Source organism: Mesorhizobium sp. WSM3860, from assembly GCF_002294995.1.
Taxonomy (GTDB): domain Bacteria; phylum Pseudomonadota; class Alphaproteobacteria; order Rhizobiales; family Rhizobiaceae; genus Mesorhizobium.
The window spans coordinates 669,217-723,712 of record NZ_NSGF01000001.1 but is presented as its reverse complement, the minus strand read 5'-3'; the positions used below and the strand labels follow the sequence as shown (position 1 = coordinate 723,712).

Annotated in this window: 59 protein-coding genes and 1 tRNA gene (2 of these 60 running past the window's edge); 29 read left to right on the top strand and 31 right to left on the bottom strand. The window is 64.3% G+C overall.

From position 1 onward, the window contains the following. Positions 1 to 255, top strand: partial view of a TMEM175 family protein gene (locus CK220_RS03775; protein ID WP_095810203.1) — the 3' end only. The gene continues 378 nt to the left of window position 1, outside the view; only the last 255 of its 633 coding nucleotides appear in the window; the start codon falls outside the window, past its left edge; its stop codon occupies positions 253 to 255. On the opposite strand, the gene CK220_RS03770 is transcribed toward CK220_RS03775, so the two are convergent. The 10 genes from CK220_RS03770 to CK220_RS03725 form a co-directional block, all read right to left on the bottom strand. After that, positions 229 to 1,743: a L,D-transpeptidase family protein gene (locus CK220_RS03770; RefSeq protein WP_095810202.1), complete on the bottom strand. Its 1,515-nt coding sequence runs from the start codon at positions 1,741 to 1,743 to the stop codon at positions 229 to 231. The genes CK220_RS03775 and CK220_RS03770 overlap by 27 nt on opposite strands. Before the next feature lie 141 nt (positions 1,744 to 1,884). After that, complete coding sequence (locus tag CK220_RS03765; RefSeq protein WP_095810201.1) at positions 1,885 to 2,244, bottom strand: MmcQ/YjbR family DNA-binding protein; 360 nt, start codon at positions 2,242 to 2,244, stop codon at positions 1,885 to 1,887. 130 nt (positions 2,245 to 2,374) lie between these two features. Continuing rightward, a complete protein-coding gene (gene clpB / locus CK220_RS03760) occupies positions 2,375 to 4,981 on the bottom strand; it encodes an ATP-dependent chaperone ClpB (protein ID WP_095810200.1) in 2,607 nt (868 codons plus the stop codon). A gap of 268 nt (positions 4,982 to 5,249) precedes the next feature. After that, a complete protein-coding gene (locus tag CK220_RS03755; RefSeq protein ID WP_210201409.1) occupies positions 5,250 to 5,771 on the bottom strand; it encodes an SRPBCC family protein in 522 nt (173 codons plus the stop codon). Continuing rightward, the gene (locus CK220_RS03750) at positions 5,749 to 6,114 is read right to left on the bottom strand and encodes a metalloregulator ArsR/SmtB family transcription factor (protein WP_095810198.1); all 366 of its coding nucleotides are present in this window, start codon (positions 6,112 to 6,114) and stop codon (positions 5,749 to 5,751) included. The genes CK220_RS03755 and CK220_RS03750 overlap by 23 nt, the downstream gene beginning before the upstream one ends. Positions 6,115 to 6,271: 157 nt before the next feature. Beyond that, entirely contained in the window at positions 6,272 to 7,327 is a 1,056-nt protein-coding gene (locus tag CK220_RS03745; RefSeq protein ID WP_095810197.1) for a DUF4167 domain-containing protein, read from the bottom strand. 311 nt (positions 7,328 to 7,638) lie between these two features. Further along, a complete protein-coding gene (gene prmC, locus CK220_RS03740) occupies positions 7,639 to 8,508 on the bottom strand; it encodes a peptide chain release factor N(5)-glutamine methyltransferase (protein WP_095810196.1) in 870 nt (289 codons plus the stop codon). Further along, the gene (prfA, locus tag CK220_RS03735; RefSeq protein WP_095810195.1) at positions 8,501 to 9,580 is read right to left on the bottom strand and encodes a peptide chain release factor 1; all 1,080 of its coding nucleotides are present in this window, start codon (positions 9,578 to 9,580) and stop codon (positions 8,501 to 8,503) included. Before prfA ends, prmC begins: the two co-directional genes overlap by 8 nt. A gap of 140 nt (positions 9,581 to 9,720) precedes the next feature. Next, entirely contained in the window at positions 9,721 to 11,991 is a 2,271-nt protein-coding gene (gene ptsP / locus CK220_RS03730; protein ID WP_095810194.1) for a phosphoenolpyruvate--protein phosphotransferase, read from the bottom strand. An 83-nt stretch (positions 11,992 to 12,074) separates the two neighbouring features. Next, a complete protein-coding gene (locus CK220_RS03725; protein WP_095810193.1) occupies positions 12,075 to 13,328 on the bottom strand; it encodes an aspartate kinase in 1,254 nt (417 codons plus the stop codon). 217 nt (positions 13,329 to 13,545) lie between these two features. On the opposite strand from CK220_RS03725, the gene CK220_RS03720 reads away from it, so the two are divergent. Next, positions 13,546 to 13,845: an antibiotic biosynthesis monooxygenase gene (locus CK220_RS03720; protein ID WP_176478974.1), complete on the top strand. Its 300-nt coding sequence runs from the start codon at positions 13,546 to 13,548 to the stop codon at positions 13,843 to 13,845. Between the two features lie 32 nt (positions 13,846 to 13,877). On the opposite strand, the gene CK220_RS03715 is transcribed toward CK220_RS03720, so the two are convergent. Beyond that, positions 13,878 to 14,111 carry a hypothetical protein gene (locus CK220_RS03715; RefSeq protein ID WP_245428948.1) on the bottom strand — a complete coding sequence of 78 codons (234 nt, stop codon included), beginning with the start codon at positions 14,109 to 14,111 and terminating at the stop codon, positions 13,878 to 13,880. Between the two features lie 231 nt (positions 14,112 to 14,342). Here CK220_RS03715 and ubiG point away from each other — a divergent pair, with 231 nt between their 5' ends. Next, the gene (gene ubiG, locus CK220_RS03710) at positions 14,343 to 15,092 is read left to right on the top strand and encodes a bifunctional 2-polyprenyl-6-hydroxyphenol methylase/3-demethylubiquinol 3-O-methyltransferase UbiG (RefSeq protein WP_095810300.1); all 750 of its coding nucleotides are present in this window, start codon (positions 14,343 to 14,345) and stop codon (positions 15,090 to 15,092) included. A gap of 16 nt (positions 15,093 to 15,108) precedes the next feature. On the opposite strand, the gene CK220_RS03705 is transcribed toward ubiG, so the two are convergent. Beyond that, positions 15,109 to 16,023 carry a DMT family transporter gene (locus tag CK220_RS03705; protein WP_095810191.1) on the bottom strand — a complete coding sequence of 305 codons (915 nt, stop codon included), beginning with the start codon at positions 16,021 to 16,023 and terminating at the stop codon, positions 15,109 to 15,111. A 100-nt stretch (positions 16,024 to 16,123) separates the two neighbouring features. Here CK220_RS03705 and CK220_RS03700 point away from each other — a divergent pair, with 100 nt between their 5' ends. Next, a complete protein-coding gene (locus tag CK220_RS03700) occupies positions 16,124 to 16,639 on the top strand; it encodes a MarR family transcriptional regulator (protein WP_095810190.1) in 516 nt (171 codons plus the stop codon). Here the strand turns inward: CK220_RS03700 and CK220_RS03695 are convergent. The 4 genes from CK220_RS03695 to CK220_RS03680 form a co-directional block, all read right to left on the bottom strand. Further along, positions 16,602 to 17,027, bottom strand: coding sequence for a DUF1178 family protein (locus CK220_RS03695; RefSeq protein ID WP_095810189.1), 426 nt, complete (start codon positions 17,025 to 17,027; stop codon positions 16,602 to 16,604). The genes CK220_RS03700 and CK220_RS03695 overlap by 38 nt on opposite strands. After that, positions 17,024 to 17,884, bottom strand: coding sequence for a carbon-nitrogen hydrolase family protein (locus CK220_RS03690; protein ID WP_095810188.1), 861 nt, complete (start codon positions 17,882 to 17,884; stop codon positions 17,024 to 17,026). Before CK220_RS03690 ends, CK220_RS03695 begins: the two co-directional genes overlap by 4 nt. 2 nt (positions 17,885 to 17,886) lie before the next feature. Continuing rightward, positions 17,887 to 18,156, bottom strand: coding sequence for a glutaredoxin 3 (gene grxC, locus CK220_RS03685; protein ID WP_095810187.1), 270 nt, complete (start codon positions 18,154 to 18,156; stop codon positions 17,887 to 17,889). 76 nt (positions 18,157 to 18,232) lie between these two features. After that, on the bottom strand, positions 18,233 to 19,033 hold the full coding sequence (locus CK220_RS03680; RefSeq protein WP_095810186.1) for a ComF family protein: 801 nt from the start codon (positions 19,031 to 19,033) through the stop codon (positions 18,233 to 18,235). 64 nt (positions 19,034 to 19,097) lie between these two features. Between CK220_RS03680 and CK220_RS03675 the strand changes: the two genes are divergently transcribed. Further along, positions 19,098 to 19,970: a methyltransferase domain-containing protein gene (locus tag CK220_RS03675; RefSeq protein ID WP_095810185.1), complete on the top strand. Its 873-nt coding sequence runs from the start codon at positions 19,098 to 19,100 to the stop codon at positions 19,968 to 19,970. Positions 19,971 to 20,000: 30 nt separating this feature from the next. On the opposite strand, the gene CK220_RS03670 is transcribed toward CK220_RS03675, so the two are convergent. The 5 genes from CK220_RS03670 to argJ form a co-directional block, all read right to left on the bottom strand. Beyond that, positions 20,001 to 20,183 carry a Flp family type IVb pilin gene (locus CK220_RS03670; RefSeq protein WP_095810299.1) on the bottom strand — a complete coding sequence of 61 codons (183 nt, stop codon included), beginning with the start codon at positions 20,181 to 20,183 and terminating at the stop codon, positions 20,001 to 20,003. Positions 20,184 to 20,294: 111 nt separating this feature from the next. Then, a complete protein-coding gene (locus CK220_RS03665) occupies positions 20,295 to 20,612 on the bottom strand; it encodes a hypothetical protein (RefSeq protein WP_095810184.1) in 318 nt (105 codons plus the stop codon). 173 nt (positions 20,613 to 20,785) lie between these two features. Further along, the gene (locus CK220_RS03660) at positions 20,786 to 21,208 is read right to left on the bottom strand and encodes a (deoxy)nucleoside triphosphate pyrophosphohydrolase (protein WP_095810183.1); all 423 of its coding nucleotides are present in this window, start codon (positions 21,206 to 21,208) and stop codon (positions 20,786 to 20,788) included. Continuing rightward, a complete protein-coding gene (locus CK220_RS03655; protein WP_176478973.1) occupies positions 21,205 to 21,984 on the bottom strand; it encodes a GNAT family N-acetyltransferase in 780 nt (259 codons plus the stop codon). The genes CK220_RS03660 and CK220_RS03655 overlap by 4 nt, the downstream gene beginning before the upstream one ends. Next, positions 21,984 to 23,225 carry a bifunctional glutamate N-acetyltransferase/amino-acid acetyltransferase ArgJ gene (gene argJ, locus CK220_RS03650; protein WP_095810182.1) on the bottom strand — a complete coding sequence of 414 codons (1,242 nt, stop codon included), beginning with the start codon at positions 23,223 to 23,225 and terminating at the stop codon, positions 21,984 to 21,986. Before argJ ends, CK220_RS03655 begins: the two co-directional genes overlap by 1 nt. Positions 23,226 to 23,408: 183 nt before the next feature. Here argJ and CK220_RS03645 point away from each other — a divergent pair, with 183 nt between their 5' ends. Beyond that, on the top strand, positions 23,409 to 24,002 hold the full coding sequence (locus CK220_RS03645) for a TetR/AcrR family transcriptional regulator (RefSeq protein ID WP_095810181.1): 594 nt from the start codon (positions 23,409 to 23,411) through the stop codon (positions 24,000 to 24,002). 54 nt (positions 24,003 to 24,056) lie between these two features. Here the strand turns inward: CK220_RS03645 and CK220_RS03640 are convergent, their stop codons facing one another. Then, positions 24,057 to 24,974, bottom strand: a complete 918-nt coding sequence (locus tag CK220_RS03640; protein WP_095810180.1) for a peptidylprolyl isomerase — start codon at positions 24,972 to 24,974, stop codon at positions 24,057 to 24,059. A 263-nt stretch (positions 24,975 to 25,237) separates the two neighbouring features. On the opposite strand from CK220_RS03640, the gene secA reads away from it, so the two are divergent. The 4 genes from secA (at position 25,238) to CK220_RS03620 (ending at position 32,008) form a co-directional block, all read left to right on the top strand. Continuing rightward, the gene (secA, locus tag CK220_RS03635) at positions 25,238 to 27,970 is read left to right on the top strand and encodes a preprotein translocase subunit SecA (RefSeq protein ID WP_095810179.1); all 2,733 of its coding nucleotides are present in this window, start codon (positions 25,238 to 25,240) and stop codon (positions 27,968 to 27,970) included. Between the two features lie 123 nt (positions 27,971 to 28,093). Next, entirely contained in the window at positions 28,094 to 29,497 is a 1,404-nt protein-coding gene (locus tag CK220_RS03630) for a lipopolysaccharide biosynthesis protein (RefSeq protein WP_095810178.1), read from the top strand. After that, complete coding sequence (locus CK220_RS03625) at positions 29,497 to 30,777, top strand: GNAT family N-acetyltransferase (protein WP_095810177.1); 1,281 nt, start codon at positions 29,497 to 29,499, stop codon at positions 30,775 to 30,777. Before CK220_RS03630 ends, CK220_RS03625 begins: the two co-directional genes overlap by 1 nt. Before the next feature lie 70 nt (positions 30,778 to 30,847). Further along, positions 30,848 to 32,008, top strand: coding sequence for a YncE family protein (locus tag CK220_RS03620; RefSeq protein WP_095810176.1), 1,161 nt, complete (start codon positions 30,848 to 30,850; stop codon positions 32,006 to 32,008). A gap of 190 nt (positions 32,009 to 32,198) precedes the next feature. Here the strand turns inward: CK220_RS03620 and CK220_RS03615 are convergent, their stop codons facing one another. Further along, the gene (locus tag CK220_RS03615; RefSeq protein ID WP_095810297.1) at positions 32,199 to 32,387 is read right to left on the bottom strand and encodes a DUF1059 domain-containing protein; all 189 of its coding nucleotides are present in this window, start codon (positions 32,385 to 32,387) and stop codon (positions 32,199 to 32,201) included. Between the two features lie 276 nt (positions 32,388 to 32,663). Between CK220_RS03615 and CK220_RS03610 the strand changes: the two genes are divergently transcribed. The 6 genes from CK220_RS03610 to CK220_RS03585 all read left to right on the top strand — a co-directional run bounded on the left by CK220_RS03610 (position 32,664) and on the right by CK220_RS03585 (position 37,178). Then, positions 32,664 to 32,996, top strand: a complete 333-nt coding sequence (locus CK220_RS03610) for a helix-turn-helix transcriptional regulator (RefSeq protein WP_095810175.1) — start codon at positions 32,664 to 32,666, stop codon at positions 32,994 to 32,996. 30 nt (positions 32,997 to 33,026) lie between these two features. After that, a complete protein-coding gene (locus CK220_RS03605; RefSeq protein ID WP_095810174.1) occupies positions 33,027 to 33,716 on the top strand; it encodes an MIP/aquaporin family protein in 690 nt (229 codons plus the stop codon). Beyond that, a complete protein-coding gene (gene arsC / locus CK220_RS03600) occupies positions 33,713 to 34,135 on the top strand; it encodes an arsenate reductase (glutaredoxin) (protein WP_095810173.1) in 423 nt (140 codons plus the stop codon). The genes CK220_RS03605 and arsC overlap by 4 nt, the downstream gene beginning before the upstream one ends. Positions 34,136 to 34,200: 65 nt before the next feature. Continuing rightward, entirely contained in the window at positions 34,201 to 34,521 is a 321-nt protein-coding gene (locus tag CK220_RS03595; protein ID WP_095810172.1) for a metalloregulator ArsR/SmtB family transcription factor, read from the top strand. A 53-nt stretch (positions 34,522 to 34,574) separates the two neighbouring features. Further along, entirely contained in the window at positions 34,575 to 35,963 is a 1,389-nt protein-coding gene (locus CK220_RS03590; protein ID WP_095810296.1) for an NAD(P)-binding domain-containing protein, read from the top strand. A gap of 15 nt (positions 35,964 to 35,978) precedes the next feature. After that, positions 35,979 to 37,178 carry an MFS transporter gene (locus CK220_RS03585; protein ID WP_095810171.1) on the top strand — a complete coding sequence of 400 codons (1,200 nt, stop codon included), beginning with the start codon at positions 35,979 to 35,981 and terminating at the stop codon, positions 37,176 to 37,178. A gap of 97 nt (positions 37,179 to 37,275) precedes the next feature. Here CK220_RS03585 and CK220_RS03580 read toward each other — a convergent pair. Continuing rightward, a tRNA-Leu gene (locus CK220_RS03580) sits at positions 37,276 to 37,360 on the bottom strand. A gap of 265 nt (positions 37,361 to 37,625) precedes the next feature. On the opposite strand from CK220_RS03580, the gene CK220_RS03575 reads away from it, so the two are divergent. Together CK220_RS03575 and CK220_RS03570 are read left to right on the top strand one after the other, a co-directional pair. Then, a complete protein-coding gene (locus CK220_RS03575; protein ID WP_095810170.1) occupies positions 37,626 to 38,216 on the top strand; it encodes a YqaA family protein in 591 nt (196 codons plus the stop codon). 24 nt (positions 38,217 to 38,240) lie between these two features. Further along, positions 38,241 to 38,759 (top strand): disulfide bond formation protein B, encoded by a 519-nt coding sequence (locus CK220_RS03570; protein ID WP_095810169.1) that lies wholly within the window; start codon positions 38,241 to 38,243, stop codon positions 38,757 to 38,759. Between the two features lie 161 nt (positions 38,760 to 38,920). Here the strand turns inward: CK220_RS03570 and CK220_RS03565 are convergent, their stop codons facing one another. Next, positions 38,921 to 39,478, bottom strand: a complete 558-nt coding sequence (locus CK220_RS03565; protein ID WP_040970486.1) for an HNH endonuclease — start codon at positions 39,476 to 39,478, stop codon at positions 38,921 to 38,923. 111 nt (positions 39,479 to 39,589) lie between these two features. After that, positions 39,590 to 40,249 (bottom strand): DNA-3-methyladenine glycosylase, encoded by a 660-nt coding sequence (locus CK220_RS03560; RefSeq protein WP_095810168.1) that lies wholly within the window; start codon positions 40,247 to 40,249, stop codon positions 39,590 to 39,592. A 92-nt stretch (positions 40,250 to 40,341) separates the two neighbouring features. On the opposite strand from CK220_RS03560, the gene gluQRS reads away from it, so the two are divergent. Beyond that, entirely contained in the window at positions 40,342 to 41,217 is an 876-nt protein-coding gene (gluQRS, locus tag CK220_RS03555) for a tRNA glutamyl-Q(34) synthetase GluQRS (RefSeq protein WP_095810295.1), read from the top strand. On the opposite strand, the gene CK220_RS03550 is transcribed toward gluQRS, so the two are convergent. Beyond that, positions 41,218 to 41,505, bottom strand: a complete 288-nt coding sequence (locus tag CK220_RS03550; RefSeq protein ID WP_066990158.1) for a hypothetical protein — start codon at positions 41,503 to 41,505, stop codon at positions 41,218 to 41,220. Positions 41,506 to 41,665: 160 nt separating this feature from the next. On the opposite strand from CK220_RS03550, the gene CK220_RS03545 reads away from it, so the two are divergent. Next, positions 41,666 to 42,568, top strand: a complete 903-nt coding sequence (locus CK220_RS03545; RefSeq protein ID WP_095810167.1) for a DMT family transporter — start codon at positions 41,666 to 41,668, stop codon at positions 42,566 to 42,568. Here CK220_RS03545 and CK220_RS03540 read toward each other — a convergent pair. Continuing rightward, positions 42,538 to 43,389, bottom strand: coding sequence for a YihY/virulence factor BrkB family protein (locus CK220_RS03540; RefSeq protein WP_095810166.1), 852 nt, complete (start codon positions 43,387 to 43,389; stop codon positions 42,538 to 42,540). The two genes, CK220_RS03545 and CK220_RS03540, sit on opposite strands and share 31 nt — an antisense overlap. A gap of 58 nt (positions 43,390 to 43,447) precedes the next feature. Between CK220_RS03540 and CK220_RS03535 the strand changes: the two genes are divergently transcribed. The 7 genes from CK220_RS03535 (at position 43,448) to CK220_RS03505 (ending at position 49,070) form a co-directional block, all read left to right on the top strand. Next, positions 43,448 to 44,314 (top strand): SDR family oxidoreductase, encoded by an 867-nt coding sequence (locus CK220_RS03535; RefSeq protein ID WP_095810165.1) that lies wholly within the window; start codon positions 43,448 to 43,450, stop codon positions 44,312 to 44,314. Between the two features lie 25 nt (positions 44,315 to 44,339). Continuing rightward, complete coding sequence (locus CK220_RS03530) at positions 44,340 to 44,531, top strand: twin transmembrane helix small protein (RefSeq protein ID WP_095810164.1); 192 nt, start codon at positions 44,340 to 44,342, stop codon at positions 44,529 to 44,531. Positions 44,532 to 44,549: 18 nt separating this feature from the next. Continuing rightward, positions 44,550 to 45,131 carry a cob(I)yrinic acid a,c-diamide adenosyltransferase gene (locus CK220_RS03525; RefSeq protein ID WP_095810163.1) on the top strand — a complete coding sequence of 194 codons (582 nt, stop codon included), beginning with the start codon at positions 44,550 to 44,552 and terminating at the stop codon, positions 45,129 to 45,131. A gap of 25 nt (positions 45,132 to 45,156) precedes the next feature. Beyond that, positions 45,157 to 45,966 carry a rhomboid family intramembrane serine protease gene (locus CK220_RS03520; RefSeq protein ID WP_095810162.1) on the top strand — a complete coding sequence of 270 codons (810 nt, stop codon included), beginning with the start codon at positions 45,157 to 45,159 and terminating at the stop codon, positions 45,964 to 45,966. Between the two features lie 248 nt (positions 45,967 to 46,214). Beyond that, on the top strand, positions 46,215 to 46,964 hold the full coding sequence (locus CK220_RS03515) for an electron transfer flavoprotein subunit beta/FixA family protein (RefSeq protein WP_066990176.1): 750 nt from the start codon (positions 46,215 to 46,217) through the stop codon (positions 46,962 to 46,964). Between the two features lie 24 nt (positions 46,965 to 46,988). Beyond that, entirely contained in the window at positions 46,989 to 47,918 is a 930-nt protein-coding gene (locus tag CK220_RS03510; RefSeq protein WP_095810161.1) for an electron transfer flavoprotein subunit alpha/FixB family protein, read from the top strand. Positions 47,919 to 48,191: 273 nt separating this feature from the next. Further along, positions 48,192 to 49,070 carry a 3-hydroxybutyryl-CoA dehydrogenase gene (locus CK220_RS03505; RefSeq protein ID WP_095810160.1) on the top strand — a complete coding sequence of 293 codons (879 nt, stop codon included), beginning with the start codon at positions 48,192 to 48,194 and terminating at the stop codon, positions 49,068 to 49,070. Between the two features lie 31 nt (positions 49,071 to 49,101). Here CK220_RS03505 and CK220_RS03500 read toward each other — a convergent pair whose 3' ends face one another. The 3 genes from CK220_RS03500 to CK220_RS03490 form a co-directional block, all read right to left on the bottom strand. Further along, entirely contained in the window at positions 49,102 to 51,063 is a 1,962-nt protein-coding gene (locus tag CK220_RS03500) for a PAS domain S-box protein (RefSeq protein WP_245428945.1), read from the bottom strand. Between the two features lie 140 nt (positions 51,064 to 51,203). Then, positions 51,204 to 51,842 carry an NrsF family protein gene (locus CK220_RS03495; RefSeq protein ID WP_095810158.1) on the bottom strand — a complete coding sequence of 213 codons (639 nt, stop codon included), beginning with the start codon at positions 51,840 to 51,842 and terminating at the stop codon, positions 51,204 to 51,206. 1 nt (position 51,843) lies between these two features. Next, positions 51,844 to 52,380, bottom strand: a complete 537-nt coding sequence (locus tag CK220_RS03490; RefSeq protein ID WP_095810157.1) for a sigma-70 family RNA polymerase sigma factor — start codon at positions 52,378 to 52,380, stop codon at positions 51,844 to 51,846. 204 nt (positions 52,381 to 52,584) lie between these two features. On the opposite strand from CK220_RS03490, the gene CK220_RS03485 reads away from it, so the two are divergent. Together CK220_RS03485 and CK220_RS03480 are read left to right on the top strand one after the other, a co-directional pair. Further along, complete coding sequence (locus tag CK220_RS03485) at positions 52,585 to 53,592, top strand: iron ABC transporter substrate-binding protein (protein ID WP_095810156.1); 1,008 nt, start codon at positions 52,585 to 52,587, stop codon at positions 53,590 to 53,592. Between the two features lie 160 nt (positions 53,593 to 53,752). Beyond that, positions 53,753 to 54,496: the beginning of an iron ABC transporter permease gene (locus tag CK220_RS03480; protein ID WP_245428942.1), read on the top strand. 828 nt of this gene lie beyond the right edge of the window; only the first 744 of its 1,572 coding nucleotides appear in the window; it begins with the start codon at positions 53,753 to 53,755; its stop codon lies beyond the right edge, outside the window.

The following is a 54,496-nucleotide window of genomic DNA, read 5'->3' as shown; positions in this document are numbered from 1 at the left end:
AACCTTCTGATGCTCGGCGTCACGCTGTTCGCGAGCTGGCGCTATGCGGAGAAAAACGGCTTCCTCGCCGGCGGCGTCGATGCGGAAACAAAACGCGCGGTCTATCTGCGTATCGTCAAGGCGCAGATCCTGTGGGCCGTCGGCGCGGCCCTATGCCTCATCACCCCGCTGCTCAGCGTCGGGTTCATCCTGGTGGTGCAGCTGATCTATGCGACCGCCCTGCGCGGCTCATTGCTGCGCAAAATCATCGGCTGAAGACGCGCCGACGAACTCGACGGTCACGCCCGGCGACACCAGCTTGGCGAGCTCTCGCGCATCCCAGTTGGTCAGGCGCACGCAGCCATGGCTTTCGGTCTTGCCGATCTTGGAAGGATCGGGCGTGCCGTGGATGCCGTAGGTCGGCTTGTCCAGTGCGATCCAGACCGAGCCGACCGGACCGTTCGGCCCCGGCGGGATGGTCAGGATCTTGTCGTTCTGGCCCTGCTTGAAATTGATGTTGGGATTGTAGGTGTAGTTGGGATCGAGCGCGATGCGCGACACGGTGTGGATGCCGGTGGGCGACGGCGTGTCGGCCGAACCGATGGTGGCCGGATAGGCCGCGACCAGCTTGCCGTCCGCATCATACGCGAAGACTTCCTTCTTGTCCTTGTCGGCGACGATGCGGGCAACCGGCGTCGACACCAGCTGGCCGAAATTGGCGACCTTGATGATGGTTCCGGGACGGTTGAAGTCGAGCCCTTTGTTGATCGACTTCAGATAGCCTTCGTCCATGTGGAAGCGCTCGGCGAGCGCCTCGGTGACCGAGGTGTAACCCATGCGGTCGAGCTTGGCCTTCTGGCTGTAGTCTTCCGGGATCGAGGCGACATAGGGTCCGGCCACGTCCTCGGGCGTGATCGTGTAGGAGGCGAAGGCGTCGCCGCCCGACTGGGCGAGCGCAGCCTTGATGGCGGCCGAGTCGGTCGATTTCAGATTGCTGCCGGTGATCTGGTTGTAGGCGGCCAAGGCCTTGTCGACATTGGAGCCGAAGCGGCCGTCGATGACACCCGGCGAGGCGCCGGCGCGGTCGAGCAGCACCTGGAGTTCGGCCACGTCCTGGCGCACGCCGAGCGAAAGCGACGGATCGACGGTGGCCTTGCCGCCGGTGTCCGGCGGCAGCGCGGCCTGGGTCTCCGGATTGACTTGCAGCACGTCCCCCTGCCCGGGCTGCGGTTCGATCGATGCTTCGTTCAGCGGCTGGCGAGTGATGGTGTCCGACTTTGGCGCCTCCGGATAAGTTGTGGCATACCCTTCGTCGTTCGGCGCCGGCGGATAAGCCTCGACGGAATTGTCGCTGTTGGCATCGTAGTCGTCGACCGGCGGCGGGATATACCGGCCGTTCTCGTCCAGCTGCCTGCGGCGGAAGCGGGCCATGTCGTCGGGATCGTCGAGATAATAGCGGTCGCCGTCCTCGACGGGCGCACGCCCGAGCTCCTGCATCCGCAGTTGACGGCGCAGCGCCCGGCGGTCGAGCCTGGTCTGCGGCGGCTGGATGGCGATCACCTTTCCGGTGTCGGCATCGACAAGCACCCGGTTGCCCCTGGCATCGTAATAAATGTCGATATTGCCGTCCTGCGCGAGTAGGAGCGCGCCGTGTTGAGTGGGCCGAACCGTGTTTTGCGCGCCTTCCAGACTCGGCGCTGCGAGCGCGCCAGACGAGGCCAGCCCGGCCGCAAGTGCCGAAAGGGTAAAGATCGTGCGCAGCATGTGGGTCAGGCTCTCCGGTCGGCTCGGTCTTGCTGGGCGAACCCATCGCCAGCAAACCACTTACCAAAACTAAAGTTCCAATATGAACCGGGCATGAAGATGGCGGATTTCCGGCGTTTCACCATGACCCCCAACCGAATGTCAGTGCAGCCCCAATTCGCTGCGCGCCCGTTTCGCCAGCTTCAGCGCGACCAGGCGATGGCTTTCGCGCAGGTAGTCCTTCAGCGCGGCATCATCCACGCTTTGGCTTGTCTGGCGCTGGATCCATTTCATGCCGCGCGATGCGAGATAGGGCGCCGGTCGGCAGCCCGGCTGTTCCTTCAACACGTCGAAGGTCATGTCGGAGCATTTGAAGGTAACGAAGACGTCGCCTTCCCGGTCATGGCCGCCGATCGCGAACACCTTGCCACCGACCTTCCAGACATGAGCGCCGCCCCACTGCACGACATGGGTCGTGCCGGGCAGCTTGGCGCAGAAGCCGTTATAGTCCTCGAGCTTCATTGGAATCGGGCCTCCGGGAACCGCGATCAAGCTTGGTTTTGCAGCAGGGACCTGTCGAAAAGCAAGAGCGCGCCGCCCCTGCCGGGTGCGACGCGCTCCTGGTATTTTGTTTGCGCAATCCGGACGGGTTTCAGGCGGCGGCTTCAGCCGCCACCACCGTCGGCTTCGAACGGAAGTTCAGGCGATCGGAGCCGGCGGTGACCTTGACGGTCGAGCCGTCGAGGATTTCGCCGAGCAGGATCTTCTCCGCCAGCGGATCCTGCAGCTCCTTCTGCATCACCCGCTTCAGCGGCCTGGCGCCATAGGCCGGATCGTAACCCTTGCCCGCCAGCCACTCGATCGCCTCATGATCGAGCGACAGCGTGATCTTGCGATCGACAAGCAGGTTCTCCAGCCGCTTGAGCTGAATCTCGACGATGCGGTCCATATCCTGGCGGCGCAGCCGGTGGAACAGGATCACCTCGTCGACGCGGTTGAGGAACTCCGGACGGAACGAGGCTCTCACCACGCCCATCACCTCGTCGCGCACGGCATCGACGTCCTGGTCTTCGCGGAGATTGACCAGATATTCGGCGCCGAGATTCGAGGTCATGATGATCAGCGTGTTGCGGAAATCGACCGTGCGGCCCTGACCATCGGTCAACCGGCCGTCGTCGAGCACCTGGAGCAGCACGTTGAACACGTCCGGATGCGCCTTCTCGATCTCGTCGAACAGTACGACCTGGTAGGGCCGGCGCCGCACTGCTTCGGTGAGAGCGCCGCCTTCCTCATAGCCGACATAGCCGGGAGGCGCACCGATCAGCCGGGCGACCGAGTGCTTCTCCATGAACTCCGACATGTCGATGCGCACCATGGCGCTCTCGTCGTCGAACAGGAAGGCGGCGAGCGCCTTGGTCAGCTCCGTCTTGCCGACGCCGGTCGGACCCAGGAACATGAACGAGCCGATCGGCCGGTTCGGATCCTGCAGACCCGCGCGGGCGCGCCGCACGGCCTTGGAGACCGCCTGCACCGCCTCGCCCTGGCCGACGACGCGCTTGCCGATCTCGTCTTCCATACGCAGCAGCTTCTCGCGCTGTCCTTCAAGCATCTTGTCGACCGGAATGCCGGTCCAGCGTGACACGACATGGGCGACGTGGTCAGGCGTGACCACCTCTTCCACCATGCCGACCTTGCCGTCCTGGGCTTCGGCTTCCTTGAGCTTCTTCTCCAGCTCCGGGATCTTGCCATAGGCAAGCTCGCCGGCGCGCTGGAACTCGCCCTTGCGCTGGGCAATCGCCAGCTCGTTGCGCATCTCGTCGAGCTGCTTCTTCAGGTCGGCGGCAAGGCCGAGCTTCTGCTTTTCGGCCTGCCACTTCGCCGTCAGCTCGGTCGACTGCTCCTCGAGATCGGCCAGTTCTTTCTCCAGCTTCGTCAGCCGGTCCTTCGAAGCGTCATCCTTCTCGACCTTCAGCGCCTCGCGTTCGATCTTGAGCTGCATGATGCGGCGGTCGATCTCATCCAGGGCCTCGGGCTTGGAATCGACCTGCATCCTCAGCCGCGATGCGGCCTCGTCCACCAGGTCGATCGCCTTGTCCGGCAGGAAGCGGTCGGCGATATAGCGGTTGGAAAGCGTCGCGGCCGAAACCAGCGCCGAATCGGAGATGCGCACCTTGTGGTGCTGCTCGTATTTCTCCTTCAGGCCGCGCAGGATCGAGACAGTGTCCTCGACCGTCGGCTCGTCGACGAAGACGGGCTGGAAGCGGCGGGCGAGCGCCGGGTCCTTCTCGACATGCTTGCGGTATTCGTCGAGCGTGGTCGCGCCGACGCAATGCAGCTCGCCGCGCGCCAGCGCTGGCTTCAAAAGGTTCGAGGCGTCCATCGCGCCATCGGCCTTGCCGGCCCCGACCAGCGTGTGCATCTCGTCGATGAACAGAATGATGCCGCCTGCGGCGGAAGTGACCTCCGACAGCACGGCCTTCAGCCGCTCCTCGAACTCTCCGCGATATTTGGCGCCGGCGATCAGCGCGCCCATGTCGAGCGCCATCAGCCGCTTGTCCTTCAGCGATTCCGGCACGTCGCCATTGACGATGCGCAGCGCCAGGCCTTCGGCGATCGCCGTCTTGCCGACGCCGGGCTCGCCGATCAGCACAGGATTGTTCTTGGTGCGGCGCGACAGCACCTGGATGGTGCGGCGGATCTCGTCGTCGCGGCCGATCACCGGGTCGAGCTTGCCCGCGCGGGCATCCGCGGTCAGGTCGCGAGCGTATTTCTTCAGCGCGTCATAACCCTGCTCGGCATTGGCGGAATCGGCGGTGCGGCCCTTGCGGACATCGTTGATGACCTGGTTCAGCGCCTGCGCGGTGACACCGGCCTTGGCCAGGATGTCGGCGGTCTTGGCCGACTTCTCCATGGCCAGCGCCTGCAGCAGCCGCTCCACGGTGACGAAGCTATCGCCGGCCTTCTTGGCTAGTTCCTCGGCGGTCGAAAGCACCTTGGCAAGCGGCTGCGCGAGGTAGAGTTGGCCGTTGCCGCCTTCGACCTTGGGCATGGCCTCCAACGCCGCCTCGACGCCGAGCTTCACGTCGCGAATGCTGCCGCCGGCGCGCTCGATCAAAGACGCGGCAAGGCCCTCGTCATCATCGACGAGCACTTTGAGCATATGTTCGGGAGTGAATTGCTGGTGGTTGCGCGAGAGCGCCATGGTCTGCGCGGACTGGATGAAACCGCGCACGCGCTCGGAATATTTCTCCGTATTCATATATGTCTCCTTCCATCACCGGCCCGCTTTGCGGCGCCGGATCAGATTGCGGTGACGGGCCCGCTCACTCGAGCCGAGCCCTGTTCAGCCGAGATATGGTGTATGGGCCCAGGTCTCTCAAGACGCCCTGATGTCGATCAACGCAGAATATTCAAGGCCATGGTGGCCCCAAGCGCGCAGCGGTTTGGGCGAACAATATGTGTCAAAACAAGGACTTAAAGCGCTGCGGCTGAATCTTGTTCCTGCGTGACGCGAGAGATCGACGGCTTCATGATTGTCCACCGCTCGCGCCCAGGGTGACGAGAAGCTCGTCCAGTTGCCCGAACGTCTCGCCCATCGCATCCGCGGCCCCGGTGCCGGCAGCGTCGAGAGCTTCCTTCGAGGGATAGAGCTCGTGCAGGACCAGCAGCGTCTTGCCACCTTTTTCCTCGAAGGTCACCGTCGTGACGGGTCCACCGTCACCGCCTTCGTCATTGGTCCAGACGAGGCGCGAATACGGTGTCACTTCGATATACCTACCGAAGAACTCGTCAGGGTTTGAGGCATCGTGGCCGAACACCAAACGGTACCTGCCCCCGACACGGACATCCATCTCGCAGGAACGCAGGACCATGCCCATCGACTTCGGCGCCCACCACTGCTTGAACAGCTCAGGCTTGGTCCACGCCTCGAACACGATGCGCGCCGGAGCGTTGAAGGTTCGCGTGACGACGAGCTCACAGTCGGACTTCCGTTCCACAGTCGTGCGGTTCTGCATCGGTGTGGCCTCACTCGCTCTGCTTGCGTCCATCGACCTTCTCCTTTCGTTTCAGTTCCTCGACTACCTTGTCCAACTCGTCGAAGCGTGCGTCCCAGAGCTGGCGATAACTCTCGATCCATACCGCCTCTTCCTCCAGCCCGCGTAGGCCGAGCCTGCAGGTTCGCACGCGCCCGGCCTTCGCCGTGGTGACGAGCCCCGCTTGCTCCAAGACACCGATGTGCTTCTTCATGCCCGTGAGGGTCATGTGGAACTTCTCGGCTAGTTCCGTGATCGAAGCGTCCGCACGACCGAGCTGCTCCAGCACGCCGCGTCGGGTCGCATCCGAGAGCGCGGCGAATGAGGCATCGAGACGAGTTTTCATATACTGAACCATATGGTTCAGTATTAACGCACAAATTACCGGCATGCAAGGAAACTAAAGCGCGTCGCGCTGAAACGGATTCAGGCGACGTGCTTTAGACTAGGCACGCACAACGAAAAACGGCGGAGAAACCTCTCCGCCGTTCGAATGCCTGGAAATAGAGCCTGGATCAGTTATTTGCGTCGGCGACCGCCGGTTCGCCGGCGTCGCCTTCCGGCTCGCCGGCGCCATCCTCGCTCGGCGCTGCATTTGTCTCTTTGGCGGTAGTCGCGACAGTCTCGCTGCCGCTGTCCGCGGCGTTGCGGCCATCGGCGGGGCTGTCCGCCCGGCCGGCATCGCTTTCATCGGCATTGCCCTGCTCGGCGGCATGGCCCTGCTCGGCATTGCCGCGACTGCGACGTGGACGTCTCTGCCGACGACCGCCGCCATTGTCCGTGCCGGCTTCGTTGCGCTCGGCCTGGGCAGCAAGACCCGCAGGCGAGAAGCTGTCGAACGGCGGGGCCTGCTCGGCCGCAATGCCGTCTTCGGCGGAGCCCTCCGGCTTGGCCTGCGCCTCATTGCGGCGGCTCTGATCGAACTGCTGGCCGCCATGTTCGCCGCGCTGACCTTCGCCGCGCTGGCCCCCATCTCGCGGACCCCCATCTCGCGGACCCCCATCTCGCGGACCATTGTCGCCCCGCTGACCATTCTGGCCGTACTGGCCAAAGCCGCCATTGCGGCGGTCGCGGTGCCTGTCACGACCGTTGTTGTCGCGCCGGTTGTTGTCGCGGCCGTTTTCCTGGTTGTAGGCGAGTTCGGCCGGCGTGCCTTCGATTACCGGCTGCGGCCCGGAACCGTTCGCCGCGGCCTGCGACTCGCCGGCATTTGCGTTGCCGACCGTGTCGAACTCGTCGCGATCCTCGTCGACGTCGTCATCGAAATCGTCGCGGTTCTGCTGGGCGTTCTGGATCGGCATCTGCGCCTGCGCGGCGGCGATGATGCGATTGTAGTGCTCGGCGTGCTGGAGATAGTTCTCCGCCATTACCCGGTCGCCGGAGCTTTGCGCGTCACGGGCGAGTGCGGCATATTTTTCGGCGATCTGCTGAGCCGATCCGCGGATCTTCACGTCCGGACCGTTGCTCTCATAGTTGCGCGTCAGGGGATTGGGCCCCTTGCGGTTGTTGTTGCCACCGCCGCCATTGTTGTTGCGACCGCGCATGCGCCTGTTCTGCTGTTGTGGCCTCATTCGACTCTCTTCATGTGAATTTTTCTAAAACTCTTCGCGAACGGTGGCGCTCATGCAGCCGACCGTTTCGTTTTTTCACCGGCGTTCGCCCGCATCAATTGCGTTGGCGCCACGTGCCATCCTGTTCCGGTTACATCACTTGCCGGACGATTCCCGCACGAAGCATGGGCGTCGTTTGCGCAAGGAGGCAGCTATTTCCAAGGAAAACCGAATCGCTAAGAGCACTGCCTGCTTCGTCTCATCCGGTTAAGCCGGAACCTAGCTGCATTCCCTAATATTGCCAAGCGTTTTTTCGCACTGCATCAGGGGTTTCAACGCTCAAACACCAGAACCCTGTCGTTTCCGCCGAGATCGCGTCGCGCCTCCGACAGCCTGTAGCCGGCTGCCGCGAAGATCGCGGTCACCTCGCTTTGCTGCGTATGGCCGATCTCGACCGCTACCTTGCCCTGCGCTTCCAGAAATCCTTCCGCCTCTCCGGCGATGATCCTGTAGGGGATCAGCCCGTCCACACCGCCGTCGAGGGCCTGGCGTGGGTCGAAATCGCGGACCTCGTCCTGCAGATTTCCAATGTCTCGAGTCGGTATATAGGGTGGATTCGCGGCAATTAAATGGTATCGGCCCGAAACTTTTTCGAACCAGTTGGAACGCAAGGCCTTGAAGCGCCCGCCAAACCCCAGATTCGCGGCGTTTCGCGTGGCGGTCGCCAGCGCGCCGGGCGAAATATCGACGCCGGTCGCGGTCGCGGCCGGAATCGCGCAGAGCAGCGCCAGCGCGATGGCGCCGGTTCCGGTGCCGAGATCGAGGATACGGCATTCGCCGAGCCTTTCGGCCGTCGCCTTGGCGAATGGCAGGATCGCGTCGACCAGCGTCTCGGTGTCCGGGCGCGGCTCCAGCGTGTCCGGCGACAGCGATAGCCGCAGCCCATAGAACTCGCGATAGCCGAGAATGCGATGCACCGGCTCGCCTGCGACGCGACGCCTCAGGGCCGCCTCGATTGCCGCAAGAGCCGCAGAATCCACCGTCCGGCCCGGCTCCGCGATCGCCTGGGTGCGCGTGGTTTCGGAAAAATGCTCGACGATCAGCCTGGAATCGAGCGCCGGATCGGCAACGCCGACGGCAGCGAGCCGCTCCCTCGCCGCACGCAGCAGCGGTCCGAGTGCTGCGGGCAAAGGATCAGCCATCAATGTCCATGTCGGCGAGCAGCTTCGACTGATGGTCGGCGATCAGCGCGTCGATCACCTCGTCGAGCTCGCCCATCATCACCCGGTCGAGCTTGTAAAGGGTGAGGTTGATGCGGTGGTCGGTGACGCGTCCCTGCGGGAAATTGTAGGTGCGGATGCGCTCCGAGCGGTCGCCCGAGCCGACCTGCGATTTTCGCGACGACGAGCGCTCCTCGTCCGCGCGGCTGCGCTCCAGGTCATAGAGCCGCGCCCGTAAAATCTGCATGGCACGCGCCCGGTTCTGGTGCTGCGACTTTTCCGCCTGCACCACCATGATGCCGGTCGGCAGATGCGTGATGCGCACCGCCGAATCGGTGGTGTTGACGTGCTGCCCGCCGGAGCCGGACGCGCGCATCGTGTCGATGCGGATGTCCTCTGCCCGGATATCGATATCGACCTCCTCGGCCTCGGGCAGTACGGCGACCGTCGCCGCCGAGGTATGGATGCGGCCGCCGGCCTCGGTTTCCGGCACGCGCTGCACGCGATGCACGCCGGATTCGAATTTCAGATGCGCGAACACGCCCTTGCCCGACACCGAGGCGATGATTTCCTTGTAGCCGCCGACTTCGCCTTCGCTCGCCGAAACGACCTCGAAACGCCAGCCGCGCGAGGCGGCGTAGCGCTCATACATGCGAAACAGATCGCCGGCGAACAGGGCCGCCTCGTCGCCGCCGGTACCGGCGCGGATTTCGAGGATGGCGTTCCTGTCGTCGGCGGCATCCTTCGGCAGGAGCAGGATCTGGATATCCTTCTGCAGCACCTCGATGCGCTGCCCAACCTCCGGCAGGTCGGCCTCGGCCAGCGCCCGCATCTCGGCGTCGGTGCTCTTGTCGGAGAGCATCGCCTCGAGGTCGGCCTGTTCCTGCTCGGCGGCGCGCAGCGCCCGGATCTTGCCCACCATCTCCTGGATGTCGGCATATTCGGAAGCCATTTTGACATAGGCATCGGCCGACGGCCCTGCCGACATCTGCGCTTCGAGCATGTCGAAACGCTTGACGACTTGATCCATGCGGTCGCGGGGCAGGTTGATCATGGGCTCGGGACTTCGATGGAATTCACGTCAGAGCGAGACGAAAATGGCGAATTTCGAGAACCGGAGCGGAATGTACATTTTAGATACATGAGCACCGGAAGCGCAGAAAATCGGCATTTGCAGACCGCCTTCACGTGAATCTAGAGCGGAATGGAGCGGTCGTCGGCAAAGGCTTGCAGCAGCGCCCGCATCGGCGTCCCTTGGGCGGGGGCCATCAGATTGTCCTTGAAGAAGGCTTCCAGCTCCTGCAGCGGCAGTTCGGTCAGCATCGCCTTGACCGGGCCGATCGAGGCCGGCGACATCGAGATCGAGCGGAAGCCGAGGCCGATGAGCGCCATCGCCGAGATCGGCTTGCCCGCCAACTCGCCGCACAGCGTTACCGGCGTGTGGTTGCGCGCGCCGGCGTCGGCGATCTGCTTCAGCACGCGCAGGAACGGCGTCGACAGCGTGTCGAAACGGTCGGCAAGCTGCGTGTTGCCGCGGTCCACCGCCATGACGAACTGGAAGAGGTCGTTGGAACCGACCGAGACGAAATCGACCGCCTTCATCAACTCGTCGAGCTGGAACAGCAGCGACGGCACCTCCAGCATCGCGCCGAGCTTGAGGCTCGTCGGCAAATAATGCGCAAAACGCGACAGGTGCCGGACTTCGCGGTCGATGATCTCGCGCGCCTGCGCGATTTCCGACAGCTCCGTCACCATTGGCAGCATCAGCTTCAGCTCACGCCCGCCGCAAGCCTTGAGCAGCGCGCGGATCTGTGTCCTGAGGAGGCCGGGGCGGTCGAGAGTGAGCCGGATCGCCCGCCAGCCGAGCGCCGGGTTTTCCTCTTGCACCGCGCCCTTGAAATAGGGCAGCACCTTGTCGCCGCCGATGTCGATGGTACGGAAGGTGACCGGCTTGCCGCGCGCCGCCTCGAGCACATCGCGATAGAGCCGCTCCTGCGCCTCGGCGCGCGGGAAGGTCGAGGCGACCATGAACTGCAATTCGGTGCGGAACAGGCCGATGCCGGCCGCTCCCGATTCTGAAAGCTGCGGCAGGTCGACGGCAAGGCCGGCATTCATCAGGAGATCGACCGGGACGCCGTCCCTGGTGAGCGACGGCTTCTTGCGCAGCTCGCGGTAGATTTCCTGCCGCCGCGCTCGGAAGCGGACCTTTTCGGCATAGGCGGCCTCGAGGTCGGACTGCGGCCGCAGGTGAATGGTGCCTTCCTCGCCGTCGACGATGATGGCATCGCCGTTTTCCGCCATGGAGACGGCGCCCTTGACCTGGCCTGCGACCGGAATGCCCATGGCGCGTGCGACGATGACGACATGGCTGGTCGCGGCGCCGTCCTCCAGCACGAGGCCGCGCAGCTTGTCCCTGGGATAGTCGAGCAGTTCGGCCGCACCCATCGAGCGGGCTACGATGATGGCGTCCTTTGGCAGTGAGGCCGCGACATCTTCCGGACCGCGCCCCATCAGCTGGCGCAGCAGGCGATTGGCGAGATCGTCGAAATCGCTCATACGCTCGCGCAGATAAGGGTCGGTCATGTGCAGCATGCGTGCGCGCATGTCGCTCTGCACCTTTTCGACGGCGGCTTCCGCAGTCAGGCCGTTGCGGATCGCCTCTTCCAGGCGGCGCACCCAGCCGCGGTCGTTGGCGAACATGCGATAGGCCTCGAGCACCTCGCGATGCTCGCCCTCGAAAGCGACGTCGCGGCGCTCGAGCATGTCGTCGATCGACAGCCTCAGCGAGCCAAGCGAAAGGTCGAGGCGGCGCACCTCCTCCTCGCTGTCCTCGTTGAACAGGTTGGTGACGACGATGCGCGGCTCGTGCAGCACGACATGGCCAAGCCCGACGCCTTCGTTGAAGGAAAGGCCGGTGAAGCTTGCGGGACGACGCAGGTCAAGTTCGAGCCCCGGCCGGGTGAGGCGGGCAAGATCGCCGGTGGCGACCATCTCGGCGATCACCATCGCCGTCGTTTCCAGCGCCTCGACCTCGTCGTCGCGATAGTGGCGCATGGTCTTGTTCTGCACCACCAGGACGCCCAGCGTGCGCCCTGCCCGCAGCACCGGCACGCCGAGGAAGGAATTGTAGATCTCTTCGCCCGTTTCCGGCAGGTAGGCGAATGCCGGATGCTCCTGCGCGTTGGAGAGGTTGAGCGGCCGCGCGCTGGCGGCGATGGTGCCGACCAGGCCTTGCCCGAGCCTCAGCTGCGCCAGGTGGACGGCGGTAGGGTTCAGACCTTCGGTGGCGTAGAGCTCCAGCACCGAATCGGCGCGCAGCACATAGAGCGAGCACACCTCGGCGACCATGTTGGAGGCGATGTCGCGCACGATGCGGTCGAGCCGCTCCTGCGGCTCCAGCGGCTCCTGCATAAGCTCGCGGAGCCTTCTCAGCAGAACGCGCGGGCCACCGGCCATGTCACGCATCGCGGCTTCTTCTCCAATGGGCACGTTGCCCGCCGCAGCTTCTGCCACGGCCGGCGCTCACGCAATAACGGACTCAGTTCTTGCTATTGCTTATCGAGCCCGTAGACGGAATGCAAAGTACGAACTGCAAGTTCCGTGTAGGGACCGTCGATCAGTATCGAGATTTTGATCTCGGAGGTGGTGATCGCCCGGATATTGATCGCTTTATCAGCCAGCGCTTTGAAGGCGGTGGCCGCGACGCCGGCATGGCTTCGCATGCCGATACCGATGACCGAGACCTTCGACATGCCGGCTTCCGACTGCACAACGTCGTAGCCGACATCGGCCTTCAGCCGCTCGAGCACGGCCAGCGCCTTGTCGATGTCGCCCGACGGTACCGTGAAGGTCATGTCGGTGAATTTGCCGTCCTCGGAGATGTTCTGGACGATCATATCGACATTGATGTTGGCCTCGGCCAGCGGGCCGAAGATGCCCGCGGCGACGCCCGGGCGGTCGCCGACGCGGCGCAGCGAGATCTGCGCTTCGTCCTTGGCATAGGCAATTCCGGTGACGACCTGCTGTTCCACGATCTCTTCCTCGTCGCAAATAAGCGTTCCGGGCGGATTGAGCAAATCCCCCATTCCGGGCGCATCGGGATCGTCGAAGGACGACCGCACAAAGGTACGCACCCTGTGCACCATGGCAAGCTCGACCGACCGCACCTGCAGCACCTTGGCGCCGAGCGAGGCCATTTCGAGCATTTCCTCGAACGAAATCTTGGCCAACCGCCGGGCTTTCGGCTCGATGCGCGGGTCGGTCGTGTAGACGCCGTCGACATCGGTGTAGATGTCGCAACGGTCAGCCTTGACCGCGGCGGCGATCGCCACGGCGCTGGTGTCGGAGCCGCCGCGGCCAAGCGTCGCGATGCGGTTGTCGGGCCCGATACCCTGGAAACCGGCGATGACCGCCACCTGGCCCTCGCCGAAGCGCTTAATCAGGAACGCGCCGTCGATGTCGAGGATGCGCGCCGCGCCATGGGCGTTGTCGGTCTTGATCGGGATCTGCCAGCCCTGCCAGGAACGGGCATGGACACCCATGTTCTGCAGGGTTATCGCCAACAGGCCGGCGGTGACCTGCTCACCGGAGGCGACAACGGCGTCATATTCGCGCGCGTCGTGCATGGGCGAGGCCTCGCGCGTCCAGGCGACCAGTTCGTTGGTCTTGCCGGCCATGGCCGAAACCACCACGGCGACCTCATGGCCGGCATCGACCTCGCGTTTGACATGGCGCGCCACATTGCGGATGCGGGCGATGTCGGCGACCGAAGTTCCGCCGAATTTCATCACGATGCGCGCCATGGAAGCGAGATGCCTTTGACTGAAGCCGGCTTGGGGCCGGAAAACGGAACAATGCGCCCGGACCAGCCGAGCCGCGGAAATGCGCGGCCTCCTTAGCTAAAACAGCAAAGCTTCGCAAGCGAGGGGCAGGAGAAGAGGCATTGGCAGGTTTTGAGGTCTCCCACAGATTCCTGCCGCGCAATGCGATAAGGTTGGCGGAAATCGCATGGAGGAATTCATGACCGAGACGCTGGAAATCGTGACCTTCCGGCTAAAGCCGACCGCCGCGGCCGATTTTGTTGCCCAAAATGGCGTCGTCACCGACTGGCTGGCACGCCAGCCCGGTTTTCTCAGCCGCCATCTCGGCGAGCGGGACGACGGGAGCTGGGTCGACGTCGTGCGCTGGCAAAGCCTCGAACAAGCGCAGGCGGCAGCACAGCGCATCATGGCCGAGATCGGCGATTGCGAGGCCATGCGGGCGATCGAGCCGGCCAGCGTCGCCATGAGTCATGCCGCGGTCGCGCTGTCGACGCCTTAGCCGCAACGGACCGATGCTTGAGCAGCCTCAGTTCAGCCCGACGGCCTTCCAAAGACCCGGATCGTCGACGACGAAGCCTGATGAGGAATTTGCAACACCTCGTAACCGAATTTCGGCGCGGCGTAGGCATAGCGGGTGTCGTCGAGGCGGCGGTAGGGCTGGTCGAGGCGTTCGAGCCTCGATTCGGGAAAGGCCGAAGATCGAGGCGCCGGTTGGGCAGGAGATTCGAGACGGGTGTGAAACCAAGGTCGACGTCGATAAGGCATGTTTCGCTCCCTTCGAAGAATGATGTCCCTCTTTCGCTCGCAAAGCAGCCCTGTTTGATTGCGGGACCTGTCAAGCTGAGACGTGCCGACAAGCCGGGGCGCGGTATCGGCAAAGCGCCGCCGCTGATCCCCTCCCTGGCAGCAGCAGGAAAAACCTGCCTTGACTTTCGCTGCCGGGCACCCGACTTCCTAGCGTTCCCCGACTTGCTGGCGTTCGAGGAGACCCGCCCCATGCCTGAGCCCCGCCGATCGACCATCGATGCCGGAGAAGTCGAGCGCTTCTCCGCCCTTGCCGCCGAATGGTGGAACCCGAACGGCAAGTTCCGGCCGCTGCACAAGTTCAACCCTGTGCGGCTTGCCTATATCCGCGACCAGGTGGCGGCGCGCTTCGGCCGCGATCCGCGCGCGGCAAGGCCATTCGAGGGACTGCGCTTCCTCGACATCGGCTGCGGCGGCGGGCTTTTGTGCGAACCGATGGCGCGGCTTGGCGCGGAAGTGATCGGCGCCGACGCCTCGGCCACCAATATCGAGGTCGCCAAGCTGCACGCGGCCGAGGCCGGCGTCACTATCGACTATCGCGCCACCACGGCCGAGGCGCTGGCCGACGCCGGCGAGACATTCGACGTTATCCTCAACATGGAGGTGGTCGAGCATGTCGCCGATGTCGATCTCTTCGTCGCCAAATGCAGTGAGATGATCCGGCCCGGCGGCATCATGTTCGTCGCAACCATCAACCGCACGCTGAAGGCGCTTGGCCTTGCCATCATCGGCGCCGAATATGTGCTGCGCTGGCTGCCGCGCGGCACGCATCAGTTCGGCAAGCTGGTGCGGCCGGAGGAGTTGGCAAAGGCGCTTGGCGCGGCGGGGCTGACCATCGTCGACCGGACCGGCGTGATCTATCATCCGTTGGCCGACCGCTGGCAGAAATCCAGGGACATGGACGTCAACTACATGGTGCTGGCCGAAAAAGCCTCGGTCTGAGCGGCCAACGAAGCGTTTATGCCGCCTGGCTTTGCATCTTCGGGCTTGGCTGGCTCTGCGCCTTGGTGGTGATGAACACGCCGGCGGTGATGATGGCCGCGCCGAGCCATGTCAGCAACTGATAGTGCTCTCCTAGGAAGATCGTGCCGGCGAAGAGCCCGACCGCCGCCGCCACATAGCCGATCTGGCTGAGATAGACCGGCCCGCCGACAGCCTGCAGCCGGAAGAAGAAGGCAAACATCGCCGATGCCGACGCCACCTGTGCGGCGACCACCAGCGGCACGCTGTCGAGCGGAACAAATGCCTGCCAGCCGAACAGGGTCAGGATGCCGATGAGAAGCAAGGTTGCCGACGCCAGATGGCTGCCGACGGCGAGCTCGATCGGGCCTGTATCCTCGGGCCAGTCGACCGTGCGGTAGATGTTGCCGGCGGCGAGGCTGACCGGGATCAGCAACCCGATCGCCACCCAGAAATATTCGGCCGGCTGGCCGGCCTCGCCGCGTGTGAGCGCCACCATCGCCGCGCCAACAAAGCCGACGGCGATGCCGACGACCCCGAGCAGGTTGGGACGCCGCACACCGAGAAGGATTGAGAACACCAGCGTGATGACTGGCGACAGCGTGAACATGATGCCGGTGTATCCGGCGCCGAGATGCGGAATGGCCGAGAACATCAAGAGATTGGGAAAGGCATAGGACACCGCGGCGGTGAGGAAGAAATAGCGCAGCTTGTGCGCCGTCAGCCGAATGCGCTGGCCAAGCAGCAGAAGCGCGATCAGCAGCACGCCGCCGGCGCCGAGCGAGATCACGAAAGCCCAGACCATGGCCGGCACGCCACCGGCGGTCGCAAGCTTGCCGAACGGCAGCGTCATGCCGAGCAGGCCGCCGGTGACGATCAGAAGGCCCAGTGCCGAATCCCAGAGAAGCTTCATTGGATGGTCCCGTCCTTCGCAGTCGGCGCTTGGCCGCTATTCCATCTTGAGGTAAGATAACATAAAGAATCTTAATGTCAAGATACTTTGCGGTGAGCATATGGATCGTGCAGGCAAAGCGATGGAGCAATGGCGGAAGGAGCGGCCGGACCTCGACGTCTCGCCGATGGGCGTGATCGGGCGTTTGAACGAGGTGTCCTCGTTGATCGCGCGCGATCGTCTGGCGCCGGTCTTCGCCCGCTTCGGCCTTCAGCACGGCGAATTCGACGTGCTGGCGACGCTGCGCCGCTCAGGCGCTCCTTACGCCCTGACGCCCACCGAGCTCTATGAGGCGACGATGGTCACGTCAGGCGCCATGACGGCCCGGCTCGACCGGCTGGAAAAGGCCGGCCTGATCCAGCGCGCGCCGCATCCCAGCGACCGGCGCGGTGTTGTGGTGCAACTCACCGCGAAAGGCCTCGAACTCATCGACGAGGCACTTACCGCCCACGTGGCGAATGAGCATCAAATCCTCGCCGGTTTGACGCCAGAGGATCGGAAAATGCTCGCAACACTGCTGAAAAAGCTGATCGGAACCCTCAGTTCCGGTCCTCCGGAAAGCTCGGGATCGGCATGAACTCGACGCCGTCCTCGGCGAGGCTTTTCGCCTCTTCCGGCGTCGCCTCGCCATAGATGCCGCGCGGATCGGTCTCGCCGAAATGGATCTTGCGCGCTTCCTCGGCGAACTTGTCGCCGACATAGTCGGCGTTCTCGCGCACCTTGTCGGCGAGCGCCTTGAGCTGTGCCAGCGCCTGCTTCTGCGCGTCGCCCATGGCGAGCCCCATCTTCTCCTGCTTGCGTGAGGTGGAGACGGCCGGCGCCATCAGCGCCTTCTCGACCTTGTGCGAGCCGCAGATCGGGCAATCGACGAAACCTCGTTTCTTCTGCGTGCCGAAGTCGTCATTGCTGCGGAACCAGGCTTCGAATTCATGCTCGTGTTCACAGATGAGCGAAAAGCGGATCAAGAGGCTGCACCCCTGAGGCGCGGCGCCTCGCCGGCATTGACGGTGAAATCCCGCGCGTTCTTGAGATTGGGAATCTTGCGGCGCGCCGCCGCCGACTGCGCCGGGTCGATCTCGGCGACGATCACGCCGGGCTCATCATGCGCGGCCTCGGCGATGATGTGCCCCCACGGATCAACGATCAGCGAATGGCCGTAAGTCTCGCGGCCGTCCTCGTGCAGGCCGCCCTGCGCGGCTGCGATGACATAAGCGCCGTTCTCGATCGCGCGTGCCCTGAGCAGCACGTGCCAGTGCGCCTCGCCGGTTTGGCGGGTGAAGGCCGCAGGCACCGAAAGCACCTGAGCCCCCGCCAGCGCTTCGGCACGGAATAGCTGCGGGAAGCGCAGGTCGTAGCAGACGGCGAAGCCAAGCTTCACGCCGTTGATATCGGTGACGACGCCCTCTGTTCCCGGCTCGTAAGAGGCGGATTCGCGCCAGCTCTCGCCGTTGTCGAGGTCGACATCGAACATGTGGATCTTGTCGTAATTGGCGGTCATGGCGCCGTCGGGCGCGAACAGGAACGCCCGGTTGGCGAGTTTGCCGTCGGCACGCAGGATGGCCGTCGAGCCGACATGCAGGAAAATGCCGAGTTCCTTCGCAAGTTTCCGCGCGGTCGAAACGACCACGTCCTTGTCTTCGCTGGTGAAAGCGGCGGCACCCGCCTGCTTGTCGCGGATGAGGGCGCCGGTCATTTCCGGCGTCTGCACGTAGGTGGCGCCCTGCTGTGCGGCCTGGCGAACCAGCCTTTCCATGTCGGCCGCGTTGCGCTCCGGGCGGGTCCCCGAACGCATCTGCACCGCCGCCGCCTTGAAAACGCCCATCATCAAACCCTCGCTCCATTGGCAAGCAGCACGTCCAGCCGGCCCTCGGACTCCAATTCATGGAGGTCGTCGCAGCCGCCGACATGCGTGTCGCCGATAAAAATCTGAGGAAAAGTGGTGCGCCCATGCGCCCGCGAAATCATTTCCTGGCGCAATTCCGGCGAGAACGATGCGTCATGCTCGGTATAGGGCACACCCTTGCGCTCCAGCAGCCGCTTGGCGGCCGTGCAATAGCCGCACATCATCCGGGTATAGATCGTCACATCAACCATCGATCAGCAATCCTGTCTGTGCACATCGCCCAACGGTTATGTGAAAGCGACATGCACCAAAACAACAACTTAAGCCCTATATAGTTGCAGACTCATCGGCCCGGAAGTCCCCCGGAAGGACGCGGGCAAAGGTCAGCACGTCGACCGCTCCGGCGCCGCCTTTTTTCAGCGCCTTGGCCACCGACCGCACGGTGGCGCCGGTGGTGAAGACGTCGTCGATGACAAGCACCCTTCGGCCGGCGATCTCGATTTCGGCCTCGGGCGGGACGCGGAAGGCGGCGCGCACATTTTCCTCACGCTCGTGTCGCTCCAGTCCGACCTGCTGGCGGGTGAGTTTTACGCGCCTCACCGCAGCCGGCGCGAAAGGCAGGCCGCTCAGCTTCGAAACCGCCCGCGCCAACTCCGCCGACTGGTTGAACTGCCGCCGGAAGAACCGCCGCCAATGCAGCGGCACCGGCACCACAACATCGGCTTCGGCGATCAGTTCGGCGCCGGCGCGCACCATCCAGCGCGCCATCCAGGGCGCGAGATCGGTGCGATCCTGGTATTTCAGCCCTTGCACCATCTGGCGCGCGACCCCTGAATAGGCGACCGCCGCCCGCGCCCGCTCGAAAGGCGGCGGTTCGGCGATGGCTTCGGCGGAGAGAAAACCCTCGCCCATGTCATGATTAAAAGGCGTGCCCATCACCGGACACCAAGGCTTCTCCAGCAGCCGAAGCTTCGGCCAGCAGGCGCCGCAAAGCACGCCAGGCTGCGAGACGTGGCGGCGGCAGCCGGCACAGACCGGCGGAAACAGCAGGCGCGCCGGCCAGCCCAGCGCCTGCCGCGCAATGTCCTTCATCGCGATGGTCTTGATCTTGCGCACCGGATCGGCCACGTGAAGCGAAACCCCACGGCACCATAGCATCGGTCCGGCATGCGCGGACAACAGGAATAGCCCATTGCAGCCTTTGATCGACACGGAGCTCTGGCTTGCGCACAAGCGCCGGGCGCTGATGCACCCCGTCGACGGGGCCGATTTCCTGATGCGGCGGGCGGCGGACGACCTTGCCGACCGGCTGGGCGCCGTCGAGCGCAAATTCGGCAAGGCGGCGGCGCTGTTTTGCCAGACATCGGCTGCGACCGGGGTGCTCGCCGGCAGCGGCAAGGTGGCCGAGACCGTGCGCGTGGAAACAGACGATGCCTTCCTTGCCGGCGAAACCGGCATCGTCGCCCCGGCCGAAACCGTGCCGTTCAAAGCCGAAAGTCTCGATCTCGTCGTCTCGCTGCTGTCACTGCAGGCGATGAACGACATCCCCGGCGTGCTGGCGCAGATCCGCCGCGCGCTGAGGCCCGACGGGCTGTTCCTCGGCGCTCTGGCCGGTGCCGGCACGCTTTCCGAGCTGCGCGAAAGCCTGCTTGCCGCTGAGACCGAGCTTTACGGTGGCGCGAGCCCTCGCGTCCTGCCGTTCACCGATGTGCGCGACGCCGGCGCGCTGCTGCAGCGTGCCGGCCTGGCGCTGCCGGTCGCCGATGTCGAGACGGTCACGGTGCGCTACGATTCGCTGTTCGGGCTTGCCGCCGACCTGCGCGCTATGGGCGAGACCAGCCCGCTTTTGGACCGCAGCCGGCGTCCGGCCACCCGGCGGCTGTTCGCCCGCGCCGCCGAAATTTATGCCGAACGGTTTTCCGACCCGGATGGCCGCATCCGGGCGAGCTTTTCGATTGTGTGGATGTCCGGCTGGGCGCCCGACGCTTCGCAGCAGAAGCCGCTCAAACCCGGCTCGGCCAAGGTCTCGCTGAAGACGATCCTGGAGAAACCGACGGGGCAGTGACCAATGCGCGCCGCGGTCTGACCGGTGCGGTCAGTGCTGGGCAAAGGCGTTGGCAAGTCTGCTGTTGCTGTCGGAGAACAGCCACTGGATCGCGTTGGCGGCCTTGCCGACGCCGCCGACGATTGCAAGCGACAGCACGGCAACGATCAGGCCATATTCGATGGCCGTGGCGCCCGATTCATCTTCTATGAATTGCTGCAGCACTTTTTTCATGGTCATCGATCCCTCTTGCCGGGAACCATAGCGCCTACCCGTTAAGAAAGGTTAACGGCAAAAGCTTAACGGGCGGTGAAACAGCGGTTTCGTGCTGAATTTATTAACCAATTAGCACTCGCCGTAGCGGCTGCCATCGTTGCGGATCACGCAGATGGAACTTGGCAGCGGCTGCAGCACGCTTCTCCGCAGCGTGTAGGTATCGCGGCGGCCGATCGAACCGGTGCTGCTCAGGTCGAGTCCGCCGGCCAAACTCTCTCGCGCGCCCTGCGGACGCAACTGGCTGTCCAGGAAAGGCGTCGCGATCAGCGCCAGCGCCACCGCGGCCGACCCGAAAAGCAGGGTGATCCGCAAAATACCCATGCCGGCATCGGCGGCGCGGAAGGTGCGGTCGGGCCGGATCGAGTCCCATTCTCTGTCGAGGCTCATGGATTGGCTCCAATCAAAATCGGCATGCCGCCGCGCGGACGATTTGCGTCAATTTTCCATGTCGAGATAAATCTTCCATTAACGCTGCCTGAAGCAGACGGAGCAAACGGCAGCCGGGAGCAATTCCGTCCGGAAGTTGCGTAATTGGTGTAAACGCTGAACGGCTCTGACGATCACAAGAGATCGATGAGGAACTGGATCAGCGGCGCGTCCGCGGGCGGCATCGGGTAGTCGCGCATCTGCCGCGGCCTGACCCATTTCAGCCCCTGCCCTTCCCTCGGCTGCGCGATGCCGCGGAAGCGCCGGCAGATGTAGAGCGGCATCAGCAGGTGGAAATGGTCATAGCTGTGGCTGGCGAAGGTGAGCGGCGCCAGGCAGGGGATATCGGTCTCGATGCCGAGCTCTTCATGCAGCTCGCGCACCAGGCATTCCTCGGGCGTCTCGCCTGGCTCGACCTTGCCGCCCGGAAACTCCCAAAGGCCGGCGAGCTGCTTGCCCTCGGGACGCTGCGCCAGAAGCACGCGCCGGTCGGCGTCGACCAGCGCGCAGGCCGCGACAAGAAGCAGGCGCTTTCCGGCTGGCTTGCTCTCGCTCATGCGCCCGGGCGCCTGCGATAATGATAGCGATAGACTTCCTCGAAGCCCAGCGACCGGTAGAGCGACAGCGCCGCAGCATTGCCGGCTTCCACCTGCAGCCAGGCTTCGCGCGCGCCGCGCAGCCTGGCCCATTTCAGCGCCGACAGGATGAGGTTGCGGCCATGGCCCTTTTTGCGCGCCGACTTTTCGGTGGCAACCTCGAACAGGCCGGCGAGATCGCCGTCATGGACGCAGATCAGCGTTGCCAGCGGCTCATTGCCGTCCTCGAGCGCAAACAGCCCCGCCTCAGGCTGGATGGCGCCGATGACTTCCGAGAGGCCAGGTCGCAGCGAGGAGTCCGAGCCGTTCGTCCTGATCGCCGCGCCGATGAAGCGGCTGATGTCCTTCAGCGGAATCTGGTCCATCGCGGCGTCGAGTTGCGCCTCCTTGAGCGGCAAGCGCATCACCACCGATTCGTCGAACCGGCTCCAGCCTGCATCGTCCAGATGCGTCGACAGCACCTGCCCCGAAAGCGGCGACATACGAAAGGTCAGCGGCCGGCCGTAGGCCTCGAAGCGACGGCTGGCGCGCACGATGCGTTCGGCAATGGCATGCGTGTCGCCGGGATCGAGCGGATTGACCGAATTCAGGCGTTTCGCCGGATGGCCCGCCGTCAGCCGCACCAACCATGTCCCGTCATAGTGAACGGCCGCCGCCGGCCAGGCGCGAAAGCCCGCCGCCTCATAGCGGCGCACGATCGCGAGCACGCTTGCCGGATGCGTCGACACCGGTGCCATCAGCTCCGGTAGTCGCCATTGATGGCGACATATTCCTTGGTGAGGTCGCAGGTCCACACCGTCGCCTTGCCGCGGCCGATACCGAGGTCGGCCCGGATGCGGATGTCGTCGCGCTTCATATAGGCCGAGGTCGCTTCTTCCGAGTAAGCCGGGTCGCGCTCGCCCTCATGCGCCAGCCGATTGTCGCCGAACCAGATCGACAGCCGGTCGCGGTCGGCCGGCTCGCCGGCCTTGCCGACGGCCATGACGACGCGGCCCCAATTGGCGTCCTCGCCGGCGACCGCCGTCTTGACCAGCGGCGAGTTGGCGATCGAAAGCGCGACGCGCTTGGCCGAGCGGGCGGATTTGGCGCCGGTGACGGTGACCTCGACCTGCTTGCGCGCGCCTTCGCCGTCGCGGACCACCTGCAGCGCCAGCGACTTCAGCACCTTGCCAAGCGCACGGCGGAAGGCGCCGAGCCGCACATCTTTCGGGTCGCTGATCTTGGGCGCGCCGCGCGAACCAGCCTTGCCAGTGGCGAAGAAAAGCAGCGTGTCGCTGGTCGAGGTGTCGCTGTCGACGGTGACCGCGTTGAAGGTCTTTGCCGTGCCGCGCGACAACAGATCCTGCAGCACGGGTGCGGCGATCGGCGCGTCGGTGGCGATGAAGGAGAGCATCGTCGCCATATCGGGCGCGATCATGCCGGCGCCCTTGGCGATGCCGTTGATGGTGACGTCGGCGTCGCCGAGCTTCACCGTCTGGGTTGCCACCTTCGGATAGGTGTCCGTGGTCATGATGGCCTTCGCCGCCTCCGTCCACAGGTCCGGCTTGCCGTCCTTCACCAGGCCGGCGAGCAGATGGCTGAATTTGTTGGTATCGAGCGGCTCGCCGATGACGCCGGTCGAGGCCAGGAACACCTCGCTCTCGGAGCATCCGGCGGCCTTCGCCGCCGCCTCGCCGGTCAAGGCCGTCGAAGCGCGCCCCTTCTTGCCGGTGAAGGCGTTGGCGTTGCCGGAATTCACCACCAGCACGCGCGCCTTGCCGGCGGACAGGTTCTGGCGGCAGTAGTCGACCGGCGCCGAGGGGCATTTCGACTTGGTGAAGACACCGGCGACGGCCGTGCCGGGATCGAAGACCATGGCAAGCAGATCGGTGCGATCCCGATATTTGATCCCGGCCTCGGCGGTAGCGATGCGCACGCCCTCGATGACCGGCATCTTGGGGTATTTCTTCGGTGCGAGCGGCGAAATCGTTGCGGACATGGGACCCCGGAGCGGCAGAACGCGAAAGGAAGGCCGGTTTGCCCGATAGAATGAGCTGGCGCAAGAGTGTTCTGGCCGCGCTTCATGGGCTCTCTCGGGGCCGTGCACTCCAGGACGGCCCGTTTCGTTTCAGCTTCGAAGCCAATATGATCCGCGCGAGATTCACGGGCCAAGGACGACGATATGGGCGAAGTTGCCGTCCCCGGGCGCAAGTCGATCGGCGCAAAGCGAAACCCGGAAAGCGCAGACGCCATCATCGAGGCCGCCGAGGCGGTGCTGGCGGAAGCCGGCTATTCCGGCTTTTCCATCGAGGCCGTCGCCCGGCGGGCGCGAGCCGGCAAACCGACCATTTATCGCTGGTGGCCGAGCAAGGCGGCGCTGCTGATCGAAGTCTATCAGCGGCAAAAGCGGCTTGAGACGCCCGACACCGGCAAGCTCGAAGAGGATCTTGCCGGTTTTCTCGTCAATCTGTTCGCGCATTGGCGCGACACGTCGTCCGGCAATGTCTTCCGCTCACTGATCGCCGAAGCGCAGTCCGACGAGGCCGCCGCGGCGGCGCTTGCCGACTATGCGAAAGGGCGGCGCGCCCATACCGGCAGCATGATCGAGCGCGCCAAGACGCGCGGCGAGGTGGCGGCGGACGTCGATGCCGAGATCGTGGCCGACCTGATCGCGTCCTACGCCTGGAGACATCTTTTGACCAACCGTCTCGACGAAGATGAGACCGCGATCCGGACCGCGGTGCGTTATGTGGTGCGCGGCATAGCGCGCGCCTGAAATGCGAAAGGGCGCCCGAAGGCGCCCTTGGCGGCATCTTTCAGGCTGGCCGGCTTACTTGGCGCTCTCCAGCGTGTCTACCGCCGCCTTCAGCTTCGCGTCCGGGATCTCGACCTTGGCGGCGCCGCGCAATTCCTTGACCATGGCGAAATACTTGTCGCGGATGACAGCCTGCTTGGCCTGGTCCTTGACGTCGTCGAAGGCCGGCGGCTGCTTGGCGCGCTTGTCCTCGACCTTGATGACATGCCAGCCGAACTGCGACTGCACCGGCTCCTTGCTGTACTTGCCGACATCGAGCGCAAACGCGGCCTTGTCGAACTCCGGCACCATCTGGCCAGGACCGAACCAGCCGAGGTCGCCGCCATTCGACTTGCCGCTCGGGTCGCTGGTGTGCTCGTTGGCGAGCTTCTGGAAATCGGCGCCGCCGTCGAGCTGCTTGATGATCGCCTCGGCCTCTTCCTTCGTCTTCACGAGGATGTGACGGGCGTGGATCTCGTTGACCGGCGGCGTGTTGGCGATTTCCTGGTCGTAGCGGGCGCGGACATCGGCGTCCGTCACCTTGTCGACGACTTCTTTCTCGACAACCTCGCCATGCAGGGCGCGCTGCTGCAGGAAGGCCATCCGACGCTGGAAATCGGCATCCTTGTCGAGCCCGCTGTCGACCGCCTTCTTGGCCATGACGCGGATTTCAATGGCCGCCGAAAGGGCAGCGGCGCGGCGCTGTTCCGGCGGCAGCTGCGCGAACTGCTGCGACAGCTCGCCTTCGGCCAGCGCCAGGTCGGCCTCGGTCAGCTTCTCGCCGTTGATGGTGGCGACCACGGCGTTGGGATCCACCGGAGCGGCGGCGGGAGCCGCCGCGCCCGGCTGGGCGGGCTTGGTTTCCTGCGCCATCAGCGGCGACAGCGAAAGAGCCGAGAGCCCGAAGGCCAAGCCAAGGCTGGCGAGCGACGCGCGGCGGAACGACAGGTACATCAAGATAACTCCAATGGGGATTGCCGATAAGGATCGCTTGAGCGGGAAGGTTCCAGATCAGTCCGATTGTGGCGGAATTTGGCGCTGCCCATAGGGCTAACGCGGCGTTGACATCAGTTGAGCCCCCTCTTATCTGTCCAACGACTTGGCGTCCAGAACCGTTTTCCGGGCGCTTTTTGCGTTTGTCCGCATTCACGCGGATTTGATGGGCCCGCCAGGCGCCTGTCGCAAACGGCTAAAATTGCTATCGAAAGGACCATTGGATGGTCAGTCTCGGCGCTCTCGCGCGTAAGGTTTTCGGCTCTTCCAACGACCGCCGAGTCAAGGCGACCAGGCCGCGGGTCGAGGCCATCAATGGGTTGGAAAACGAGATGCGGGCGCTCTCCGATGCCGAGCTTGCCGGCCGCACTGAGAAATTCCGCCAGGACCTCGCCAATGGCGCCTCGCTCGACGACTTGCTGATACCGGCCTTCGCCACCGTGCGCGAGGCGGCCCGCCGCGTTCTCGGCATGCGTCCCTTCGACGTCCAATTGGTCGGCGGCATGGTGCTGCACAATGGCGGCATCGCCGAGATGCGCACCGGCGAGGGCAAGACGCTCGTCGCCACCTTGCCGGTCTATCTCAACGCGCTCGCCGGCAAGGGCGTCCATGTCGTCACCGTGAACGACTATCTTGCCAAGCGCGACGCGGAATGGATGGGCCGCGTCTACAAGTTTCTCGGCCTCACCGTCGGCATCATCGTCCACGGCCTTTCCGACGACGAACGCCGCGAGGCCTACGCCGCCGACGTCACCTACGCCACCAACAACGAGCTCGGCTTCGACTATCTGCGCGACAACATGAAATATGAGCGCTCGCAGATGGTGCAGCGCGGCCATGCCTACGCCATCGTCGACGAGGTCGACTCGATCCTGGTCGACGAGGCGCGCACGCCGCTGATCATTTCCGGTCCGCTCGAGGACCGCTCGGAAATGTACAACACCATCGACGCCTTCATGCTGAAGCTCGGCCCGGCCGACTACGAGGTCGACGAGAAGCAGAAGACCACGATCTTCACCGAGGACGGCACCGAGAAGCTGGAAAACATGCTGCGCGACGGCGGCCTGTTGAAGGGCGAGTCGCTCTACGACGTCGAGAACGTCGCCATTGTCCACCACGTCAACAATGCGCTGAAGGCGCACCTGCTGTTCCAGAAGGACAGGGACTACATCGTGCGCAACGGCGAGATCGTCATCATCGACGAGTTCACCGGCCGCATGATGCCCGGCCGCCGCTATTCGGAAGGCCTCCACCAGGCCCTCGAGGCCAAGGAGCATGTGCAGATTCAGCCGGAGAACCAGACGCTGGCCTCCGTCACCTTCCAGAACTATTTCCGTCTCTACAAGAAGCTCGCCGGCATGACCGGCACGGCGCTGACCGAGGCGGAGGAATTCGCCAACATCTACAATCTCGAAGTCACCGAGATCCCGACCAACCTGCCGGTCGCCCGCAAGGACGAGGACGACGAGGTCTATCGGACGGTGGAAGAGAAGTACAAGGCCATCGTCAAGGAGATCCGCGACGCCCGCGAGCGCGGCCAGCCGATCCTGGTCGGCACCACCTCGATCGAGAAATCCGAGCAGCTGGCCGAGCGCCTGCGCAAGGAAGGCATCAAGAAGTTCGAGGTGCTCAACGCCCGCCACCACGAGCGCGAGGCGGCTATCGTAGCCCAGGCCGGCAAGCCCGGCGCGATCACCATTGCCACGAACATGGCTGGACGCGGTACCGACATTCAGCTCGGCGGCAATGCCGAGATGCGCATCGCCGAAGAACTGGCGGACATGCCCGCCGGCCCGGAGCGCGAGGCGCGCGAACAGCAGATTCGCGACGATGTCGCGCAGCTGAAGGAAAAAGCGCTGGCCGCCGGGGGACTCTACGTCCTGGCCACCGAGCGCCATGAATCGCGCCGCATCGACAACCAGCTGCGCGGACGTTCCGGCCGCCAGGGCGACCCCGGCCGTTCGAAATTCTTCCTGTCGCTGCAGGACGATCTGATGCGCATCTTCGGCTCCGAGCGCATGGACGGCATGCTGCAGAAGCTCGGCCTCAAGGAAGACGAGGCCATCATCCACCCGTGGATCAACAAGGCGCTGGAGAAGGCGCAGAAGAAGGTCGAGGCGCGCAACTTCGATATCCGCAAGAATCTGCTGAAATACGATGACGTCTCCAACGACCAGCGCAAGGTAGTTTTCGAGCAGCGCATCGAGCTGATGGACGGCGAAGGCCTGTCGGAGACGGTCGCCGAGATGCGCGAGGGGGTCATCGAGGAAATCGTCGCCAAGAACATCCCGGAAAACGCATATGCCGAGCAGTGGAATGTCGCCGGCCTGAAGGAGGAAGTGGCGCAATACCTCAATCTCGACCTGCCGATTGAGGATTGGGTCAAGGAGGAGGGGATCGCCGAGGACGACATCCGCGAGCGCATCTCGGCCGCCGCCGAGGCAGCCGCCAAGGAACGCGCCGAGCGCTTCGGCCCCGACGTCATGAGCTATGTCGAGCGTTCGGTCGTGCTGCAGACGCTCGACCATCTGTGGCGCGAGCACATCGTCAACCTCGACCATCTGCGTTCGGTCGTCGGCTTCCGCGGCTATGCCCAGCGCGATCCGCTGCAGGAATACAAGGGCGAGGCCTTCGAGCTGTTCCAGGGCATGCTCGGCAATCTGCGCCAGGCCGTCACCGCGCAGCTGATGCGCGTCGAGCTGGTCCGCCAGGCGGCTGAAGCGCCGCCGCCGTCGGCGCCGGACATGTTCGGCAGCCACATCGACGGCACCACCGGCGAGGACGATTTCCAGGGCGGCGAGACGGCGTTGTTGGTCCGCCAGGAATCCCATGCCGTCGTCGCGCCGGAAAATCGCGATCCGAAGAACCCGGCGACCTGGGGCAAGGTCGGCCGCAACGAGGCCTGCCCCTGCGGCTCCGGCAAGAAATACAAGCACTGCCACGGCGCCTTCGCCTGACGCACGCCTCTTCCTTCTCCCCGTCACTATACGGGGGAAGGACACCCTCCACCCAACCGTTTCTTAAGGTGTTTTCGCTAGACGGGAACGCTGGAAACAGGCGGAAAATGGAGAGTATTCGGGGTGCGCTTTTCCGCGGCGACGACTGCCGGGCGGTTCTTGCCGCAGCGCTGGGCGCTGCGCATGCGGCCGCTGCTTGGCCGCATCGACGCCGTGCTGTTCACCGCCGACGAACGCGGCGAAGCCGGCCGCATGTCGCTGATCGCCTTTTCCATCCGCATCGTCAGCGCGGTCATCGCCTTCGTCAGCCAGGTGCTGATGGCCCGCTGGATGGGCTCGTTCGAATACGGCATCTTCGTGCTGGTCTGGGTGACGATGGTGATTGTGGGCAACCTCGCCTGCCTCGGCTTCCACACTTCGGTCATCCGTTTCATTCCCGAGTATCGCGAGCGCGGCATGCTCGCCGAGCTGCGTGGCATCGTGCTGGCGAGCCGGCTGTTCGTGCTGGTCGCCTCGACGATGATCGCGGGGCTGGGCGCGCTCGGCGTGTGGCTCGCCTCGCCCTGGATCGAGAATTACTACGTCGTCCCCTTCATCCTCGGCGTCATCTGCCTGCCGATGATCGCGATGGGCGATCTCCTGCAGGGGCTGGCGCGGGCGAACTCATGGGCGCTGTTCGCATTGTCGCCGACCTATCTGGTGCGGCCGGTGCTGATCCTGGTGTTCATGGCGCTTATGCTCGCCATGCACTATGTGCCCGATGCCAAGACCGCGATCTTCGCCTCGATCGCCGCCACCTATGCCACGACCATCGGCCAGCTGATGGGGGTCACCTCGCGCATGGACAAGCAGATCCCGGCCGGACCGATGACCGTGCATTTCGGCCAGTGGTTCCTCGTCTCGCTGCCGATCTTCCTGGTCGAGAGTTTTTTCTTCCTGCTCACCAATGCCGACGTGCTGATGGTCGGCGCCTACCTCGAGCCCAATGACGTCGCCGTCTATTTCGCCACCGTGAAGACGCTGGCTCTGGTGCATTTCGTCTATTTCGCCGTCAAGGCGGGCGTTGCCCAACGCTATGCGCAATTCACCCATGGCGAGCCGGAAAGGCTCGCCGCCTTCGCCCGCGAGACGGTTTCCTGGACCTTCTGGCCCTCGCTCGCGATGGCGCTGCTGGTGCTGGCGCTCGGCGAGCCGATGCTGGTGCTGTTCGGCCCCGAATTCACCGCCGGCTATCCGCTGCTTTTCCTGCTGGTCTTCGGCGTTGTCGCACGCGGCGCCGTCGGCCCCTGCGAAAGCCTGCTCACCATGAGCGGCAACCAGAACATCTGCGCCGCTGTCTATGCCATGACGCTTGCGCTGAATATCGCTCTCAATGTGGTCCTGATCCCGCTCTTCGGCCTTTGGGGCGCGGCGATCGCCACCAGCCTCGCCATGGTCTTCGAGGCCGGCGCGCTGTCCTTCACCGTCTGGCGCAAGCTCGGCATCGTCATGGCGATTTTCGTGCCTGCACATAAGGAAGTCGCCTGATGGCCGCCATTCCGTTGCTTGAAGAGACCAGCGGCGGTCCCGCCGGCGCCATGGTGTCGGGCCTTGCAGGCCTCGCCAGGGAGGCCGACCCCGCCCATATCGAGCTCTTCGCCAACAACCGGCCGGAGCGCAAGCTCGCGATCTATCCCGCCTCGGCCGGCTTCGACCTTGTCGAGGAGCTCGACTATCTTAGCGCCCGCACGATCGAGCCCAACGTCTTCTTCAACCCGCGCTTCCTGGCGCCCGCAATGCCGAGGCTCGAGGACCGCGAAGTGCGGCTGGCGGTGATCCGTGACGGCGACGAGTTCCGCAACCGGCTGCGGCTCCTTGTGCCGTTCTCGGTCGAGCGCCCCGCAATTCCGCTCGGCGTCCCGGTCATGCGCACATGGTCGAGCCCGTTCGGCCCGCTCGGCACGCCGCTGGTCGATCGTGACGATCCGGTCGGCGTCATCGAGGATTTCTTCTCGATGCTGTCCAGGCCGCATCTGAAATTGCCGAAGGTCTTCGTGATGCCCGACATCAAGCTGGACGGCCCGGTGGCGAGCCTGCTCACCTCCTTCGCCGACAGCCGCGGCCTGACCCTGGTCGCCACCGGCAAGGCCGAGCGCCCCGTGCTGGAAAGCGATGCCGACGGTGACGACTACCTCAAGGGCTCGCTGCGCGCGCATCACTATCGCGAATTCCGCCGCCTGAAGCGGCGCCTCGCCGGCCTTGGCAAGTTGGACCATGTCGTGGCGCGCGGACCGGACGAGATCCGCCACGCCATCGAAAGCTTCCTGACACTGGAAGCCGCCGGCTGGAAGGGCCGCGAGCGCACGGCGATGGCGATCGACCGCTACCGCGCCGCCTTCGCCCGCGAGGCCGTGCACAGGCTCGCCGAGCACGACATGTGCCGCATCCACACACTGACGCTCGACGGCCGTACGATCGCTTCTCTCGTCGTCTTCGTCGAGGCGGGTGTCGCCTACACCTGGAAGACGGCCTATGACGAGACGCTTGCCGCTTATTCGCCGGGCACGCTGCTGATGATCGAAGTGACGAAGCAGCATCTCGATGATCCCAATGTCGCCGTGACCGATTCCTGCGCGGTGCCCGACCATCCGGTGATGAGTCGCCTGTGGACGGAGCGCAAGCCGATGGGCACGCTGGTGGTCGGCCTAACGCCCGACGCCGACCGGCCGGCCCGCCAGGCTGCCTCGCAGCTGCATCTCTACCGCGAGACCCGCAACATGGCGCGGCTCCTGCGCAATCGCATGCGGAGCCTCTTGAAAAGGCGCTAGATGAAAGGCCGCATACCGGCTAAGGCATCCGGCGGCCGGATCCGGCCTGCTTCTTCACAAAGCAATCCAGATGATTGAAACCTTCCTGCGCTTCGCCCGCCTCTGTGCGCCGCTTGTCCTGCTCGCCATGCTCCCGGCGCGAGCCTTCGCCGAGTCCTGCCCTGAGGATTGCTCCGAGCCTGCGCCGCCGCTCGTCAACATCTACAGCCACACCACGGACGGCCATATGGCTCCAGCTGCGGCAGCTGCGTTGCCGCGCGTCTATGTGCCCAACCGCTCCTCGAACAGCGTTTCCGTCATCGACCCGGTGACGCTGAAGGAGGTCGACAGGTTTCCGGTCGGCAGCAAGCCGCAGCACGTCGTTCCTTCCTGGGATATGAAGACGCTCTGGGTGGCCAACAACGGCACCGGCAAGAACGGCAGCCTGACGCCGATCGACCCGACGACCGGAAAGCCCGGCAAGCAGGTGTCGGTCGACGATCCTTACAACATGTACTTCATGCCGGACGGCAGCGCCGCCATCATTGTCGACGAGGCCCTGAGGCAGCTCGATCTGCGCGATCCGCGGACCATGGCGCTGGTATCCATCATTCCGACGCCGGCCTGCCCCGGCATCAACCATGCCGATTTCGCGGCCGACAATTCCTATGCGATCTTCACCTGCGAATATGGCGACGGCGGACTGGCCAAGATTGACCTGAAGAACCGGAAGGTTCTCGGCCATCTCGACCTGTCGAAGATGGGCATGCCGCAGGACATAAGGCTGTCGCCCGACGGCAAGGTCTTCTACGTCGCCGACATGATGAATGACGGCGTCTTCCTGATCGACGGCGATAGTTTCAAGGAGATCGGCTTCATTCCGACGGGAGTTGGCGCGCACGGCTTCGTCGTCAGCCGCAACGGCAAGCGGCTCTATGTCTCGAACCGCGGCTCGCACAAAATGGAGCAGGGCCGCGCCGACGGACCGGGCAGCGTGACGGTGATCGACTTCGCGACCCGCTCGGTCGTCGCCCAATGGCCGCTCCCCGGCGGCGGCAGCCCCGACATGGGCAATGTCAGCGCCGACGGCAAGCAGCTCTGGCTCTCCGGGCGCTTCGACAGCGAGGTCTACATGATCGACACGACGTCGGGTGCCGTGACGAAGATCCGCGTCGGCGCCGAGCCGCATGGCCTGACGGTGTGGCCGCAGCCAGGCCGATATTCGCAGGGGCATACGGGAAACATGCGGTAGGGCTTTTCAGGTGTCGCAGAGCGAAGGGTGGTGCCCCTAGCCGGGGTGTTTCGACCAAATCGAATTCGGCGGAAAACCGCTGAAAGTCTATTCCAACAGCCTCTTAGGCTCTTCCGCCCTCACGAAATAACGAAAACCTCATGTACCTCGAGGACTACGCGATCTTGTAGCTGAGCGCAGGGCCACGCGCCTAGCTGGCAATCATCAGCGCTTGTAGCTGTTGTCGATCCTCTTTGGACCACTGGCTGGGGTCTTCCCCGTGGGCGGACTTCGCGTGAAGCTCGACGTGCTTCATCACCTCTTCCGCGCTCTCTGCCGTGAAGCTCCCCGGACAGGCTTCCATTCCCGGGTAGTCCTTGCACCGATACGTATAGGCCATCGCTGCCTCCATTTTAGGCACGTCTAATGGAGCGACTAGGCGCCGTCTTTGTCAACCGGCACTGTAAATTCAAAGTGACACACCACCCAAGCGCAACGAGTTCAGCGATCCCTGAATCGCGAGGACCTCAAGATCTTAAACACGGGCTGTTCGTGAGAACCTCGTCGCGGGCTTCTCTCCCGAGACGAGCTACCCGGTGGCCGGGCGGACCCCTTCAGTCTGTCATCCAACCGTCATGCTTCGGACTTACATCCACAAATCTGGATGAATGGATAGATGGACAAAGCAGCAGCTCTGCTCGCGCTGGCCGCGCTTGGCCAGGACACAAGGCTGGGAACCTTTCGCCTGCTCGTTCGAGCGGGTGCCGAAGGCGTTCCAGCTGGCGAGATCGCATCACAGCTTGGAACGGTGCAGAACACCATGTCAGCACATCTGAAGGTCCTCGAGCGCGCGGGGCTTGTTCGCGCCGAACGCGAGGGGCGGATCGTCCGGTATGTCGTCGACATGAACGCCTTTCGCGATCTGCTGGCCTACCTGATGCAAGACTGCTGCAGGGGCGCCCCGGAGCTTTGCCAGCCGGTCATCCAAGCGGTGACCTGCAAATGCTGACGACCTCAATCTCAATGGAGCTTTGGCACCATGTCCGTTGACCTGCCGCGGCGGCTCGCGGCCGAAGCACTTGGAACTGCCATGCTGGTCGCGGCCGTGATCGGTTCCGGCATCATGGCTGATCGGCTGACCCATGACGTGGCACTCGCATTGCTCTGCAACACCCTGCCGACCGGCGCGATGCTGGTCGTGCTGATCACCATCCTCGGCCCGATTTCCGGTGCGCACTTCAACCCAGCGGTCACGCTCGTGTTTAGCTTGCGGCACCAGATCGCCCGCGACGCGGCCCTGACCTATGTGGCAGCCCAGGTCGCCGGAGGCATCCTCGGCACACTGGTGGCTCATGCCATGTTCGACATGCCGCTCTTCAGTCTCTCGACCATGGTTCGCTCGGGGGCTGGCCTGTGGATCGCGGAGGCGGTCGCGACCTTCGGCCTTGTCTTCACCATCCTTGCCGGTCTTCGCTTTCGAGCGGATGCCATCCCGTGGTTGGTTGGCCTCTACATCGTGGCAGCTTACTGGTTCACTGCCTCGACATCGTTCGCCAACCCAGCCGTAGCCGTGGCCCGCGCCCTTTCCAACACCTTCACGGGTATCCGGCCGCTCGACGTTCCAGCTTTCATCGCCGCTCAGCTCGCCGGAGCGCTGTTGGCAATGATGCTCGCCGGCTGGCTGCTTGCGGAACACAAAGCCCCCACGAAAGTGGAACCTGCCGAATGACCGTCACGATCTATCACAACCCCCAGTGCGGCACCTCGCGGAACACGCTGGCAATGATCAGGCAGAGCGGCGAAGAGCCCGAGATCATCGAATACCTCAAGACGCCTCCCTCGCGTGCCAAGCTGGTTGAGTTGATCGCAGACATGGGCATCACTCCGCGTGCGCTGCTTCGGGAGAAGGGAACGCCCTATGACGAGCTTGGGCTCGCTGATCCAAAGTGGTCAGACGACGATCTGATCGACGCCATGCTCAAGCATCCGATCCTGATCAACCGCCCTATCGTGGTGACCCCGCTGGGTGTGGTGTTGGCGCGACCATCCGAGGCGGTCCTGCCGATCCTGCCCAATTCCGACATCGGCCCCTTCACCAAGGAAGACGGCGAGGTCGTGATTGACGAGAGCGGCAAGCGGGTCGTCTGACCGTATTTCGATCCTTGTCGAAATAGGTGGTTGACCCGTGGCGGCGGCGGGTGCAGTGTTATTCCATGAAACTCGAACAAGCCGCAAAACAGCTCGAAGCCATCGGCAATCCGACACGGCTCAAGCTCTATCGCACACTGGTCAGAGCCGGCGAAGCAGGCCGGCCGGTGGGCTACTTGCAGGACAGCCTGGGTATCGCGGCCTCGACGCTGTCCCATCACCTGCATCGCCTCATTCTGACCGGCCTCGTGACGCAGGAGCGGCAGGCGACGACCCTGATCTGTCGGGCCAACTACCCTATCATGCGGGACCTGATCGGCTTCCTGGCTGACGAGTGCTGCGCTGACGCAGCCTGCGGTACAGTGGAGAGCGACGCGGCGGCATAGCCTATTTTTTTGCATCGTATTTCCATGATCCCGGAAGGACGGAAACAATGTCGATGAATGACCATGACGCCCTCCCTGTCGCCGTCATCGGAGCCGGCCCGGTCGGCCTAGCGGCCGCAGTTCATCTCGTAGAACGTGGGCTCCCAGTGAGGATCTACGAGGCCGGCGCTGCGGTCGCGACCAATCTCAGGGACTGGGGCCACGTTCGGGTGTTCACACCTTGGCGCTACTGTGTGGATCGGGCGGCGGTAAAGCTGCTTGAGCGCAGTGGCTGGACGATGCCCGAGCCGGAAGCGTTCCCAACCGCTGACGAGCTGGTCGCGCACTATCTTGAACCGCTCGCGAGGCTCCCTGAACTCTCAACATCTATCGAGACCAACGCGAACGTGGTTGGCATCTCCCGCTGGGGTGCGGACAAGGTATTGAGCAAGGATCGAGAGGCACGGCCCTTCATGTTGGTCGTGGAGACCGCCGAGGGGATCAGACGTGACAGCGCGCGTGCCGTTGTTGATGCGTCCGGGACATGGCAGACGCCAAACCCGCTTGGGGCCGGTGGTATCGCGGCAGAGGGTGAAGCGGAGTTCGCTGACAAGATCGCCTATGGCATCCCTGACATTCTCGGCCGCGACCGCACCCTCTATGCCGGCCGCGCGACGCTTGTTGTCGGCTCGGGCCATTCGGCCGCCAACGCCCTACTCGATCTCGATAGGCTGGCTGAGGTCGAGCCCGGAACCGCTTTCGTCTGGGCGACACGCGGGACCGATCTGGTTCGCATTTACAGTGGTGGAGATTTGGACCAACTGCCTGCCCGTGGCGAGCTTGGCTCTGACGTTCGCGAACTGGCGGAGAGCGGGCGCACAAAGCTCGTCACTGGCTTCGCAACGCTGGCCATCCGCAGTTCAAACGGCCGCCTGACAGTCGAAGGTCAAACGAAGGACGGCCTACAAATACTCGGGCCTTTCGACCGCATCATCGCAGCGACCGGCCAGCGGCCCGATCTGTCCCTCACCCGTGAGCTTAGGCTTGACCTCGATCCGTGGCTTGAGGGCGTCAAGGCGCTGGGGCCTCTGATCGACCCCAACGAGCATTCCTGCGGCGACGTTCCGCCGCACGGCCATCGCGAACTCAGCCACCCCGAGCCCGACTTCTTCACGGTCGGCATCAAGAGCTACGGCCGCGCTCCGACCTTCTTGCTGCTGACCGGGTATGAACAGGTACGGTCGGTCGCAGCAGCCCTCGCTGGCGACATGGCGGCTGCGGATGCCGTCCAACTGGTGCTACCCGAAACCGGCGTCTGCACGGTCCCCCAGTCGACCATACGCGCGACCGCTGGCGGATGTTGTGGTGGCCCCGCTCCTTCCGAGGCTGACGCCTGTTGTGTCGCCGATGCTCAAGCGAAAGCCGCTGGCAAGAGCGGCTGCGGTTGCAACGCGGCAGCATGAACGAAACGAACCCCTATGGAGCGCAGTCGCCGAACGATCATATCCATCCTCGGGCTGACCCAGATCATGGCTTGGGGGTCAACCTACTACCTGCCGGCGGTCATCGCATCACGGGTGGCTTCTGACACGGGCTGGCCGTTGGCGTGGGTCGTTGGCGGGCTGTCGCTCGGCTTGCTCGTCGCCGGTTTGATTTCACCCCATGTCGGTTCATCCATTGAACGGCACGGCGGGCGCAATGTTCTTGCCTTCAGCGCGTGTTGCATCGGCATCGGCCAGATCGGACTTGCCGTCGCCCCAAACCTCGCCACCTACATTGTGGCCTGGCTGGTTGTTGGGCTTGGGATGGGGGCCGGCTTGTACGATGCCGCCTTCGCGACCCTCGGCCGGCTCTACGGCCACAGCGCGCGCTCCGCCATCACCATCCTTTCGCTGTTCGGTGGGTTCGCCAGCACCATCTGCTGGCCTATCTCCGCCTTCCTGATGGGCGAGACGGGCTGGCGCGGCACCTGCCTCGTCTATGCCTCGGTGCAGTTGTTGTTCGCCCTCCCCCTCTATCTCACGATGCTGCCGCGTGGGGTACCGCCGCCGAGCGTCCCGGACCGGCTGGGGAAGACACAGGCTGAGGTCCCTTCTCGGCCGACCTCAATTCCGATCATGGTAGTCCTGGCTGCCACGCTGACCTTGGCGGCGGTCATTTCGTCGACGGTGTCAGTTCATCTGCTCACCATCTTACAGGCCGGCGGCATGGCGCTCGCCGCTGCCGTTGGGCTCGGGGCACTGGTCGGCCCCGCTCAAGTGTCGGCGCGTGCCGTCGAGATGGCCATCGCCCGCTACCATCATCCCATCTGGACCAAGTTCGCGTCAGTGACATTCGTTGCCATCGGCATTGGTGCGCTCTGGGTCGGGGTTCCGGTCGTGGCGGTGGCGCTAGCCTTCTACGGAGGCGGGATCGGCCTCGAAACAATAGCGCGGGGCACGCTGCCGCTCGCTCTGTTCGGCCCGTCGGGATACGCGAGGCTGATGGGGCGTCTCGCCATGCCCAGCTTGATCGCCCAGGCAGCAGCGCCATCTGTCGGAGCGTTGTTATTGGAGCATGTGGGCGCTCACGGCACTCTCGCGGCTCTCGCTGGCTTGGCGCTGCTAAACGTCGGGCTGGCGTGCGGCTTGGGCTGGTTGATCTTCCGTCGTCGAACCCTGCAGGTTCAAGCGCAGTAACGCTTTGTAACCGGCCGGCAGCCCTGTGAAGTGGTTGGCCAGCCCATGAAGTTCCGTCACTTCGGCAACTGCCTGGTTGATGATCAAAGAGACCAAATGGTGCCCCTAGCCGGGATCGAACCAGCACTCCTTGCGGAACTCGATTTTGAGTCGAGCGCGTCTACCAATTCCGCCATAGGGGCTCAGGCCGGGCGGCCTGGATGGGCGCGGACTATACGGGCGGACGGGCTTTCGTCAACTGGCCTGTCGCCGATTTGCCAGCGCTGACTACACCCGGCCATGCCTTTCGGTATCGTGAAGGTGCCGCCATTGTGCGGCGCGGAAAATCTTTCTAGACAGGGGATGCGTTGAAGCGCCTTGGATCCCAAAGGATGGATGCGGCGCTTTGGGACCTTGTCTTCCTGCCACCCGGTGTCCAAAACCACCGCGCGCTTTTCAGGAGAGCCGATGCTTCGCGGACTTTACGACTGGACCCTGTCGCTGGCGGCAAGGAAATCCGCCGAATGGTGGCTGGCCTTCATCGCCTTCGTCGAAAGCTCCGTCTTTCTGGTGCCGGCCGACGTGCTCTATCTGCCGATGGCGCTGTCCAAGCCGGAGCGTGCCTATCGCTACGCGCTGGTCGCCACGGCGGCCTCGGTGCTCGGCGGCGTCGCCGGCTGGTTCATCGGCCACTACGCCTATGAGGCGGTGGCCAAGCCGATTCTGGAATTCTACGGCAAGTATGACGAGTTCGAGCAGCTGCGCACCTCATCCGGCGTCGGCTTCATCGTCCTGATGCTGATCACCTCGGGCGCGGCGCATTTGCCCCCGATCAAGGTCGTGACGATCCTGTCGGGCGTCATCGGCGTCAACCTCCTGCTGTTCATCGCACTGGCGATCGTTGCGCGCGGCGCCCGTTTCCTGCTGCTTGCCTGGCTGCTTCGCCGCTACGGCGACTCGATCAGGGAGTTCATCGAAAAGCGTTTGGGCATGATCGTCAGCGCCGGCGCCGCTGCCCTTATTTTGCTCTATATCGCGGTCAGATACGCCCACGGATAGGACCAAGCGAACGGATCAGGACCGATGACAGCGACCATGACTGCCGACACCGGACGCCAGCGGACGCGTGCCGCGCTGTTCCTGGCCGTCGCCATGGCAGCGACGGTCGGCTCGGCGCTCGCCTTCCAGTATATCGGCGGCTACATCCCCTGCCATCTCTGCCTCGAACAGCGCACGCCCTATTATATCGGCGCGCCGCTGATGCTGGTGGCGGCCGCTGCCTCGATGCTGCGCGCACCGGCCTGGCTGACGCGCGGCCTGCTGGGGATCGGCGGCTTGTTGATGCTCTATGGCCTCTATCTCGGCATCTACCATTCCGGCGTCGAATGGGCCTGGTGGCCTGGCCCCGCCGACTGCACGGCCGGCGCCGGCCCGGTCGACACCGGCGGCAAGGGCGTGCTCGACGCGCTCGATAAGTTCGTGCCGCCATCCTGCGACAAGGCCGCGCTTCGCATCCTCGGCCTGTCGCTCGCCGGCTGGAACGCCATCGCCAGCCTCATCCTGGCCGCCGTCGCCTTACGCAGCGCGCTGTCGCGCGACTGAGCTAGCGCCATAGCGACGACGCAGAGTTCGAGCAGAAATTCGGCAGGCTGAGTCGGACGGCGCAACTTTCGAGAACCGGATCGGAGCGTACTTAAGTACGTGAGCACCGGAAGCGCAGAAAGCTGCGTCAGGCGGCCGGCATGGCGGGTTTGGGCCGAACTCTACGGTTCCAGTTCGACATCCCAGTAGAGATAATCCATCCAGCTTTCATGCAGATGGTTGGGCGGGAACAGGCGGCCGTTGTTGTGCAGGTCGTGCACGGTCGGCTGATAGGGTTTCTGCAGCGGCCACATCTTGGCCTGCGCCGGCATCATGCCGCCCTTCCTGAGATTGCAGGGCGAGCAGGCGGCCACGACATTCTCCCAGGTCGTCGCCCCGCCGCGATGGCGCGGGATGACATGGTCGAAGGTGAGATCGTCGGTCGTGCCGCAATACTGGCACTGAAAGCGGTCGCGCAGGAAGACGTTGAAGCGGGTGAAGGCAGGATGCCGCGACGGCTTCACATAGGCCTTCAGGCTCACCACGCTCGGCAGCTTCATCGAGAAGGTCGGCGAGGAGACGGCGTGCTCGTATTCGGCGACGATATTGACCCGGTCGAGGAAGACAGCCTTGATGGCGTCCTGCCACGACCAGAGCGACAGGGGGTAATAGCTGAGCGGACGGTAGTCCGCATTCAGCACCAGCGCGGGAAGCCCATCCGGAGATACGGCAACCGTCACGTTGTTGGCCTCCTTCGTTCTAAACCGAACGCCACGGGATACTGTAAGCCCGACATGACAGGGATGTGAAGCGGATTGTCGTTCGGCGAAACGCTCAAAAACGCATGATTTTCATGCTTTTTCGGCCATCTCGACAGGCGGCGCCGCGTCCCTGCCCTTCAATTCCCGATAGTAGGCCCAGAAAAGCCGCGACGCGACCCCTCGCCACGGGCTCCATGATTCGGCCAGCCGTATCAGCGTTTTCTCCGGCGGGCGAGGGTCGATGCCCAGGGCATGGCCGACCGCCGTCTGCAGCGCGACGTCGCGCGCGGGAAACACATCGGGGTGGCCGGCGGCGAACAGCAGGTAGCACTCCGCCGTCCACGGTCCGATCCCCGGCACCGCCGTCATCGCCGCGATCGCCTCGCCGGCGTCAAGCGAGCAGAGATGGTAGAGGTCGAGCCCGCCGGCCACGGCTTGCGCGATGGCGATCAGCCCGCGCTGCTTCGGCCGCGACAGGCCGGCCTCGCGGAAAATATCCTCGCCGGCGCAAAGTATCCCTTCCGGCGTCAGCGGATCGACCAGCCTGACCAGCCGGCCGAAGATGGCATCGGCGCTGGCGCGGGACACCTGCTGCGAGACGATGATCGACGCCAGGCTGCCGAATCCCGGCTCGGAGAGCCTCAGCGGCACCTCGCCGGCCATGCCGCGTACCTTCTCCAGCCGTGGATCGAACAGGCAGAGCGCGTCGAGTCCTGCCGCAATGTCGTCGAGCGAGGCGATGCGTTGCACGTTTGCTTGTTCCCAGAGCGCTCATGAAGTGGCAATTGATGGCTAACTATCAACCGGCGGAAGCGCCTTTCAACCCGAATGCCGCCCGAGACATGACGCTCCTGACATTCCGCTTCGCGCCGAGCCCCAATGGCGAACTGCATCTCGGCCATGCCTATTCAGCGCTTATGAACCGGCAGATGGCGGCACGGGCGGGAGGACGGCTGTTGCTGCGCATCGAGGACATCGACGTCACGCGCTGCACGCCGGACTTCGAGGCCGGCATATTCCGCGACCTGAGATGGCTGGGGTTCGAATGGGAAGAGCCCGTGCGGCGCCAGTCCGAACATTTTTCCGAATACAGGGCCGTGCTCGACCGCCTGATCGCCGAGGAACTCGTCTATCCCGCCTTCATGAGCCGCGGCGAGATCCGGGCCTTCATTGCAGGGACCGAGAAACGCGGCCGCAACTGGCCGCGCGACCCCGACGGCGTGCCGCTTTACCCGCCGCTCGACAAGGCACTTCCGATTAAGGAGCGCAAGCGGCGCATTGCCGAGAACACGCCTTTTGCCTGGCGGCTCGACATCGAGGCAGCCAGGGCGCGCATGCCGGGCGCCTTGTCATGGATCGAGTTCACCGACGAGACCATGGCCGCGACGCGCACGGTCGACGCAACGCCGCAGGCCTGGGGCGACGTCATCGTGGCGCGCCGCGATATCCCGACCAGCTACCATCTCGCGGTCGTCGTCGACGACGCGCTGCAGGGCGTCAGCCATATCGTGCGTGGTCAGGACCTTTACGCGGCGACCAGCGTGCAGCGCCTGTTGCAGGACCTGCTCGGCCTCTCCGCGCCGCGCTACTTCCACCATCGGCTGATCCTCGGCCCAGACGGCCGGAAGCTGTCCAAGAGTTTCAAGGACACGGGCCTTGCCGCACTCAGGCAGGCAGGCGTGTCGCCGCAGAATGTCGTGCGGCTGGTTGGGCTTTGATTACAAGCGAGCCAGGCCGGCCTTGATCAGCGCCATCACGCTGATGAAGACGAAGGCGCCGCTCAAGCCCCATGCCACCGCTAGCTTGATATCACGGAAGGTGATGCCGTGCTCGTTGGCGATCATCACCGCAACGAAGAAGCCCAGCGTGAAGAGCAGCGTGTTGCCGGTCGAGCCGAAGCCGTCGTCCTTCATGATGGCATCGAGCGCGGTGCCGAAGAAGAACCCGAAGACCGCGACGGTGGCGACCGCGAACAGCAGCCATGTCGTACCGAGATGCAAAAGCATGCCTGCTCATGGCGTGCCTTAACGCCATGCCCCTCTTGGCACCGTTTGTTGAATTCGGATGAGCTTATGGATCAACCGTTTCGTTTTGCTTGCCGAATTGATCGGCATTAGAGCAATTGCCGACATCAACTTTTCACGCGCAGCCAGAGCCCTCCTTCCAATGGACAGCATAAAACGGTTCATCCCCGCCTCTTTCGTCGTTCTGTGGGCAACCGGCTTCATCGGCGCGCGCTATGCAATGCCATGGGCGGAGCCCTTCACCTTCCTCGCCATTCGCTTCGTGCTGGCGGCGATCCTGTTTGCGGGACTGACCGTCCTTATCGGCTCGCGCCGGGCTACCCGCGAGGAGGCGCTTCATGCGACGGTGGCCGGCGTCCTCATGCACGGCGTCTATCTGGGCGGGGTCTTCTGGGCGATCCACCGAGGCATGCCGGCCGGGCTTTCGGCGCTGATCGTCGGCCTGCAGCCGCTGATCACGGCGGTGCTCGCCGGCAAATTCCTCGGCGAGGCGATCCTGCCGCGCCATTGGGCGGGCCTTGCCGTCGGGCTTCTGGGCGTCGTCATCGTGCTCTGGCCGAAGCTCGGCATGATTGGCGGCGGCGTTACCGCGGCAACGCTGACGGCCTCGCTGGTCTCGGTGCTCGGCATGGCCGCTGGAACGATCTGGCAAAAGCGCTTTGCCTCCGGCGGCGACCTGGTCTCGGCGACCATGTGGCAGTATGTCGGCGGCTCCGTCGTCACGATCCTGGGGTCGCTCGCCTTCGAGACGCGCACCATCACCGTCAACGGCGAGCTCATCTTTGCCATGGCATGGCTGGTCCTGGTGCTGTCTCTCGGCGCCATCTTCCTGCTGATGGTGATGATCAGGGACGGCGAGATGTCGAAGGTCGCATCGCTGTTCTATCTTGTGCCCGCCGTCACCGCCGTCATCGCCTGGGCTCTGTTCGGCGAAGAGCTCAATCTGCTGCAGATCGCCGGCATGGCGGTCGCGACGCTAGGCGTCGGGCTCGCGACCGCCCGTCAGGACAGGGCTCAACCCACGCGGGCGCGCGCCTCGAGATAGCGGCTGATCGCGGCATTGAGCTCGCCGCCGAGGATGAAAATGGCCGAGATGATGTAGAGGAACACCACCGCGATCATGATCGAGGCCAGCCCCGCATAGGTCGTCACATAGGACGAGAAATGGTCGAGATAGGTGGCGAAGATGGTCGAGCCGGCCAGCCACGCGACCAGCGTGAAGACGATGCCCGGAACGATGGAGACGAAGCGGCGCTTGCCGGCCGGCAGCCAGATATGCACGGCGAACAGGCCGATGACGATGACGGTCGAGGCGATGACGTAACGCCATATGGTGATCGTGCCCATATAGGGCTTGATCCATTCCAGATGCGCCTCGGCCAGCCGCGCGAGCAGCGGCGCGAACACCAGAAGCACGCTGACGGCGAGAAAACAGGCCGTTGCGATCAGCACGAAGATGATGCTCTGCACCCGGCGATGGATGATGCCGCGCGTCTCGGTAACGCGATAGGCGCGGTTGAGCGAGGTTCTCAGCGCCTCGATGCCGTTCGAGGCGAAGTAGGCGGCCAAAAGCACGCCGTAGGTCAGGAGGTCGCTGCGCCGTACTGTGAGCACATTCTGCACCTCGCGCGCGATCGGCTTGGCAATCTGCTCCGGCCAGGTGTCGAAGACCAGATGCACGGCCGTGTCGGCGAAGGCGCGCGCGCCGAGAAAGCTGGCCAGCGTCGTTGCGAAGATCAGGAACGGAAACAGCGCCATCAGCGAGGTGATCGCCAGATGACTGGCCATCGCCCAGCCGTCGTCGGTGGTGAAATGGCCGATCGCATCGTAGAGCACGCGCTTGACCGCGACGATATTCCTGAGCAAGGACCCGCGCTCCGCTCGATTGTGTCGACGCCGCGAATATGGGAAGGGATTGCGGCAAATGGCAACCCCAGGTCCCACAACGTTGCCCACCGCTGAACAGTTGCGCAGCATCATCGTCACCGGCACCTCCTCCGGCATAGGCGCCTATTGCGCGCGCGCATTGAAGGCGGAAGGCTGGCGCGTGTTCGCCACGGCCCGCACACCGGCCGACATCGCCGCGCTCGAGGCGGAGGGCATCGAAGCCTTCTATCTCGACTACCGCGAGCCAGCGTCCATCGCCGCCCTGGTCGACGCTGTGCTGGAGCGCACGGGCGGCACGCTCGATGCGCTGTTCAACAATGGCGCCTATGCGCAGCCCGGTGCCGTCGAGGACCTTCCTGTCGAGGCGCTGCGAGAGCAGTTCGAAGCCAATTTCTTCGGCTGGCACGACCTGACCCGCCGCGTCGTGCCGGTCATGCGACGGCAGGGCCACGGTCGCCTCGTCCACTGCTCCTCGATCCTGGGCCTCGCCCCGGTCCGATTTCGCGGCGCCTATTCGGCGTCGAAACATGCCGTCGAAGGCCTGATGCTTTGCCTGCGCCAGGAGCTCGAAGGCAGCGGCATTCATGTCTCGTTGATCGAGCCGGGGCCGGTGACCTCGAAGATCGCCAGCAACGGCCTGGCATGGTTCTTGAAGAACATCGACGTCGAGAACTCCGTTCACCGCGCCGACTACCAGGCGCAGCTCGCGCGACTGAAGGCCGGCGGCAGCGTCTCGCGTCTGAAGCCCGGACCGGAGGTGGTCCATGCCGCCTTGCGCCACGCGCTTCTGTCACAGCGCCCGCACCCGCATTATGTGGTAACGGTGCCGGCCAGAATCGGCGTGGCGCTGAAGCGCATCCTGCCGGCCTCGATGCTCTACCGCGTGCTCGCCAGGCGGGCCTGACCGAAACCCAACTGGAGCCAGCCCCATGGCAACCGTCTTCAACATCCTCGCCATCGTCGTCATGGCCGCCGTCGTGGTCGTGCTGATCCGCGGCCTCGTCAACATGATGCGCGGCGGCTCCGGCTTCACCTCCAACAAGCTGATGCAGGCCCGCGTGCTGCTGCAGTTCATAGCTCTGATGCTGATCATGCTGACCGTCTACTTCACCCGCAAGTAACGGGCCGGGGAGGAGAACGTGGTCAAGCTCAACAAGATCTATACCCGCACCGGCGACGACGGCACCACCGGTCTGGGCAGCGGCGAGCGGCGGCTGAAGTCCGATCTGCGCGTCGAAGCCTACGGCACGGTGGACGAGGCCAATGCCTGCGTCGGCATGGCGCGCGTCCATACCGGAACCGTTCATCCGACGATCGACGCCATGCTCGCCCGCATCCAGAACGACCTTTTCGACCTTGGCGCCGACCTGGCGGTGCCGGACGAGGGCAAGCCGCTCGACTACGAGCCGCTGCGTATCGTCGCCGCGCAGACCGGGCGCGTCGAAAAGGACATCGATGCTCTCAACAAGGACCTGCAGCCGCTGAAATCCTTCGTGCTGAACGGCGGCACGCCTGCCGCGGCAGCCTTGCATCTTGCGCGCACCGTGGCGCGGCGCGCCGAACGCCTCATGGTGGCGCTGGCGCAGGATCCGGCTGAGCACGTCAACCCCGAGGCGCTGAAATACATCAATCGCGTCTCCGACCTCCTGTTCGTCGCCGCACGAGCGGTCAATGACAACGGAAATGCCGACGTGCTATGGGTTCCCGGCAAGAACCGCTGACAATCGGGTATGGCGGGAGGGTCCGATGTTCATCCCGCTCTATGACACCAACAGGCTCCGCCACATCCGCCTGCAATATGTGACGATCGGTCTGATCGCCGCGAATGCCTTGGTCTATCTCGCGACCACGCTTGGCGGCGAGAGCTTCACCAACGCCGCCGTGCTTGGCCTTGGCTTCATCCCCTCTGTCGTCCATGACAAGGTGGAGCTGTCGCCCGAATTCGTCGTCATTCCCGAAAGCCTCAGCTATCTCACCTATTCCTTCCTGCATGCCGACATCTTCCATCTCGGCGGCAACATGCTGTTCCTGTGGGTGTTCGGCGACAATGTCGAGGACGCGCTCGGCCATGTACGCTACCTGATCTTCTACCTCGCCTGCGCGGCGGCGGGTGCCTTCTTTCAAGGGTTGGTCGGTTGGGATTCCCAGGTGCCCCTGATCGGCGCCTCCGGCGCCATCGCCGGCGTGGTTGCGGCCTATCTGATCCTCTATCCGAGGGTTAAGGTGTGGGTATTGGTCTTTGCGCGCATTCCTCTGCGCATCCCCGCCTTCATCCCGCTCGTCCTTTGGATCCTGTTCCAGGTCGTGATGTTTGCCGCCGGAGGAGAGGATCAGATTTCCTGGGCCTGCCACATCGGCGGCATCATTGCCGGCGCCGTTCTCGTCCTGGTGTTGCGCAACCGCGGCGTGCCGCTGCTTGCCGGCGCAGACGGCGAGCCGGACCCGACGCCGAAAGTCCAGGAAGTCCCTCTCCCGATCGAGCCCGGGCCAACGCCCGAGGCGCCGGCACAGACGGCGCCTCGATGGGGCCGCGGCGCCGCGTCGCCGCGGGACTGAACCGATTTGAGTGCGTCGTGCATATTGACGCGCCGGATTGCCGCCACTACGGAAACGCCACCACAGAGCATGATCCCGAAAAGTGGGAACCGTTTCGGAAAAGATCATGCTTAGGCGAAACATCGGGGTGGAGTTGCCTCTTGGCCGTTGAAGACCAGAATTCCGCCCGGAATGTCGGCTTTCGACAACTCTGACAAGGCGCACACTGCTATAGCGCGCCCGACTATCTCAGGAGAGGTGACAGGAAAATGAAGATCCTTGTGCCCGTAAAGCGGGTTGTGGACGCGAACGTCAAGGTCCGGGTCAAGGCCGACGGGCTGGGCGTGGAGCTCGCCAACGTCAAGATGGCGATGAACCCGTTCGACGAGATCGCGGTCGAGGAAGCGATCCGAATCAAGGAAGCCGGCAAGGCCGAGGAGATCATCGTCGTCTCGATCGGCCCGCAGCAGGCGCAGGAGACGCTGCGCACCGCGCTCGCCATGGGCGCCGACCGGGCCATCCTGGTCAAGACCGACGAGCAGACCGAGCCGCTGGGTGTGGCCAAGGTGCTGAAGGGCGTGGTCGAGGCCGAGAAGCCCGGCCTCGTCATCCTCGGCAAGCAGGCGATCGACGACGACAGCAACCAGACCGGCCAGATGCTGGCGGCGCTGCTGGGCTGGGCTCAAGGCACCTTCGCCTCCAGGATCGAGCTCGCCGGCGATCATGCCAAGGTAACGCGTGAGGTCGACGGCGGCCTGCAGACCGTTGAGCTGAAAATGCCGGCGATCGTAACCGCCGACCTTCGCTTGAACCAGCCGCGCTATGCCTCGCTGCCCAACATCATGAAGGCCAAGAAGAAGCCGCTCGACGAGAAGAGCCCGGCCGACTACGGCGCCGACGTCAAGCCGCGCCTGAAGGTCATCAAGACCGAAGAGCCCGGCGGCCGCAAGGCGGGCGTCAAGGTCAAGAGCGTCGCCGAGCTGGTCGAGAAGCTCAAGAACGAAGCCGGCGTGCTCTAAAGCGGTCAGGAAAGGAACAGGAAAATGGCAATTCTCCTCATCGCCGAACACGACAACGCAACCCTTTCCGACCAGACCGCCAAGGCGCTGTCGGCGGCCCTGCAGATCGACTCGGATGTCGACGTGCTGGTTGCCGGCAAGGGCGCCAAGGCAGCAAGCGACGCGGCCGCCAAGCTGAAAGGTGTTCGCAAAGTGCTGCTGGCCGAGGCCGACGAGCTCTCCGAGCGCCTGGCGGAGCCGCTGGCCGCCCTCGTCGTCTCGCTCGCCGGCTCCTATGACGCGATCGTCGCCCCCGCCACCTCGGCCGGCAAGAACGTCGCGCCGCGCGTGGCGGCCCTGCTCGACGTCGCGCAGGTGTCCGAGATCATCGAGGTGGTCTCGCCCGACACTTTCAAGCGGCCGATCTATGCCGGCAACGCCATCCAGACCGTGCAATCGACCGACGCCAAGAAGGTGATCACGGTGCGCACCGCCTCCTTCCAAGGAGCGCCCGAGGGCGGTTCGGCCCCGGTCGAGACGGTCAACGCCGCCGCCAACCCCGGCCTCTCCTCCTTCGTCGAGAACAAGCTTTCCGAGAACGATCGTCCGGAGCTGACCTCGGCCAAGATCATCATCTCGGGCGGCCGTGCACTCGGCTCCTCGGAGAAGTTCCAGGAAGTGATCCTGCCGGTTGCCGACAAGCTCGGCGCCGCCGTTGGCGCGTCCCGCGCGGCGGTCGATGCGGGCTATGCCCCGAACGACTGGCAGGTCGGCCAGACCGGCAAGGTGGTCGCTCCCGATCTCTACATTGCCGTCGGCATCTCCGGCGCCATCCAGCACCTCGCCGGCATGAAGGATTCCAAGGTCATCGTCGCCATAAACAAGGACGAGGAAGCGCCGATCTTCCAGGTTGCCGACTACGGTCTCGTCGGCGATCTCTTCGTCATCCTGCCGGAGCTGCAAAAGGCGCTTTGACGCTTTCTGCTCTGGCATATTAAAATCCGAAGGGTGGGGTAGACGAAGTCGCCCCGCCCTTTTAGTTTGCACTGCACAAAAAGCGGGCCGCTAAAGGCTTGCGCAATTCCAGGAAAAGCCGGTAGCGGTTTTCCCTCCGGAATTGCGATAAAACAAAAAAGGCAATTCCAGGAAAGTGCAGAGCCACTTTGCGTCCGGAATTGCGGGAAACAAAGAGAAGGGAGCTCTTCCGCACCTCTCAGTAGCGGAAATGCTCCAGACGGGATTGGGGTAATGAGCAAGATCGAGACGATCGGCATCGTCGGCGCAGGTCAAATGGGGGGCGGTATCGCCCACGTCTCGGCGCTGGCCGGCTACAAGGTCCTGATCCACGACATCTCGTCCGACCGGGTCGAGAAGGGCATCGCCACCATCAGCGGCAACATGGCCCGCCAGGTCGGTTCGGGAAAGCTCGAGGAAAAGGCGCGCAACGAGGCGATGGCGCGCATCTCATCGGCGTCCGCCATGGCCGATCTCGCCGCTGCCGACCTCGTCATCGAGGCGGCGACCGAGGATGAGACGGTCAAGCGCAAGATCTACGCCCAGCTCTGCCCGCAGCTCAATCCGGAGGCGATTCTCGCAACCAACACCTCCTCGATCTCGATCACCCGGCTCGCCGCGCAGACCGACCGGCCTGAGCGCTTCATCGGCATACATTTCATGAACCCGGTGCCGGTGATGAAGCTGGTCGAGTTGGTGCGCGGCATCGCCACCGAGGACCAGACGTTCGAGGCCGCCAAGGCCTTCGTGAACCGGCTCGACAAGACGATCACCGTTTCGGAGGATTTCCCGGCCTTCATCGTCAACCGCATCCTGTTGCCCATGATCAACGAGGCGATCTACACGCTCTATGAAGGCGTCGGCACGGTGGACGCCATCGACACCGCCATGCGGCTCGGCGCCAACCATCCGATGGGGCCGCTGCAGCTGGCCGACTTCATCGGTCTCGACACCTGCCTGTCGATCATGCAGGTGCTGCATGAGGGCCTGTCGGACTCGAAGTATCGCCCCTGCCCGCTGCTGGTGAAATATGTCGAGGCCGGCTGGCTCGGCCGCAAGACCGGCCGCGGCTTCTACGACTATCGCGGCGACCATCCGGTGCCGACGCGCTGAGCCCCGCGGCTGAACGCTCTCCACGCGGCGTTCAGGATGCCGCCGCAAGCGGCAGGAGCGCCGCCTCGTCCTTCGAAACTTCATCGGGCGCTGCCGAAACGCAACCGCGGCCGGCTGCCTTGGCGGCATAGCAGGCGGCATCGGCACGGGCGATGATCTCATCCACCTCGCCGCAGCCGGCGCGGATCGGCGCAAGCCCGATGCTGGCGGCGATCGAATGCGGACGGCCGTCCCAGCTGAAGCCCAGGTTGCGGATGGCTTCGATGATGGAGCGCGCCGCGACGGTCGCTCGCGCCGCCGCGCCCGATTTCAGTATGACCGCGAACTCGTCGCCGCCGAGACGGGCGACGATATCTTCCGGCCCGAGCACGTTGCGGATGGCCTCGGCGACGCGCTTCAGCAGCGCATCGCCCGCCGCGTGGCCGCCAGTGTCGTTGACCGCTTTGAAATGGTCCAGATCGACGAACATGAACTGATGCTCGCCGCCATTCAGCCGGCACCGACCGACCAGCTCCTCCATTGTGCGGATGAAACTTGGGCGGTTGGCGAGCCCGGTCAGCGCGTCATGGGCCGCGGCATAAGCGAGCTGGCGCTGCAGGGCGCGCGCGTCGGTGAAATCCTGGAAGACGATGACCAGCCCGCAGAACTCGTCGCGGTCGTTCATGATCGGCGACACCATTTGGCGGATGCTGCAGCGCGTCTCGTCGCGCCTGATGAGCACGGCGCGGGCGTTCTGGTCGCCATGATGGCGGTCGCCGGCCGCAGGTCGCGTCAGGCCGATCCTCTGTCCGGTTTCCTCATCGACCGCCCAGTAGACATCGCCGAGCACCTTGCCAAGCGCCTCGCCGCTGGCGATGCCGGTGAGCTGTTCGGCGACCGGATTCATGAAGGTGACGCGATTGGCGGCATCGGTGCAGATCACCGCGTCGCCGATCGACTGCAGCGTCACCCTGAGCCGCTCTTTTTCATCGGCGAGCATCGCCGCCGAGACCTTGCGCCGTTCTTCGGCCTCCTTGCGCTCCGTGATATCGGTCAAGCTGCCGATGGCCCGGATCAGCCGGCCCTCGCCGTCGCGTTCGATCGCCTTGCCGCGGTCGAGGATCCAGACCCAATGGCCGTCCTTGTGGCGCATCCGGAACTCGGCCTCGAAGAAGGCCGTCTCGCCGGCAAGATGCGCCCGGTCCGCCTCGGCGACAATTTGGCGGTCGTCCGGATGGATCATCGTCAGCCAGCGGTCGGGATCGCCGTCCAGTTCGCCATCGTCATAGCCCAGCATCCTGACCCAGGTTTCGGAGTAGGTCGTGCCGCCCTTGCGCATATCGAGGCTCCAGACGCCTTGTCCGGCGCTGGTCAGCGCGAAGTTCCAGCGCGTCTCGGCTTCGGCGATGCGCGCTTCGGCCTGCTTGCGCGCATCGATGTCCTCGACCTGCGACACAAGATAGAGCGGCTTACCGGTCTCATCTTCGCGAATGACCGAGCCCGCGAGCTGCGCCCAGACCGGAGTGCCGTCTTTCTTGAGATAGCGCTTCTCGAAATGGAAGGAATCGATCTTTCCCTCTTTCAGCGCGATCATCGTCTCACGGCCGATCTGCAGATCGTCGGGATGCGTGATCTGGAAGAAGGTCAGCGCCTCGATTTCCGCCCGGCTGTAGCCGAGCATCGCCGCGAAGGCGGGATTGGTCTGAAGGATGCGGCCGTCGAGGCCGACGATGGCGACGCCGATCGCCGAATCTTCCATCGCGCGCCGAAAGCGCTGCTCGCTTTCGGCGATCTGCCGGCGGTCGTCGATGATCCTGCGGATGAACAGGGCCGAGACAAACAGCGTCACGGCCGTGACCGCGACGGATATCTGCAGGCAGAACTTCAGCGTCTCCGCGCCGAGCTCCAGCGCCGGCAACAGGACCGATGCAGTCAGGGCGACGAGCCCTGCCGCCATCAAGGCGAGCACAGATCGCTTGCCGGCCCGCGGACCTTTCCAACTCAACCACGCCACAATGCGATCCCACCCCCATGCGCAACTGCACGCCGCCACAACCCTGGCGGATCGATTTTAAGGAATGGTTGTAAGCTGCGGCGATCACACCGCTAACCGGCAAAGCAATTGCCGGCGTGATTAAGGATCGGTGTGTAATCCTACCAGCGGACGAAAAACCGTCCGCCAAGCGCGCCGAGCGCGGTGAGGAAAGCGATCGCGATCGTATACCAGGTGGCGACGAACAGCGGCGAATCGTCGAAGCAGTGCGCGGCATAGAAGGTCGCCGCCAGGCCGCCCGCGAGCAGGCCCGCGACCGCGCCGGCCAGCACCGGCCGCGTCGGCGCGCCATAGCGCAGCATACCGAGGAAGATCGCCAGGGGACCGATGCCGATCAACGGGATGAAGCTCATGCAGATCATCATGTTGGAACCCACGAGCCGTCTGCCCCAGTCCGCCTCCGGCACGACGAAAAGCTCCAGGATCACCGCGATCCCGACGAGCGCGGGCGCGGCCAGCATCCATAGTTTCGCTCGCCTGCTCGCCGCACCGGGCATCGACAGCGCCCGGATCAGAGCGAATGCGCTGGCCGTGAGCGCCAGGGTGAAGACGAACTTCGACATGAAGCGCATCGTATGCATGGCCGGCATGATGTCCGGGCGCGGACCGATGGTCATGAAAAAGATCATCGCCGCGACCGCAACCGCCACGCCGACGGCCAGCCACCAGGCGAGGCCAAGCGGCATCGCCTTGTTGCGGGCATCGGCGTCGAGCGCCTTTATGAGGTCCTCAGTTCTCATGTCACTGTCGTCCGAACCTTTTGGCGATCGCGGCAAGACCGCGATGCAGCGACACGCGCACCGCCGTCTCGCTGATGCCGAGCTTGACCGCCGTTTCGCCGATCGAATGGCCGTCGACCGAGATCGAGGAAACCACGGAGCGCTGCGAAGGCGGCAGGCCGTCTAGAGCCCGGTTTATGTCGCGCTCGCTCACCGTCTCCGCTTCCGGCTCGGCGAAAGTCTCGGCGATCTCGTCGAGCTCGACCTCGATGCGACGGCCGCGCCGGCGGAATGCATCGATCAGCTTGAAGCGGGCGATCGCATAGACCCATGGCAGCACCGGCGCGTCTTCTCGCCACGTGTGCCGTTTGACGTGAATGGCCAGCAAGGTTTCCTGCACGACATCCTCGGGGTCGACCCCGCCCTGAACGATCTTGCGCCGGACGAAGCCGCGAACGAGAGCGGCTATCCGGTGAAGAAAGTCGGCGTAAGCCCTTTCGTCTCCCGCGATCGCGGCCCTGAGCAGCCGGGAGAGCTCGGCCTCGTCCTTGCCGGTCACAAGAGTTTACCCCCGATGTTCGCGTCTCGGCCCTGGTTTGTTACGGGGCCGGCGAAATAATGTCCAAGCCAAAGTACCGGAAAATCACGAAAGTTTGCGGCACGGCGACCGATTGAAGCAGGTCGGAATGTTGACTATCCCAATCAGGTATTGATAGGTGCGTCTGAGCCTGAACCCCTGTCTCCAGATTTGAGGACGATGCCCATGAAAACTGCCTTTTCCACTCTTGCCGGCGCCGCCGCGCTGGCGCTCGGCCTGATCGCCGGACCGGCCATGGCGGAGGATGCAGGCATCATCGTCTACAACGCCCAGCATGAAAGCCTGGCCAAGGAATGGGCGAAGGGCTTCACCAAGGAAACCGGCATCAAGGTGACGCTGCGCAACGGCGGCGACAGCGATTTCTCCAACCAGATCGTCGCCGAGGGTGCTGCCTCGCCGGCCGACGTGTTCCTGACAGAGAATTCGCCGGCGATGGCGCTGGTCGAGGCGGCCGGCCTGTTCGCGCCGGTGGGTGCCGACACCCTCGCCCAGGTTCCGCAGGAATACCAGCCTTCGAGCGGCAAATGGGTGGGCGTCGCGGCGCGCAGCACCGTCCTTGCCTACAACAAGGACAAGCTCAAGGAAGACCAACTGCCCAAGTCGCTGCTCGACCTTGCCGATCCGAGCTGGAAGGGCCGTTGGGCCGCCTCGCCGTCCGGCGCCGATTTCCAGGCCATCGTCAGTGCGATGCTCGAGCTCAAGGGTGAAGCCGCGACTTCCGGCTGGCTGAAGGCCATGAAAGAGAACTTCACCGCGTACAAGGGCAACAATACGGTGATGAAGGCGGTCAATGCCGGGGAGATCGATGGCGGCGTGATCTACCACTACTACTTTTTCAGCGATCAGGCGAAGACCGGCGAGAACAGCAAGAATGTCGGCCTGCACTATTTCAAGAATCAGGACCCCGGCGCGTTCGTGTCGATCTCTGGCGGCGGCGTGCTGGCCTCGAGCAAGCATCCGAAGGAAGCCCAGGCCTTCTTGAAGTGGGTCACCGGCAAGGGCGGCCAGGAGGTTTTGAAAACCGGGACCTCTTATGAATATGCCGTCGGCAAGGATGCCATGTCGAACCCGAAGCTCGTGCCGCTGGCCGATTTGCAGGCACCCAAGATCGATCCGACGCACCTGAACTCGAAGAAGGTCATCGAACTGATGACGCAAGCCGGCTTGCTTTAGTCCGCGTTCGTCCTAAAAGGACACCGACCGTGCTCCCGCCGGAATTCGCTTTCCGCGGGAGCGCTTTTGTTTTGGAGATGGCCTCGTCTATGACGATCATCTGCGTTTCCGACCGCATTCGCGGTTCATCAGATCGCCTCCTGGCGGTGCATTCCGGCTGATGTCCGCGATCGACCTCACGCATTCAGGGCCGCCGGCTGCCGCAAGGCAGAGCCGGCGGTCCACGTCGTGGATTACGCTTGCGGCCGCCATGGTCTCGCTGATCGCTCTCCTACCGCTTGCCTTCATCGTCTGGGTGGGCATCCAGACGGGATGGGACACTGTGGTAGCGCTGACCTTTCGGCCTCGCGTCGGCGAGCTGCTGGTCAACACTATCCTGCTTGTCCTCCTCGCCGTCCCGATCGCCATCTTGCTGTCGGTGGCGCTTGCCTGGCTGACCGAGCGCAGCGACGTGCCCGGCAACCGTTGGTGGTCGTGGCTGTCGGTGGCGCCCTTGGCAATTCCCGCCTTCGTCCACAGTTACGCCTGGATCAGCCTGATCCCCGGCCTGCACGGGCTCTGGGCCGGCGTGCTCGTCTCCGTTATCGCCTATTTCCCGTTCCTCTATCTGCCGATCGCAGCGGCGCTGCGCCGGCTCGACCCGGCGCTGGAAGATGCCGCCGCAGCGCTTGGCCTCGGGCCCTGGCGCGTCTTCGCGCGTGTCGTGCTGCCGCAGTTGAGGCTGGCCATCTGCGGCGGTTCGCTTTTGGTTGGCCTGCACCTGCTTGCCGAATACGGACTTTATGTCTTCATCCGCTTCGACACCTTCACCACCGCGATCGTCGACCAGTTCCAGTCGACGTTCAACGGCCCGGCGGCGAACATGCTTGCCGCCGTGCTGGTCGCCTGCTGCTTCGTGCTGCTT

What these genes read in the sequence shown, in the direction of transcription:
- CK220_RS03770 (WP_095810202.1), bottom strand. Translation starts at nt 1,743, where the DNA reads ATGCTGCGCACGATCTTTACCCTTTCGGCACTTGCGGCCGGGCTGGCC.
- CK220_RS03765 (WP_095810201.1), bottom strand. Translation starts at nt 2,244, where the DNA reads ATGAAGCTCGAGGACTATAACGGCTTCTGCGCCAAGCTGCCCGGCACG.
- clpB (WP_095810200.1), bottom strand. Translation starts at nt 4,981, where the DNA reads ATGAATACGGAGAAATATTCCGAGCGCGTGCGCGGTTTCATCCAGTCC.
- CK220_RS03755 (WP_210201409.1), bottom strand. Translation starts at nt 5,771, where the DNA reads ATGGACGCAAGCAGAGCGAGTGAGGCCACACCGATGCAGAACCGCACG.
- CK220_RS03750 (WP_095810198.1), bottom strand. Translation starts at nt 6,114, where the DNA reads ATGGTTCAGTATATGAAAACTCGTCTCGATGCCTCATTCGCCGCGCTC.
- CK220_RS03745 (WP_095810197.1), bottom strand. Translation starts at nt 7,327, where the DNA reads ATGAGGCCACAACAGCAGAACAGGCGCATGCGCGGTCGCAACAACAAT.
- prmC (WP_095810196.1), bottom strand. Translation starts at nt 8,508, where the DNA reads ATGGCTGATCCTTTGCCCGCAGCACTCGGACCGCTGCTGCGTGCGGCG.
- prfA (WP_095810195.1), bottom strand. Translation starts at nt 9,580, where the DNA reads ATGATCAACCTGCCCCGCGACCGCATGGATCAAGTCGTCAAGCGTTTC.
- ptsP (WP_095810194.1), bottom strand. Translation starts at nt 11,991, where the DNA reads ATGCGTGACATGGCCGGTGGCCCGCGCGTTCTGCTGAGAAGGCTCCGC.
- CK220_RS03725 (WP_095810193.1), bottom strand. Translation starts at nt 13,328, where the DNA reads ATGGCGCGCATCGTGATGAAATTCGGCGGAACTTCGGTCGCCGACATC.
- CK220_RS03720 (WP_176478974.1), top strand. Translation starts at nt 13,546, where the DNA reads ATGACCGAGACGCTGGAAATCGTGACCTTCCGGCTAAAGCCGACCGCC.
- CK220_RS03715 (WP_245428948.1), bottom strand. Translation starts at nt 14,111, where the DNA reads ATGCCTTATCGACGTCGACCTTGGTTTCACACCCGTCTCGAATCTCCT.
- ubiG (WP_095810300.1), top strand. Translation starts at nt 14,343, where the DNA reads ATGCCTGAGCCCCGCCGATCGACCATCGATGCCGGAGAAGTCGAGCGC.
- CK220_RS03705 (WP_095810191.1), bottom strand. Translation starts at nt 16,023, where the DNA reads ATGAAGCTTCTCTGGGATTCGGCACTGGGCCTTCTGATCGTCACCGGC.
- CK220_RS03700 (WP_095810190.1), top strand. Translation starts at nt 16,124, where the DNA reads ATGGATCGTGCAGGCAAAGCGATGGAGCAATGGCGGAAGGAGCGGCCG.
- CK220_RS03690 (WP_095810188.1), bottom strand. Translation starts at nt 17,884, where the DNA reads ATGGGCGTTTTCAAGGCGGCGGCGGTGCAGATGCGTTCGGGGACCCGC.
- grxC (WP_095810187.1), bottom strand. Translation starts at nt 18,156, where the DNA reads ATGGTTGATGTGACGATCTATACCCGGATGATGTGCGGCTATTGCACG.
- CK220_RS03670 (WP_095810299.1), bottom strand. Translation starts at nt 20,183, where the DNA reads ATGAAAAAAGTGCTGCAGCAATTCATAGAAGATGAATCGGGCGCCACG.
- CK220_RS03665 (WP_095810184.1), bottom strand. Translation starts at nt 20,612, where the DNA reads ATGAGCCTCGACAGAGAATGGGACTCGATCCGGCCCGACCGCACCTTC.
- CK220_RS03660 (WP_095810183.1), bottom strand. Translation starts at nt 21,208, where the DNA reads ATGAGCGAGAGCAAGCCAGCCGGAAAGCGCCTGCTTCTTGTCGCGGCC.
- CK220_RS03655 (WP_176478973.1), bottom strand. Translation starts at nt 21,984, where the DNA reads ATGGCACCGGTGTCGACGCATCCGGCAAGCGTGCTCGCGATCGTGCGC.
- argJ (WP_095810182.1), bottom strand. Translation starts at nt 23,225, where the DNA reads ATGTCCGCAACGATTTCGCCGCTCGCACCGAAGAAATACCCCAAGATG.
- CK220_RS03645 (WP_095810181.1), top strand. Translation starts at nt 23,409, where the DNA reads ATGGGCGAAGTTGCCGTCCCCGGGCGCAAGTCGATCGGCGCAAAGCGA.
- CK220_RS03640 (WP_095810180.1), bottom strand. Translation starts at nt 24,974, where the DNA reads ATGTACCTGTCGTTCCGCCGCGCGTCGCTCGCCAGCCTTGGCTTGGCC.
- secA (WP_095810179.1), top strand. Translation starts at nt 25,238, where the DNA reads ATGGTCAGTCTCGGCGCTCTCGCGCGTAAGGTTTTCGGCTCTTCCAAC.
- CK220_RS03625 (WP_095810177.1), top strand. Translation starts at nt 29,497, where the DNA reads ATGGCCGCCATTCCGTTGCTTGAAGAGACCAGCGGCGGTCCCGCCGGC.
- CK220_RS03620 (WP_095810176.1), top strand. Translation starts at nt 30,848, where the DNA reads ATGATTGAAACCTTCCTGCGCTTCGCCCGCCTCTGTGCGCCGCTTGTC.
- CK220_RS03615 (WP_095810297.1), bottom strand. Translation starts at nt 32,387, where the DNA reads ATGGCCTATACGTATCGGTGCAAGGACTACCCGGGAATGGAAGCCTGT.
- CK220_RS03610 (WP_095810175.1), top strand. Translation starts at nt 32,664, where the DNA reads ATGGACAAAGCAGCAGCTCTGCTCGCGCTGGCCGCGCTTGGCCAGGAC.
- CK220_RS03605 (WP_095810174.1), top strand. Translation starts at nt 33,027, where the DNA reads ATGTCCGTTGACCTGCCGCGGCGGCTCGCGGCCGAAGCACTTGGAACT.
- arsC (WP_095810173.1), top strand. Translation starts at nt 33,713, where the DNA reads ATGACCGTCACGATCTATCACAACCCCCAGTGCGGCACCTCGCGGAAC.
- CK220_RS03595 (WP_095810172.1), top strand. Translation starts at nt 34,201, where the DNA reads ATGAAACTCGAACAAGCCGCAAAACAGCTCGAAGCCATCGGCAATCCG.
- CK220_RS03590 (WP_095810296.1), top strand. Translation starts at nt 34,575, where the DNA reads ATGAATGACCATGACGCCCTCCCTGTCGCCGTCATCGGAGCCGGCCCG.
- CK220_RS03585 (WP_095810171.1), top strand. Translation starts at nt 35,979, where the DNA reads ATGGAGCGCAGTCGCCGAACGATCATATCCATCCTCGGGCTGACCCAG.
- CK220_RS03575 (WP_095810170.1), top strand. Translation starts at nt 37,626, where the DNA reads ATGCTTCGCGGACTTTACGACTGGACCCTGTCGCTGGCGGCAAGGAAA.
- CK220_RS03570 (WP_095810169.1), top strand. Translation starts at nt 38,241, where the DNA reads ATGACAGCGACCATGACTGCCGACACCGGACGCCAGCGGACGCGTGCC.
- gluQRS (WP_095810295.1), top strand. Translation starts at nt 40,342, where the DNA reads ATGACGCTCCTGACATTCCGCTTCGCGCCGAGCCCCAATGGCGAACTG.
- CK220_RS03550 (WP_066990158.1), bottom strand. Translation starts at nt 41,505, where the DNA reads ATGCTTTTGCATCTCGGTACGACATGGCTGCTGTTCGCGGTCGCCACC.
- CK220_RS03545 (WP_095810167.1), top strand. Translation starts at nt 41,666, where the DNA reads ATGGACAGCATAAAACGGTTCATCCCCGCCTCTTTCGTCGTTCTGTGG.
- CK220_RS03535 (WP_095810165.1), top strand. Translation starts at nt 43,448, where the DNA reads ATGGCAACCCCAGGTCCCACAACGTTGCCCACCGCTGAACAGTTGCGC.
- CK220_RS03530 (WP_095810164.1), top strand. Translation starts at nt 44,340, where the DNA reads ATGGCAACCGTCTTCAACATCCTCGCCATCGTCGTCATGGCCGCCGTC.
- CK220_RS03520 (WP_095810162.1), top strand. Translation starts at nt 45,157, where the DNA reads ATGTTCATCCCGCTCTATGACACCAACAGGCTCCGCCACATCCGCCTG.
- CK220_RS03515 (WP_066990176.1), top strand. Translation starts at nt 46,215, where the DNA reads ATGAAGATCCTTGTGCCCGTAAAGCGGGTTGTGGACGCGAACGTCAAG.
- CK220_RS03510 (WP_095810161.1), top strand. Translation starts at nt 46,989, where the DNA reads ATGGCAATTCTCCTCATCGCCGAACACGACAACGCAACCCTTTCCGAC.
- CK220_RS03505 (WP_095810160.1), top strand. Translation starts at nt 48,192, where the DNA reads ATGAGCAAGATCGAGACGATCGGCATCGTCGGCGCAGGTCAAATGGGG.
- CK220_RS03495 (WP_095810158.1), bottom strand. Translation starts at nt 51,842, where the DNA reads ATGAGAACTGAGGACCTCATAAAGGCGCTCGACGCCGATGCCCGCAAC.
- CK220_RS03485 (WP_095810156.1), top strand. Translation starts at nt 52,585, where the DNA reads ATGAAAACTGCCTTTTCCACTCTTGCCGGCGCCGCCGCGCTGGCGCTC.